A 57,671-nucleotide genomic window follows, 5' to 3' on the forward strand; every position below is an offset into this window, starting at 1 on the left:
GTTCGGGGAAGGGGACGGTTGGGTCAGGGGAGAGCGGCGACCGGGGTTCGGCCGACTCCTCGCCAGGAGAGGCCAGCTCGGCGGAGGACGTCGGGGTCGAGGTGGTTGCGGGTGTCGACGACGTCCAGGCCGTTGAGGGCTTCGGCGATGAGGTTCCAGTCCAGGGCGCGGAACTCCTGCCACTCGGTGAGCAGCACCAGCGCCGACGCTCCCTTCGCCGCCTGGTACGGGTCGTCGACCAGCGTCAGCCCGGCGGGCAGCTCCGGTTCGTCGCCGCGCAGCCCCGGGTCGTAGGCGATCAGCTCGGCGCCCTGCTCACCCAGCAGCTGGGCGACCTCCAGGGCGGGCGAGTCGCGCAGGTCGTCGGTGCCCGCCTTGAACGTCAGGCCCAGCAGCCCGATCCGCTCGCCGTCCAGCGAACCGCCGCACGCCTCGCGGACCTTGCCGACCATCCGCTGCCGCTGGTGGGAGTTGGACGAGATGGTGGCCTGCAGCAGCGGGAAGTCGAACTCGACCGCCTCGGCCACCTGCAGCAGCGCCGCGGTGTCCTTGGGCAGGCAGGAGCCGCCCCAGCCCGGTCCCGGCTGCAGGAACGACTGGCCGATCCGCCGGTCGTAGCCCATGCCCTCGGTGACGTCGGTGATGTCGGCGCCCAGCTGCTCGCACAGCTCCGCGATCGCGTTGACGTAGGACAGCTTGGTGGCCAGGAAGCAGTTCGCCGCGTACTTCACCATCTCCGCGCTCGCCGCGTCGGTGAGCACCGTCGGCGCACCCAGCCGGGCGTAGAGGGCGGCGACGCGCTCAGCGGCGTCCTGGGTGTCGGAGCCGACGACGATGCGGTCCGGGTTGAGGAAGTCGTGCACCGCCGAACCCTCGCGCAGGAACTCGGGGTTGCTGACCACCGCGACGTCCTCGCGGCCCAGGTGCTCGGCGAGCCGCTTGGAGGTCCCCACCGGGACCGTCGACTTGGTGACCATCACGCACCCGGTGGGCAGCACGTCGCGGACCTCGCGGGCGACGGCCTCCACCACGGCCAGGTCTGCGGCGCCGCCAGAACCCATCGGGGTCGGCACGCACAGGAACACGACCTCGGCCTCGGCGACCGCACCGGCGGAACCGACGACGAACTCCAGTCGCCCGGCGGCGATCCCCTCCTGCACCAGCTCGGCCAGGCCGGGCTCGTGGATGCGGACCTCGCCGCGGGAGAGCTCGGCGACCTTCTCCTCGTTGACGTCGCTGCACACCACCCGGTGGCCGAGCGAAGCCAGACACGCACCGGTGGTCAGTCCGACGTACCCGGTGCCGACAACGACGATTCGACGGGCGAACACAGGCCCCAACCCCTTCACCTCGTACGACCAGGCGGTCGCCTCTGCCCCCTCGAAAATCGATCGTGGCACATCTTCGAGCTGGGAAAACCCGCTTCGCTCAGAGTTCACGAGCTATATGTCGCAGGTGACGAGTTGGGAACCTGCCGTTTAGGCTGCGCCCGTGGATCAGCGACGTCTGGGGGACTCGGGTCTAGCGGTGAGCGCGGTCGGTCTCGGCTGCAACAACCTCGGAAGACCCGGTACCGCCACCGAAACCCTCGCCGGAGCCCGCGCCGTCGTCGACGCGGCGCTGGATGCCGGCATCACCTTCTTCGACGTGGCCGACGCCTACGGATCACCTCGCGGACGCAGCGAGGAGTTGCTCGGGCAGTCGCTGTCCGGGCGGCGCGACCTGGCGGTCATCGCCACCAAGTTCGGCATGGACATGCAGGGCACCAACGGACCGGACTTCGGGGCCCGCGGTTCCCGCCGCTACGTGCGCCGTGCGGTGGAGTCCTCGCTGCGGCGGCTGGGGACCGACTGGATCGACCTGTACCAGCTGCACCGGCCGGACCCGCTGACACCGCTGGAGGAAACCCTCTCGGTGCTCGACGACCTGGTCCGCGAGGGCAAGATCCGCTACGTCGGGCACTGCAACCTGCCCGGCTGGCAGGTCGCCGACGCGTCCTGGACGGCGAACTCGGCGGGCCTGACCGCGCCGGTGTCCAGCCAGCACCACTACTCGCTGCTCTCGCGCGAGGTGGAACGCGAGGTCGTGCCCGCCGCGCAGCGATTCGGGCTCGGACTGCTGCCGTACTTCCCGCTGGCCAACGGCCTGCTGACCGGCAAGTACCGGCGAGACCAGATGCCTCCGGCCGACAGCAGGCTGGCCGGACGCGCGCAGCTGCTGGCCGACGCTCCGTGGGAGCGGATCGAGAAGCTGCGGATCTTCGCCGAGCAGCGCGGCACCACGATGAGCACCGTGGCGCTCGGCTGGCTCGCCGCGCAGGACCCGGTCGCCTCGGTCATCGCCGGAGCCACCACCCCCGACCAGGTCCAGGCCAACGCGCGGAGCGCGAACTGGGTTCCGGGACCGGACGACCTCGCGACGCTGAACGGCATCTGCCCGGCGGCGTGACCAGGGCGGAGCCGCTCGCACCACCGGAGCAGCTCGCCGAGCGGAGTGACCACGAGATCTCACGGAGGAACAGCGACAATGCAGATCACCGACACCGCAGCGATCGTCACCGGAGGTGCCTCCGGGCTCGGGGCCGCGACTGCGCGGGCGCTGGCCGGGCGGGGCGCGAAGGTGTTCGCGCTGGACCTGCCGGGCGCGGTCGAGAAGGCTCCGATCGCCGACGGCATCACCTACACCGCGGCCGACGTCACCGATGCCGACCAGGTGCAGACCGCTGTCGACCAGGCCGCGGGATCCGGCAACCCGCTGCGGATCGTGGTGAACTGCGCGGGAATCGGCCCGTCCGCCCGCATCGCCGGCCGCAAGGGCGTGCACGACCTCGACCTGTTCCGCAAGGTCTTGGAGATCAACCTGCTCGGAAGCTTCAACGTCATGCGGCTGGCCGCCGCCGCGATCGGCGAGACCGAGGCCGACCAGCACGGGCAGCGCGGCGTCGTGATCAACACCGCGTCGGTGGCGGCCTACGACGGCCAGATCGGGCAGGCCGCCTACGCCGCGTCCAAGGGCGGCGTCGCGAGCCTGACCCTGCCTGCCGCCCGCGACCTGTCATCGAGCGGGATCCGGGTCATGACCATCGCACCGGGCATCGTGGACACCCCGATGCTGGCAACCGTCAGCGAGGAGTTCCGGCAGGGCCTGGCCGACGGCGTCCCGTTCCCCAAGCGCCTCGGAACCCCGGAGGACTACGCCCAGCTGGCGCTGGACATCGTCGAGCACGACTACCTCAACGGCGAGGTCATCCGCATGGACGGAGCCCTCCGCATGGCCCCCCGGTGATCCTCCGAACCGATCATGATCGGTGACCGCTTCGCCCGGTGGTTCGGACCAGGACTGCCTCACCGCTCGGGAAGACCTCGCGTGGTGGTGCGTCAGAGGTCTTCGGCGAAGGGGATCTGGTCCGCCGCGTCGGAGGTCATCCAGGTTCGGATGGTGTACGTGGCGCGGACGTCGTCCTCGTTGTAGGTGAGGAGGCGTTCGCGCTGCGTGAGGTCCCGCTCGCCACCGTCCAGCGCGACCGCGTCGCGGTACCAGCGCATCGAGTTCTCGCCGCTCGCCTCCGGATCGCGCCAGCCGAACCCGGCGCTGGGGGCGATCACCTTGAGGCCCTTGCCGTTCGGGCACAGGAACTGGTCGCGGACCACCGCGAACAGGTCGACCCACTCGGCGGAGTTGATGAACTCCTTGACCTCGGAGACCGGCGGAACACCGGGCTTGCCCGCGAAGCGCTCGGCCGAGGCCAGCATCCAGCGGTTCTCCGCCAGCTCGTTGTAGCAGTAGGCCCGGAAGCTCAGGCCGCGCTCGAACGCCTTGCGGCGGACACCGGTGAACCAGGTCCAGAACTCCGCGAAGGACCGGGCTTCGTCGTCGTCCGGCAGCGGCTCCCAGGTGACGAACGCCCGGTAGCCCTGCTCCTCGCCGATGTCGGTGCCGGACAGCCAGCAGCCCCACATGTAGGCGCCGGCGTCGGCATAGCTCTCCATGTCCACGTCGACCTCGACGTCACCGCGCGGCAGGTCGAGATCGCGGACCCGCCGCACCAGCGGCATCTCCCGCAGCCACGCCTTGGCCAGCAGGATCGCATCGGTGTTGCGCACGCCCGTGAGCTGCAGGTCCTCGGCGCTCTCCAGCGGTGTGCCCGCCAGCTGGTCGATCGTGGCGATGCCCCGTTCGCGCAGCACTGTGGCGTCCTCGCCGCGCACCACCAGGCTCACGTCGCGCCGGTCGCGCAGCTGGGACTCGCAGGTCGGCCACCACGGGCAGCCGCGGCACTCGGTGATCCGGGAGGGCTGAGCCAGCGGTTCGTCGCCCTGGGCGGCGGCGGTGGCCACCGCGAGCCGGTCGCCGAAGCGCGCGTCGTACTCGGCGAGCGCGGTGCGCCCGCCGGGCCAGTTCGGGGTGCGCAGGTCGTGCCAGACGACCACGTCGGCTTCCACGCCGATCGCGCCCGCGGTGCGGTCCCCCGCGCCGTACCCGCACGCCTCCAGCAGCCGGACCGCGTGCACCAGCCGGAGCTGGTCGCGGGGCTGCGGCCGGACCTTGCGGGTCTTGTCGACCTTCGCGGCCTCGGGCACCGGTCGCTCGATCGGCGAGACCTTCGCCCCGCTGCCGGGGTCGGTGATCTTGTGCCGGACCACCAGGACCGGGACGTAACCGTTGCCGCTGCGCACCAGCAGGTCGATCGCGCCGCGGCGACCGCCCTCGGCGTCGTCGGGCAGCTGCGCACCGGAGATGTGGGGGACGCCCTCGCCCATCGCGTCGAGGGTGAGCCGCGCGCGGTCGGCGTAGGGCACTCCGCGTGGGATCTCGGTCCAGTCCGCTCCCAGCAGCTCGCCCAGCTGGGCGGCCACGGAGCGGCGGTGTTCAGCGGCGTCGGCGATGCGCTGCTCGACGCCCAGGTCCAGCGGCGCGGTCGAGACATCGCGCATCGCCGGGTCGTTCTCCAGGTGCACGCGTCGACGGCAACGCGTCACCACGCCTGCGTCGAGCAGCACCTCGTCCTTCACGGGTAAAGGGTATGCGGTGGCCCCGACAGCCGCGCCCATCACCCCGGTGACACCGCATGCCTGCTATGACCACGCCAGGTGCACACCCGATCGCGTTCTGCTTTCGTGCGCTGGTCCATCCGGACTTATGGTGATCGCGGTGCTGGGAATTCGCGGATCCGGGGAGGTGTGCGCGGTGAGGAGACTCGCCAGGCGACGCGGGAAGATCGCTCAGGGTGCCCAGCGGGGGTGCCGCAAGTGCGCCGTCAAGAAGGCGAAGGCCGAGAACATGGCACGACGCCAAGTCGACGAGGCAGCGCGGAAGGCGGCGGCGGCCCGCAGCAAGGCCGCCGAGATGAAAGCCGCCGAGATGGAGGCCGCCCGGAGCGCTCCCGTCCAGCAGGCCGACCCCGCGACGCCTCCGCCGCTGACGTCCGCGGCGGTCGGCAAGAAGGCGGCGAAGGCGCTGCTCAAGGCCGACAAGCGAACGGCGAAGGCGATCAAGAAGGGCGAGTTCGGGACGGTCACGCCGGGCAACACCAAGAAGATCATCGGGATCGCCAAGATCGTCGGTCCGTTGCTCCTGCCGTTCGTGCTGCGCGCGGTGAGGACGGTGCGCGAGAGCTACGACCGCTCCCGCGCCCGCAAGTTGGGAGTCCCGGTGGACGACCTCGGCAAGTTCACCGGCCACGGCGCCTCGTTGCACGCCCGCATCGCCGGCGACTCGGTCGCCCTGCGCGACCTGCGCGAGCAGTCCACCGGTGAGGAACGCGGCCACGCCAGGACCTACGCCGACCAGGCCGAAGCCCGCCTGGCCCAGCTGACCAGCGCGGTCCGCGCCGCCGAGCGGATGCCCTCGCCGCGCCGCAAGTCCACCCACCGCGCGGTCGACCAGGAGCTCTCACGCATCGAGGACGAACTGCTCACCCGCTTCGGCGTGCCCACCGGGTGAAGACGGTGGTGGGGCGTCTCCTCCGGAGGAGACGCCCCACCACACTCGCAGCGTGGATCAGCCTTGACCGGGGATCTTCACCAGGCCCTGTTCGACCATCCATTCCCGCGCGACGTCGGCCGGGTCCCGGCCTTCGACGTCGACCTGCGCGTTGAGCTTCATCAGTTCCTCGTTGGTCAACCTCTCCGAGATCGGCTGGAAGACCTGCGCCAACTGCGGGTAGCGCTTGAGCATCTCGTCGCGGAGGGTGACTCCGATGTTGTACCGGGGGAAGAACTGCTTGTCGTCGGCCAGCACCTTCAGGTTCAGCGACTTGATCCGGCCGTCGGTGGTGAACACCTCGCCGAACGTGCACGTCCCCTGGGCCGTGGCCTGGTAGATCGCACCCTCGGTGAGGACCTTGACCTTGCTGGGGTCGGTCTTGAACCCGTAGGTCTCCTCCACGCCCGGCAGGCCGTCGTTGCGGCTGGCGAACTCGGTGTCCACGCAGAACGTGGCGTCCTCCGGGTGCTCGGCCATGATCTTCGGGATGTCCGAGTTCTTCTGCACGCCCAGGCGCTTGGCGGCGTCCTGGTTCACGGCGAACGCGTAGGTGTTGTCCACCTGGTAGTCGACCGCGACCCAGGCCACCCCGTTGCGTTCGAGGTCCTGCTCCTTGACGGCCTCGAACTGGGCGCGGGCGTCCGGGATCGGGTCGGTGTTGCCGTTGTAGTTGACCCAGGACGTGCCCGTGTAGTCCCAGAGGATGTCGATCTGGTCGTTGGTCAGCGCGTTGCGCGCGGTGGTCGAGCCCTGGATGGAGGTCAGGTCCCGCACGTTGGCACCGGCCGCGGCCAGCGCGAACTCGCCGAGGTAGCCCATGATGAGCTGCTCCGTGAAGTTCTTCGAACCCACCGTGATCGTCTGGCCCTCCAGCTCCGGAACGGGCTGGATGATGCCCGGCTCCACCGCCAGCGGAACCGACGAACCCGAGCTGAGACCGCATCCCGACAGCATCAACCCGGCCATCGCCAGCGAGGCCACTCCCAGCGCCCGACTGCGCTTGCGGAGATTCATCGCAACCCCCTCGGCGACAGGTAGGTCTCGGCCAGCGCGCCGAGCCAGTCGACCAGCAGCGCCAGCGACATCGCCAGCACCGAGCCGACGATCATGACCGTGTAGTCGTTGAGCTTGTAACCGGTGTCGATGAGCTCACCGAGGCCACCCGCGCCGACGAACAGCGCCAGCGTCGCGGTTCCCACCGCCAGCACCAGCGCGGTCCGCAGACCGGCGAGGATGAACGGCACGGCCAGCGGCATCTCGATGCGCATCAGCACGCTCGAACCGGACATGCCGATGCCGCGACCCGCGTCGACCAGCGACGCGTCCACCGACTGCAACCCCACGATGGTGTTGCGCAGGACCGGCAGCAGCGCGTAGAAGGCGATCGGCAGGGTCGCGATCCAGAACCCGGTGGAACCACCGGTGAAAAGGAAGAACAGCACCAGCAGACCCATCGAGGGCGCCGCCTGGCCGATGTTGGCGATGCCGATCACCAGCGGTGCGATGCGGCGCGCCCAGCTCCGGCTGAGCATCACGCCCAGAGGAACCGCGACGAGCACCACGATCAGAGCCACCGCGATGCTGATCAGGAAGTGCGTCCAGGTCAGGCTCAGGATCGTCGTCGAGTTGAGGCTTCGCAGCGTCACCTCGTCGTTGTCCCTGGTGAACGCCCAGACCAGCACCGCCGCGACCAGCACCACCACGGTCACCGGCTGCGCCAGCAGCCGCAGCCGCTCGGCCCGCCCTAACCCGGAGTCGGAAGCGAAAGTGCTGCTCATGAGGCGTCAGCCCCAGACCCGGCAGCTTCCGATCCCGCGAGCTCCTCCACGTCGTCGGTAGCGTTCTCCTCGCGCAGCGCCTTGATCGTGTTCATCACGGTGTCGATGTCGACCACGCCGACGTACTCACCGCGAGAGCCCACGACCACGGCCACCCCGTCGTCGTCGGTCAGGATCGCCTCGAGGGCGTCCTGCAGCGTCGAGGCCCGCGACACCGAGTCCTCCACCGGACGCCCGGCCCGCGACAGGTCCGAGACCGAGCCCGCCTCGCGAGCGGTCGCCCAGCGCAGCGGACGGTTGCGCTTGTCGAGCACCAAGCCGATCGCGCCACGGCGGGTGCCCAGACGTTCGCGCAGCACCGAAGGTGCGTCGTCGACCGCCGCGGTCGGAACTTCGCCGACCTCGATCTCGCGCACGCGGCGCAGCGTGAGCTGCTTGAGGGCCGCGCCCGCCCCGACGAATCCGGCGACGGTGTCGTCGGCCGGGTTGGTCAGGATCGCTTCCGGGGTGTCGTACTGCAGGATCTTCGAGCGCTCGCCCAGCACCGCGATCCGGTCGCCGAGCTTCACCGCCTCGTCGAAGTCGTGCGTGACGAACACGATCGTTTTACCCAGGTCTGCCTGCAGGCGCATGAGCTCGTCCTGCAGCACACCGCGGGTGATCGGGTCCACCGCGCCGAACGGCTCGTCCATCAGCAGCACCGGCGGGTTGGCCGCGAGCGCGCGGGCCACGCCGACGCGCTGCTGCTGCCCACCGGAGAGCTGCCGCGGGTAGCGGCCCCGGTACTCGGCCGGGTCGAGGTTGACCAGGTCGAGCATCTGGTCCACGCGCTCGGAGGTGCGCTTGGAGTCCCAGCCGACGAGGCCCGGGACCATGCCGACGTTGTCGCCGACGGTCATGTGCGGGAACAGCCCCGCCTGCTGGATCGAGTAGCCGATCTCGCGACGCAGCTTGTCCGCGTCCAGGCCGAGCACGTCCTGCCCACCGATGGTGATCTTGCCGGAGGTCGGCTCGATCAAGCGGTTGATCATGCGCATGGTGGTCGTCTTGCCGGAACCCGAGGGTCCGACCAGCACCACCGTCTCCCCCGCGGGGATCGTCATGGTCACCGACTCGACGGCCGCCTGCTTCTGCCCCGGGTAGCGCTTGGAGACCTCTTCGAGCTTGATCTCCACGCCGTGCCCGGCGGCCTTCTTCTCGTCCTCAGCCACGGATACCTCTCGAAGTCGTCAACCGCCCGAGCAGCACGAACAAGGCGTCGAGCACCAGCGCCAGGATGATCACCCCGACCGTGCCTGCGAGGGCCATGTTCAGCGCGTTCGCGCCGCCCAGCTGGCCCAGGCCCATGAACAGCAGGTTCCCGAGACCCGGACCCTTGGCGTAGGCGGCGATGGCGGCGATGCCCATCAACATCTGGGCGCTCACCCGCATGCCGGCGAGGATCGCCGGCCAGGAGAGGCGGAGTTCGACGCGGGTGAGAACGCTGAACCGGTTCATGCCGATCCCTCGCGCCGCGTCCAGGATCGGCTGGTCGACGTTGGACAGGCCGACGATCGTGTTCCGCACGATCGGCAGCAGCGCGTAGAGCACGAGCGTCACCACCGACGGGGCCACGCCCAGGCCCAACACCGGGATCAGGAGGCCGAAGAGCGCGAAGGACGGCATCGTCAGGATCGCGCTGGAGAGAGCGGTGGCGATCGCCGCCCCGGCGGGGCTGCGGTAGACCGCAACCCCGACCAGGACGCCGATGATCGTTGCCAGCAGGATGCACTGAACCACCATGCTGACGTGCTGGTACGAGTTCACCAGTAACGATTGCCACCTGGATGCAACGTAGTCCAGGAGATTCAATTGTTTACTCTTTCTTGTCGGCTTCCGCCGATCCGGACTCCTCGCCAGAGGGTTCCGCAGGGGTCGTCACCAGCTGGAACTCGCCGTCGTGCTCTTCAGTGCCGGCGATGACGGCCTGCTCGAGCATCTCTACGCCCTTCTGGTCGCGAACGGTGATGTCGTCGGAGCGCAGGTCCTTGAGCATGGCCACGCACATGAAGATCATCACGATCGCGAACGGCAGGGCGCCGATGAACGTGAGGTTCTGGATGCCTTCCAGCGCCTTGTCCTGGCCGATCACCAGCATCACCGCGGCGACCGCACCGGTGGCGGCACCCCAGAAGATGACGACCCACTTGCTGGGCTCGATCGCGCCCCGCTGCGACAGCGTGCCCATCACGATGGACGCGGCGTCGGCACCGGAGACGAAGAAGATCGCGACCAGGACCATCACCAGGACAGCGGTGACCAGCGCCAGCGGCAGGTGGTCGAGCACCGCGAAGGTCTGCGCCTCCGCGCTGCCGTCGCCGTACACGTTCGTGCCACCCTTCTGGGCGTCGATCGAGGCACCACCGAAGATCGCGAACCACACGAGGCTCACGACGCTGGGCACCAGCAGCACGCCGCCGATGAACTGGCGGATCGTGCGGCCCCGGCTGATCCGGGCGATGAACATGCCCACGAAGGGCGTCCAGGAGATCCACCAGGCCCAGTAGAAGACGGTCCAGCTGCTCAGCCAGTCCTGCATCTCCGCGCCACCGGTGGCACCGGCGCGGGAGGCCATCTGTCCGAACTCGCTCATGTAGGAACCGACCGCGGTGGGCAGCAGGTCCAGGATGAACACGGTCGGGCCGAGGATGAAGACGAACAGCGCCAGGATGGCGGCCAGCACCATGTTGATGTTGGACAGCCACTGGATGCCCTTCTCCACACCCGAGACCGCGGAGAGGATGAAGCAGAGCGTCAGCACGGCGATGATGCCGACCAGCACGTTGGTGCCGGCCTCACCGATCGGCCACTTCGCCGCCTGCATACCGGCCTTGATCTGCAGCGCACCGAGACCCAGCGAGGCCGCGGAGCCGAACAGCGTCGCGAACAGCGCCAGGATGTCGATGACCTTGCCCAGCGGACCCTCGGCGGCCTTCTTGCCGATCAGCGGCGTGAAGACGCCCGAGATGGTCTGCTTGCGGCCGCGGCGGAAGCTGCTGTAGGCGATCGCCAGACCCGCCACCGCGTAGATCGCCCACGGGTGGAGGGTCCAGTGGAACAGCGAGGTCGACATGGCCGTGTTGATGGCCGCTTCGCTCTCGCCCGGGACGGTGCCCGGAGGCGGGTCCACGAAGTGGCTCAGCGGCTCGCTCACCCCGTAGAACATCAGACCGATGCCCATACCGGCGCTGAACATCATGGCGATCCAGGACACCGTGCGGAACTCGGGTCCCTCGTCGTCCCCGCCCAGCGGGATCCTGCCGTACTTGCTGAAGGCGAGGAACAGGGCGAAGACGACGAACCCGGTGGCCGCGAGCACGAAGCCCCAACCGGTGTTCTTGATCAGCCAGGTCAGCGCTGCCGAGGAGGCAGTGCTGAGCGAATCGGTCGCCAGAGCGCCCCAAGCGACCACCAAGAACATGATGAGCGCAGTGACACCGAAGACGACCCAGTCCGTTCTGGGTTTGCCGAGGAACTCGGCGTCTGGTTCGGAGGATTGACCGCCCTTGGCGGGTCCACCGCTTCGTTCAATTTCGGTCGACACAGGTATCGGCGCCGACTTTCGGCGACGCCCCCTCCTCTCCGTCGTCGGTTACGACGTTTTCGAACCAATCGAACCGCGCATTCGGGCAGTCGGTGGCTCCAAATCGTCGGCAACCTATAAACCGTGACCCAATCGGGTTAACAAGGCAAGCTCACCTGCGGTCAGCGTGGCCGAACCGACACCTAGACTGACCAACCGTGAAGGCTCGTCTGACACCGACGCAGGGCGCTCTGCGCGTCCTGCGCGGTGCCGGTTTGGCCTGCACAGCGGCGTCACTGTCCGTAGCCGCTCACGCGGCCGCGGGCGGGTCGCTCCCAGGTCTGGGAACGACCGTCGTGATCACCGTTCTGCTGACCGGTGCCGGGGTGGCACTCGCTGATCGCAAGCGCGGGTCGTCGGGCATTCTAGGGGCTCTCGCGGTCAGCCAACTGGCACTTCACTTCTTTCTCGAGCTGACCGCCCTCGGCCACCACGGTCCCGGGCACCTCCACGGGCCACCGCCGATCCCGGTCTCACCGTGGCTGATGACACTCGGCCACGTGATCGTCACGCTGCTGACGGCGCTGGTCATGGCTCATGCCGAACGGGCACTGTTCGTGGTCACCCGGTTGTTGCAAGCGATCTTCCCCAGGAAGACGACGCCGTTACCGGTTGTGACGCCACCGCCTGCGGTCTGCGTCCCCGCGCCGGTTCCGCGGACCCTCGCGCAACTGATCTTCCAGCGGATTCACGCACGCCGTGGACCACCGAAATCTCCCGCAGAAAGCAACGATCCGGTGTATATCGCCGATCGAACATTGCTATTCCGATGAATCACGCATACGCGCGCGCGATTATCCGATGGACACGGGAGAGTACAAGAGAACATGTCGACAGATCAATTCTTGGCGCGGTCCGCGAGTTGGATCACCGTGGGCGGTCTCGCCCTCGCAATGGGTACCGCTCCCGCCTACGCGCACGTGAGCGCACAGCCTGAGGAGGCGGAGAAGGGCGGCTACGCGAAGATCGCGTTCCGCGTCCCCAACGAGGACCCGGTGGCCGGAACCGTCCAGATCAAGGTCACGCTCCCCGAGCAGCACCCGCTGAGCTCGGTGCGCACCAAGCCGGTCCCCGGCTGGACCGCGCAGGTCGAGAAGGCGCAGATCCCGCCGGTCATGGTGGACGGCGCGCAAGTCACCGAGGCGGTCCGCAGCATCACTTGGACCGCGCAGCCGGGCACCCGGATCGGCCCGAACGAGTTCAACGAGTTCGAAGCCACGCTGGGAGCGCTGCCGGAGAACGCCGACGAGCTGATGCTGCCCACCACCCAGACCTACGACAACGGCAAGGTCGTGGAGTGGAACCAGCCGACGCCCCCCGGGGGCGAAGAGCCGGAGCACCCGTCACCGGTGGTGAAGCTGATCGCCGCGGAAGCCGGCGGCCACAGCCACGGCGGAACGCCGTCCGGATCGGGCGGCCAGGAAGCCGACCAGCACGGATCGGCGGACGACACGGCCCGCTACCTCGGCGGTACCGGACTGCTCGTCGGTGGGCTGGGCCTCGGCGTCGGTGCCGGCGCCCTGCTGCGCGGACGTCGTTCCGGTGGGGACGCGTCATGAGGCGGCTGCTGACCGTCGGCGCGTTCGCGCTGGTCTCGCTCATCGGCGGTGCCGCGCCGGCGCTCGCGCACAACGTGATGGTCGGCAGCGACCCGGCCGAGGGCGCGCAGCTGTCCGCCGGCCCGCGCGAGGTCCGGTTGACCTTCGACCAGCCGGTCCGCGCGGGCGAGTCCTACAACAGCGTCAACGTGGTGGGTCCGGACGGCTCGTTCTGGGCGGACGGACCGGCTCGGGTCGAGGGCAATTCGGTCATCGCCCCGGTCCGCGAGCTCGGACCGGCCGGTACCTACACCGTGGGTTACCGGATCCTGTCCAGCGACGGGCACCCAGTTCCGGGCAAGGTCAGCTTCACCCTCACCGCCCCCGGCGGAGGCACCCCGGCCCCCGGCCCGCAGGGCGGGCAGGGCTCCGGTCAGCCGGCTGACCAGGCGGGATCGGACTCCGGTGGGATGCCCATCTGGCCGTGGATCGGCGGTGCGGTCCTGGTCGTGATCCTCGGGCTCGTCCTGGCCCTGCGCCTGGGCGCACCGAAGAAGTGAATCCACGGGAGGGTGTCCGGATCTTCTCCGAGTCCGGGTGCCCTCCCGCTTCGCTTCCGCGGAATTGCAAAGATCCCGTTCTCCAACGGGAGTCCCGATCACGATTCTTGTGGAATTCGGCGTTCCGATTCTCGCGCGAATTGTTGATCACTTCGTGCGGAGCTGCACCGCCTCCGCGACCCCGCGGTCGAGAGAACCATCGCGAATCAAGCTCGGCGGAACCATGAACCACGGCTGCGGCCCGCCCTCCGGCCCCCAGACCGGGAGGTGGGCCTGGTCGATCAGCGAGATCGCGAAGTCCGTCGAGACCTCGTACCCCCTGCCCAGCGCCGCGGTCCCCTGCCACGGCATCACCGCCGAACCGCCCAGCGGCACGAAGCGGAACCGGCCCTGCTCCGGCCGGAGCGACAGGCTCATCCGGACCCGGTCGCGCCGCCACATCGCGGCGTAGTCGAGCTCGGCGTCGACGTGCTTGTTCGCCAGGTACGTGATCGTCTCGTCCCAGGCGAGGGCCAGCAGCTCGCGGCGTGTCCCGCCCAGTTCCGGATCGTCGAGGTCGAACGGGGCGGTGTAGACCCGGCGGGAGAACTCCACCGGCTCGTCGCCGGCGTTCGGGACGTCGACCGCGTGCACGATCGAGCGGAACATCTCCGCGAACCGGGGCTGACCGGCGCAGCCCGGATCGCGCTCGTCGGCCTCGGCCAACGCACCGCGCGGATCGACCCGCACGTCCAGCCCCGCCACGGCGGACTGGTAGCGGTCGCGGTGGTGGCCCAGCAGCTCGGCGCGCGCGGCCGCGTCGCCGCAGCCGAACTCCGCCGCCGCCTCGTCGATGTTGCGCACGCACACCACCCGGTCCGCGCCGGTCAGCTCCAGCATCCGCCGGAACTCCCGCTGGTAGCCGCGGTACCTGCTGACGTCGCGCACTCGGAAGTGGCTCGGATCAGCCAGCGCGGTCACCCGGATCCCCGGCGGGTGCACCCGTCTCACCGCGGTGTCGAGCTGCAACAACCGGGCGAGCATCGCCACCTCGGCCAGGTCCGGCAAGCCGCCGAGCGCCTTCAACCGCGAACCGTCCTGCTTCGTCGGCGGCCCCAGCAGCACCAACTCGGCCGGTTCACCCTCGGCCACCGCGCGCGAGAGGTCGTCATCGGCCTGCTCCCACGGGTACGCCGTGCGGGAAGCGCCGAACAGCTTCGCCTGCATGACCTGCCAGATCGCTCGCGTCGTCCCCGACTCGATGGCCGCCACCCGGTCACCGAGCCGGGCACCCGTCTCCACCGCCTTCCGGCACAGTTCGCGCGCGATCTCCGCCTGCTCGTCCTCGGAGAGCAGGACGCCCTGCCGCCACAACGTGGGCCGGGTGCACATCTCCCCGAGCCGGAGCTGGGCGATCGAGGTGGCGTGCGACAAGCCCGGTCTAGCCAGGTGCCCCCGACCCAGTGGCATCGGCTGCGGCAGCGTCTCGAAGGTGGCGATGGCGTCCGGCTCGTCCACCCCGGTGAACCCCGGCGCCGCGACCGGCACCACCACGGCCTGCGGGAACGCCGAGCGGAGGGCTTCGAGGTTGGCGGCCTTGTCGTCGAAGGCGGCCACCGGTTCCCAACCGGTCATGCCGCGCAGCGCGGCGACCTTCTGCTCGCCGACGTCCGCGCCCTCGTCGCTGGTGCGCAGGTCGAGGTGGCCGAGACCGTGCCGGGACAGCGCCTCCTCGGTGGCCGCCCGCATCCGGTGCCGACGTCCGGTCACCAGCACCACCCGGCCGCCGGCCTGCTCGACGTCACCGGCGAACTGCCGCACGCCGGGCGCGAGCTCGTCGGTCAGCAGCTCGTCCCTGTCCCACGAGATCGCCCGCCGGAACTCCGCGTGCTCCGGGTGCTCCGGCAACCCGGCCAGGTCCCGGAACCGCCGCCACCCCGGCTCGTACAAGCCGGGCAGCATCGGCAGGCGATCGGTCACGCCGATGGCCGCCAGCGCCGCTCGCACCCGCGCCCGCGGGTGCAAAGCGCAGAAGTCCAGATCGAGGGCTACCAGCGGGCGCGGCGCCGAGGGGTCCCTGCGATGCGCGGTCGAGCGGTCCTTGACCAGCCGCAACACCTGCTGGAGCAGCTCGTGCTGGGCGGAGGGGACGTGATGCGGATGAGGGCTCCACGGGTGCTCGCCGGCGAGCACCGACAGCAGCCCCGCCGAGCAGAACCGCAGCTCGCGGGCGAGGACTCCGTCCACGTCCAGGCCGGTCGCGGTCAACCTGCGGTGCAACCCGGTGATCGTCTCGGTCACGCGGTCCGGCTCGGCGGGCCCGAGACCGGGCACCACCACCCGCCCGCTGGCCAGGTGCACGCCGAGCTCGCCCACCGGGAGCTTCCCGGCCGCCAGCAGTCCCCGGACCGTGATCACCACCGGCCGCAGGACGCGCTCGATCAGCTCGTCCCCGCCGAGTTCCAGCGGCTCCGACAGCGGGATCGTTCCGCGGGGTGCGGTTCCGACCAGGCAGTACTTCGCGAGAAGGGAGTCGCGCGCGAGGTCCTCCAGCGCGCGTTCCGGCAGCGTGCCGGTTGCGTACACCGCGTCTCCTTAACGATTGCAGCGCTCATCAGGCCTTCCACGTGTGCGGATGGCGGCTGCGCGAGGAGGCGCGAAAGTTCGGCTTGACCGAAACCGAGAACTACCGATCGGCGAATCCGCACGTCACCGCGGGGAGGTTCGGTTCTCCGACAGGCCGCAGGACGGTCCGGAAGACGCACACGCGCAAGTCTGCGAGCGGTCATTCACCGTCGACGAACTGCACCGGAGCGAGCCCGTTCGGCTCGTCCATCCGCCGGAGCGCGGCGCGGGCGCGTCGGTGGAGTTCCCGACGCGAGATCCAGCCCGCCGCGTAGTGCCGGTACGCCTGGGCCACCAGCACCAGTTCGGCGAGGTGCTCGGCGTAGGGCTCGCGGAGTTCCGGCGGCAGCTGTCGCATCGACTCGAGGTGGCCGTCCACGATCTCGTCCAGCAGCCGTGCGCTGGCGAGCGCCCGGTCCCGGCGCGATCGCGGGGCCTGCTCACCCGGCGAGAACTCTGCGATCCTCATCGACAGCCCATCCGCTTAGCACCACTCGATGCACCAGTTCGCTCGTATGGTTTACCCCTTCAGGTCGAATCCTGTAACCAAAACCGACCAGAAAGGCACCGCAAAGCGACCAAGATCGCCTTATCGGACGCATCAAGGTAGGATCGGAAGCGTCAGTGGATGTTTCCGTCCACACGAGACGTCAGCTGTACGGCGCCCACTGGGTGTCCAGATCGCCTTCCCGGATCGTGCGCAGCCGCCAGCTCAGCTGCTCGCGCACGCTCGGATTGGTGCGCAGGATCGGCAGCACCCCGGTGGTGATCTTGAGTTCGCGCAGCTCGCGCAACACCGGGAAGCCCTCCCACGACGTGATGTCGAAGCCGTAGGCGTCGGCCAGCTCGCGGTGCCACTCGGTCGGATAGCCCATCCGCAGGCTGCCCACCGCGATCGGCGTCAGGTCCCACTCCGGCTGCCCGATGCACAGCGAGTCCAGATCGCACAGCAGAGGGCCGTCCGGACCACCGATCACGTTGCCCAGGTGGGCATCCGCGTGGATGACCGCGCGCGGCAACGGGAACTCCAGCCCGTCGAGCTGCTCTTCCAGGTAATCGCACCGCTGCTGGAGGAACGCGTGGTCCTCCGGGTCGATGTCCACCGCGTCGCGCAGCCGACGCCGGATGTCGGCCATCGGCTTCCAGGGCTTGAACGTCTCCTCGGCGAGCGGCTGGGAGTGCATCTGGCGCAGGAGGTTCCCCAGGTCGGCGCTGCCCGGCACCCGACCCTCCTCGGGCACGAACTGCCACAACGTCGCGCAGTGCGCACCCGAGCTGACCGGTTGCTCCACCCCCGGGAGCAACCGGACCGCGGGCACCCCGTGCATCGCGAGCCAGTGCGCGGCCTCGACGGCGGTGCGCGCTCGGTGGGCGAACGACGAGGACAGCACGACGCGAACGATCACGGGTTCGTCCCGAAGCAGGAAAACCCCGTTGTTGATGCACCTGATCAGCCGGGCGCCACGCGGGTTCAGGCCGACGGCCTCGCAGATCTCGGTCAGCGCCAGTTCCAGTTCCGGTGGGACGCTTCGACCCTGTTGAACCTGGTATGTCTTCATGCTCATGTTCTCAACACCGACGTCGCCGGCAGGTCACACCCGGAATCGGGGCGACCTCACGCCTGGCGGAACCGCCGGACTTCCTCGAAGAGGTCACGGGAATCCGAGTTGGCCCGGTTCTTGCCCGCTTCCAGCTCCAGTGGTTTGAGCCGGTCGGCGACCCGGGCGGACTTCACACGCTCACCGAACTGCAGCGCACGGCGCCCGACCCTCAGGCCCTCCTGAACGTCGCCTGCCCGGAAGTGGTTGGTTGCCTGCAGGCTCAACCCGAAAACGTGGGTCCGCTGCATGTCCGCGCCATAGGCCTCGTTGCACTTGATGGTCTCGGCGACCGCGATCGAGGCGTGCTTCTTGGGATCGAACACCGCCAGCGCGTCGTGCGCGGAGCCGATCATCCCGTGCAGGTCGTTCTCGGTGAAGAAGCGGACCCAGTCCGGAGCGTCGTCCACGTTGGCGCGGGCGAACTCGTCCTTCGTGCGGCCCACCATCTTCTGCACCTGGTCGGGCTTGTTGAGCATCCCGTAGGCCCAGGCCTCGTTCGCGCACAACACCGCGACGGTCAGCGAAGAACCTGATTCCTGGGCCGCGATCTGGCCCAGCTGGAACAGCTTCAACGCCTCGTTGGGCTCCTGGTAGTGCAGGTAGACCCGGCCCATCCGGTACAGCACGCTGGCCACGAGGCTGTCGTCGTCGGCGCGCTTGGCGAACTCCAGGGCGCGGCCGAAGTGGCTGCGCGCCGGGTCCAGCAAGCCCACGTCGAACGAGGTCCAGCCGGCCAGGCTGTGCATGTCCGCCAGCGCCACGAACAGCTGCTTGCGCACGGGATCGCTGGAGGTGGAGTCCAGCAGCTGCTGGGCCCACGAGAGCTGGGCGACCACGGCGTCGCGGCAGGTGCCGCCGCCGTATCGGTAGTCGAGGTCACGCAGGGCCTTGGTGGCGGCCTGGATCTGCTGCACATCGGTCATGCCGATGCGTGCCGGAGCCGGAGTTTGGGCGTTGGCGGGTGCCCAAGCGCTGTCTTCGGTGCCGAACACCGCGGCGCCCATGGTCACCGCGGCCGCGTGGGACAGGAACTTCCGACGCTTCACCGATTCGTCCTCCTCAGCTTCCAGGGCGTTCGTCGCCTTCGCGACCCGCATGGCGGTCGCCCCGTCGTAGGCGAGGCCCATGTAGCCCCGCGGGATGCCGAGCCCGTCGGCTATTCGGGCCAGCACGTCATACGCCATGACCTGCCGACCCTTGAGGATCTCTGACACCTCGGACTGGGATTGGCCCGTCGAGGCGGCGATCTGCCGCTGCGAGACCCCGTGCCGGCGCAGTTGCCGGTAGACCTCGCTGACGTCCCTCCGGGCCAGCGCATCCCGCATCTCCCGCTCGTTCCAAACGTCGGGTGTAACGGGCGAGCCGCCAGATCCGATGATGTTCATTTGACCCCCTGACGCTCTCAAACGGGCGTTGGTCGCAGAGTAAGCGCACTGCGGCAACTCGGTGAAGCCCGTATCGGTAGAGGTGATCGGTTGCGGTGAAGTCCGCTTACCGCTCGTCGCGGCCTTCGGTCCGGTCGTCGCCTGTCCTCTAGGCGAAGCGACCGCCAGGCACCAATGTAGTCATCAGCAAGCAGCGAGCACGGACGGGATCTGGGGCAGGACGATGGACATTCGAGCGACGCACTCGCGGCAGGGGGATGGCGGAACCCCGCACGTTCCGGCACCCGCCGACCGCCGTCGTTGGTGGCACGTCGACTGCCGCGATGTCGCGAACGCGCATCGGAGCCTGGCCGTGCTCGTCAACAGGGACAAGGTGGTGCTCGTCGGGCCTCCCGGCCATGCCGCGGAACTCGAAAGCCGTGGTGCAGGTCAGTTGTCGATGGCGTTGCGGGATGCCGCAACGCAGGCGAGAAAGTGACGGTGGACGTCTCATGGACGAGATCCTGGGGCAGGTGTTGCGCAGCGCGGTGCGTGAGCGGCTCGATGTTCTTTCCGAGCTCGCCGACCGCGCGGACGCCTCCTCCCTGCTCTCCGTGGCGCGCTCCGAACTCCCGCGGTTGACCGCGGGATGGCGGGCGCTGCTCACCGCGCACGAAGCCGACGAGAAGGGCAACTGCCCAGAGTGCTCCGGACGTCGACGCCCAACGAGAGCACCGTGCTCGGTGTGGGAGTCGGCCTACGAACACCTGGTGGCAGGAGCTCTCGCACCCCGTCCCGCACGGCACCTGCGACCGGCGCACGCTTTGCAGCCGGCCACGCCGGTGCCGTAAGCCGGCGGACTCGGACCCGGACAGCAGCACCTCCTCCCCGACCCGGGACCGAGCAACCGCCAGGTGGCGGCCGATGAGCGCTTAGTCGCGAATCCCCGACCCCGGCCAACGCGAGTCGGCCGCCACCAAGCTCCACCGCTGTGACAACCCAAGACTTCCGCGGGCCGGTGCTGACGCACTCCCCTCCCCCCGACCGGTACCGGTCCGCGGACTCCAACCACCCCGGGATCACCGTTTCCCCGAACGGCCCGGGGGTGGAAAAGGCCCTGGACGCGACCTCCCCGACTCGCGCCCAGGGCCTTTCCTCGTTCGTGCTTCGGTTGGTCGCCTCTGGTGCCGGTATGCATCTGGTGTCCGGCCAGGTCTTGGACCTGTGCTTGCACGACTTCGTGGTCAGCCTGCTTGGCGGTGCGAGGGCCGGAACTCGATCGGCGCTGGGCCTCCGCGCGCCGCGACTCATGCACGTCCCGAGTACACGCCGTCGCGGCGTGCTCGCCACAGCACCGCTTTAAGACCCGCGACGGCGCGAGTCGCTCAGGTGGTGGAGGAAGCACCGGCTTCGCCGATTGGCTGCCGGAGGTTCGTCGCTGTCCTCACTTCCTGCGGAGCCGTGCTCTTCCGGCGAAGTCCGCTTCTAGTCTCAGGCCCTCTCGGGGTGGAACTCCGCGCGGGGTGGGAACTTCCGGCGGCTCGATCAGCTGGGTCCGGTCTGCCGGGACCATGGCCCAGGGTTGGCGTGGGCCCAGGAGCGGTGAGTAGACCGGGACGAAACCCTGGTCCAGCAACGAGATGGCGAAGTCGATCGCGACGTGGCCGCGCGGGTCGAGGACTCCGGTTCCCTGCCAGGGCAGCAGGCCCGAACCGCCGAGGTAGGTGAATCCGAGGCAGCCCTGCCGGACCGCGCTGAGCGTCAACCGCACCCGGTTCGGGAACATCCGCTCGTAGCCGAACTCCTCGTCGACCTGCATCGTCGCCATGTAGCGGATGACCGTGTGCCACGCGCGGCGCAGCACCGCGCGCCGTCCCTGCCGGACCTCGGCGGAGGCGCTGGGATCGCTGACGTTGTAGATGTCGGCGTACAGGGCGGCCGACCACTCCAGCCGATCGGTGCCCGCCGGTACCGTCACCGGAACCGAGTACACCAGCGACATCAGTATTTCTCGGAACAACCCGATCACGTGCGGCGCGAACTCGGTCTCCGCCATCGACCAGTCGTGCACCGATTCCAGGGTGCGCAACGGGTTGTCGGTGATGTCGAAGTCGCGCAGCCGATCGCTGAGCAGCTTCCGGTAGTTCGCGATCCGGCGGGCGCGCTCGGCGGGCAGGCCCGGCCCGAGCCGCTGCTCGGCGACCTCGTCGATGTCGGCCACCGTCGTCCGGTCCCCGATGCCGACGAGATCCACGTACTCGCGCAGCTTCCGCTGGTAGGCGTCGGCGATCGCGGCCGGCCTGCTGCGGAAGTGCCTTCCGTCGGTGAGGATGTTGAAGTGCAGTCCCGGCGGGTACACGGCTGCGACCGCGCGCTGCATCTCGCGCAACCGCGCCATCGCGCCCAGCTCGGCGAGGTCGGGCAGCGGGCCGGACGCCTTGAGCCGGTTCAGGCACTGCTTGACCGGGAACCCCAGGAGCACCACGTCGATCGGTGCCCCGCCGCGCACCGGGGTTTCGGCGTCCCGCTTGAGGTCGGCGAGCTGGTAGTTGGCGCGCGAACCCTTGATGAACTGCTTGCGGGTCAGCACGTGGTGCAGCGCGGCGAGCACGCGCTCGACGTCATCCGGGTGCTCGTCCAGGCCGAACTTCGCGATCGCACCACGACCGGTGCGCTGCGCGGCCCGGTCGGTGTCGGCGACGATCGAGTCCACGATGGACTGAGTTTCACCCTCGGTGAGGTGCACCGCCCAGCGGCCGGCCAGCCGGTTCCGGCGCATCGCGCCGATCTGCAGTTCCTCCAGGGAATGCGTGTTGGACAGCTTCGGTCCGCCCGGCGCGCTGGGCCGCGTCTCGAAGGTGGCGATCACCGCGGCGTCGTCGGCGGTGGGAGCGCCCGGCCGCCGCTGCGCGGCCAGGCCCGGGATCTCCACCGCGACCGGAAGCGCATCGTCGAACTCCGCGCGCACCGCCGTCCTGTTCTCCCCTTCGTCGTCGAAGACCGCGACGACGTCCAGCTCGCCGAGGGCGCGAATCCGCTCCGCCTTGACCTCGGCGATCGGCCGGGAGACGTCGCTCGGCACGACCAGCAGTGTCGCGTCCGGCACACCGGCCTCGGCCAGCAGCTCGGCGGTGATCCCCCGGAACCGCTCCTTGCGGGCAGTGCAGAACACGACCTGGCCACCGGCGTCCTGCACGTCCCAGACGAACCGGGCCAGACCGGGGTTGACGCTGTCGGTGCGCAGCCGCTCGCGCGGCCGGGACTGGAAGGCGCGCAGGAAATCACCGCGCAGCGCGTCCCAGTCCACCGCCGGGTAGCGCTCGCCGAGCCCTGCGGAGCGCACGAAGTTCTCCCAGCTGCCGGGCAGGTGCGTCGGCAGCACCGGAAGCGTCGCCGGGCCGGCCAGTTCCAGGATGCCGCCGGGCGCGCCGGGCCGAGGTCCGGAGATCGCGCGGGCGGCATCGGTGATCCGCTGCAACGGGATCAGGCCGCACAGGTCGACGTCGATGACGACAGCGGGCCGCGGCGCGTCCGGGTTCCACCGGCGCTCGCGGGTGCCCTGCTGCACGCGGTCGAGCACCGACTTGAGCACGCGGTCCTGGCTCTCCGGCACGGTGTGCGCGTAGCTCTGCAGCGGCTGCTCACCGGAGAGCAGCTCGGCGGTGTGCGGAGCGAGGTAGCGCAGCTCCTCGCCGATGACCCGCCACACCGCATCGCGCACCTCGCGGCCGCGGTCACCGGGGCGCAGCGAGGCGAATCCCTCTCCCAGCCGTTCCAGCGTGCTGACCAGCGCGCTGACCCCGGTGGTGACCTCCGCGCGGCTCGGTTCGGCGGTGATCCGCTCGTGGTCGGTGACCACGATCCGGCCGGTGGCCTGCAACTCCGGCGAGAGCTCGACCGCGAAACCCGTCTCGTCCAGTGCGAAGAGGCCGAGGCCGTGGGTGTCCAGCGCAAGCCGGAACACCCGCAGCAGCGGCCGCACGAAGTGCTCCAGGAAGTGGTCGAGCTCGTCCTCGCGACGCGCGAACCGGTTGTCCAGCACGACCCTCAGCAGCTTCGGAGCGCCGTGGGAGTCCGGGTGCAGCAGCGCGTTGAGGTCGGCGGCGATCGTGCCGCCCGGATGCCTGGGGTGCGCGGGGGCCGGGTCGATGACCCGCAGCAGCGCGGTCGTCCCGGTGCCGGTGTCGACCACCGCTCCCGGGACCGGCTGGGTGGCGCAGTGCATCCGCAGTTCCGGGTCGCCGGCGACTACCGAGGCGAACTGCTCCCAGCCGCGCAGCGCGCGCAACGCCTGGTCGCGGGAGTCGATGGCCTGCACGCGAACGGCGCGCTCTCGTCGGCCGACGGTCACCCCGGCTTCGGGGAACGGCACCTTCGGCCCGGTACCGGGACCGCGCAACGAGGCGAGCACCCGGTGCGCCAGCTCGCGGTCGGTACCGCAGAGCAGGTCGACGCGCTCGGCCGGGACCTCGGTGACCCGCGGTTGCCGGGTGCGCTCCGGGGTCAGCGAACCGGTGAGCCGGTTCAACCACGCCGCGTCGAAAACCCGCCGGGTGCGCCGTAATCGGACCAGCGCGCGGTACAGGTCGGCCCAGGTCGCCTCCGCGCCCAGCGGGATCCCGGTTCCGACACCGGCCAGCAGCAGGTCGCCGTCGGGAGCCTGCTCGACCCAGAGCCCGTAGCCCCCGGCGGTGAGCAGGTCGTTCGCCTCGGCGACGGTGAGCAGGCGCCAAGGTCCCGGGGCGGGGATCCCGTCCACCGGCCAGTCGTCCTGCGCGGAGTCCTCCGCCAGCAACGGCAGGGCCGTCTCCGCCTGTCGAGCCGCCACCGCTTCCCTGGCCGTCACGGGGCCGAGCGGATGGTCTCGGCACACCGGCGAGGGAAGCCGGGTGCGGCGAGCAGACGTGGGGCAGCCGTGCAGTAACCCACAATGACCTTTCTGTCACGGAGAATGACGACTCTCGTCACACTAGATAGCGACCCTCCGCGTTGACAACATGACTCAATGCATACCGGTTCCCTGTAACGCTCACGATCACCAGGCCGAATGGGGTTTTCATCCGCTTGGGATGTAACACTTGGCCCAGGTCAAGTGAACCCAACGAATTCACCCTTTCGCTTGACGAGGTCGGCGGCATGTCCCATACGCACGGATGTCGGCTCGGCAGCAGACTGGTCGGCACAACTCCAAAACACAGGGAGTCGCATTGCCTGCAGAAATAGCACCGCTGCGGCGCAAGCCCGTGCAGCAGCGGAGTGCCCAACGCGTGGAGAAGATGCTCGCCGCCACGGCGGGCCTCATCGACGAGGTGGGCTACGACGGATTAACAACCACCCTCATCGCGGAACGGGCCGGAGTCGCGGTCGGATCGCTGTACCAGTTCTTCCCGGACAAGCGCGCCGTCGTGCAGGAGCTGACGCTGCGCAACCTGGACCGCTTCGTGCGGACCGTGTCCAGCCGCTTCGAGCAGCTCGAACTCGCGCACTGGTGGGATGCCGTGGACGCGGTCTTCGACACCTACCTGACCATGCACCGCGAGGTCCCGGCGTTCAGCCGACTGCACTTCGGGGACGTGGTCGACCTGCGGCTGCTCGATCCGAGCAAGGACAACAACGCGGTCATCGCGGAGAAGTTGACCGGCCTGATCGCTGAGGAGTTCCAGCTCGACCCCGCCGACCTCGCCCTGCCGCTGACCGTGGCCGTCGAAGCGGCGGACGCCGTGCTGCACCTGGCGTTCCGGCGCGATCCCAACGGCGACCAAGCGATGTTGGCCGAGGCCAAGGACCTGGTCCGCGGGTACCTTTCCAACCGGATCACCCAAGGAGAACGGACGAGCTCGCCGGTGGTCGCGCAGACGATCATGACGAGTTATCCGAACGACTTGCCCTCCCCCCGGTAGGTCGGTGCCTCCTCGACGGCCGAGCTCCCCACGCTCTCCAGGCGGCCGTCGACCAGGTGGTACCGGTTGAAGCGCTCCGCCAGCTCACCGGCCTTGGCGTGCCGGAACCAGACCCGGTCCCCGATGCGCAGGCCGCGCGCCGGCGCACCGGTCACCGGCGTCTGCACCTCACCGGCACCCTCGGCCCCCAGCAGGCTCAGGCCGTTCGGCCAGTGCGGTGCCGGAACTCGGTCCGCGCCGGGCGGCCCTGATGCGATGTAGCCGCCGCCGAACAACGTCGCGATGCGCCTGGCCGGTCGGTGCACCACAGGCAGGGCGTAGAGCACGGCCGGGCGCGGCTGGAAAGCGCGGTAGGCGTCGAACAAGGTCGGGCCGATCAGCCCGGAGCCCGCCGCGACCTCGGTGATGATCCCGGCCTCCACCGCGGTCCGCTCCAGGCTGCCGGTGCCGCCGCCGTTGACGAACTGCAGATCCGCGACCTCGCGGACCTCGCGCACCACCGCCGCGCGTCGCTGCGCCAGCTCGGCGGCGGAGCGGCGCTGGATGCCGCGCAGCAGCGCCCCGCGCAGCGGTCTGCCGGGCGGGGCATCGCCGAGCCCTGCGATCTGGCCCTCGTAGGCCATCAACCCCACCAGCTCGAACCCCGCGCGCCGCTGGGCGGATTCGGCGAACCGCCGCACCTGCGCCGGGGTGTGCAGCGGGGACCGCCGGGTGCCGATGTGCACCCCGGGCACCGGCCGCCACGAGACGTCGACCTCGACGCACAGCCGGATGTGCGGTCGGTCGCGCCCGACCGCGACGTCGATGAGGTCCAGGTGATCGGTCGAGTCGACCACGACGCTGATCGCCGCTGCGGCGGACGGGTTCGCGGCGAGCTCCCGCAGCGCGAAGCGGTCCGCGGTCGGGTAGGCGACGAGGATGTCGTCGCTGATGCCTTCGCCGTGCAACCACAGGGCTTCGGCCAGGGAGTAGCACATCAGGCCCGAGTAGCCCTCGATCCGAAGCGCGCGGGCGATGAGCTCCCGGCACCGAACGGATTTCGTGGCGATCCGGATCGGCACACCGGCCGCGCGGTGCACCATGTCCTGGGCGTTGTGGTCGAAGGCTGCCAAGTCCACCGCTACGAACGGTGCCTCGATTCCGCTGGTGATCTCGTCGATCCGGCGCACGCCGACAACCGTATGCCGATGGGCCTTGTTATGTGAATCGGTTTCACATAACTTCAGCCCATCGCGCCGACCACCTCACCCATTGGAGGCCCGGCATGCAGCGTGCTCCGGCCACCGCACGTCCGTGGACCAACTGGGGCCGCACGACCACCGCGCACCCGGCGCGGGTCGTCGCCCCACGAGACACCACCGAAGCCGCCGAAGCGATCCGCGCCGCGACCCGGGTGGGCCTGCGGGTGCGGCCGATCGGTTCCGGGCACTCGTTCTCGGCCGTGGCCTCGCCGGAATCCGGTGTGGCGCTGGACCTCCGGCACTGGTCGGGGATCATCCACGCCGACCCGTCGACCGGCCTGGTCACCGCGCACGGCGGCACTCCGCTGCACGTGCTCAACGCCGAGCTCGACTCGCTGGGCCTGGCGATGGCCAACCTAGGCGACATCGACCAGCAGACCATCGCAGGCGCCATCTCCACCGGAACGCACGGCACCGGAGCGGGTCTCGGCGGTCTGGCCACGCAGGTGGAGGCGCTGGAACTGCTGCTCGCCGACGGTTCAGAGGTGCGCTGCTCTGCGACCGAGAACCCCGAGCTGTTCGCCGCAGGCAGGCTCGGCCTGGGCGCGCTCGGCGTGATCACCACCGTGACGCTGCGCTGCGTCCCCGCGTTCACGCTGGCTGCCGAGGAGCGTCCGGCGCCGCTGGAGGAAGTGATCGCCGACTTCCGCGGGCTCGCCGAGACCAACGACCACTTCGAGTTCCACTGGTTCCCCCACAGCCGCAACGCCATGGTCAAGCGCAACAACCGGCATCCGGGACCGCCGCGCCCGCTGCACCCCGTGCGGAACTTCCTGGAGTACGAGGTGTTGGAGAACCGCCTGTTCGGCGCGGTCTGCGGGATCGGGAAGGCGGTTCCCCGGCTGGTCCGGCCGCTGAACCGGTTCTGCGCCGCGACCTGGTCGGCCCGCAGCTACCAGGACCGCTCGTTCCGGGTGTTCACCACGCCGCGCCGGATCCGGTTCGTGGAGACCGAGTACGCGTTCCCCCGCGAGATCGTCCCGGACGTGGTGCGCGAACTGCGCGAGGTCGCCGGGCGGCTGGCCGACCCGGTGATGTTCCCGGTGGAGGTGCGGGTCGCCCGAGCCGACGACGTGTGGCTGTCCACCGCTCACGGCCGCGACACCGGCTACATCGCGGTGCACCAGTTCCTGGGGATGCCCTACCGGCACTTCTTCGACGCCTTCGAGGCGATCGCCCGGGACGCGGGCGGGCGACCGCACTGGGGGAAGATGCACCGCCTGGACGCGACGGCGTTGTCCGGCGTTTACCCCCGGTTCAACGAGTTTCGGCAGGTCCGCGCCTCGGTGGATCCGGGCGGGGTCTTCCACAACTCGTACCTCGACCGCGTCCTGGGGCCTGTGGATAACTCGAACTGATTACCCCGCCGCGGCACGCACCGCGTCGGTGATCGCAACGTCACCGCCGACGAGTTCCAACGCCCGTCCGGCTGTCCCCGGTTCGAGCAGCAGCGCCGCCAGAACGGCGGCCACGTCGCGGCGCGTGACCTCGTCCCGACCGACCTCCTCGGCCAACGCGACCCGGCCGGTCGGCTCGTCGTCGGTGAGCCGTCCCGGGCGCAGGATCGTCCACTGGAGATCGCGCCCCCGCAGGTCTTCCTCGGCCGCCCGCTTGGCGTCCAAGTAGGCCCCGAACACCGGGTCCACGTCGGGTGGGTTGGGGGTGCGGGTGCCCATCGAGCTCACCTGCACGAAACGTCGAATTCCGGCCTGTTGACAGGCATCCGCGAGCAGTGCGGAGGCTCCGCGGTCCACTGTGTCCTTGCGCGCAGCACCGCTTCCGGGACCCGCCCCCGCGAGGAACACGGCGGCGTCCACTCCGGACAACCGATCCGCCAGCTCGGCCGCTCCGGTGCTCTCCATATCGAGCACCAGGGGCTCGACGCCGTCGGCTTCGAGGTCGGCGGCGTGGTCGGGGTTGCGGATGATTCCCAGGACTTGATCGCCCCGTTCGGAGAGCAGTCGGCCGAGCGGCCGAGCGATCTTCCCGTGGGCCCCGGCGATGACGATGCGCATGTCCTCACGGTATGCCCGATGCCGCTGCTCGACCGTTCAAGCAGGGCTGTGGACAACTCTCGATTCCTGGGGACAACACACCTGTGGACCCACCTGTGGACAACTCCGCGAGAGGTCTCGAGCGGCGTCGGCGGACGGAGCCCGCCCACGCTGCGCGGTAGCGTGGTCCGGGCGGGCATCCGTCCGCTCCTCTCCCCCTCCAGCAGGCAACCCCCGCCCGCTGTTCTGGAAAGTGCAGTTCCAGTTGAAGCCCCCCGGGTCCAACTGGAACTGCGGCCCCCAGGGGCCTTCAGCTGCGCGACGGAGCTGGAGCTTCAGCCGACAGCAGTTGCTGGTAGACGACCTCGTTCACCCATCGCGAGACCGCGGTGTGCTCGACCGGCGGCGCGTCGTCGAGGCTGTGCCCCGGGAGCTCTTCGCGCACGTCATCACCGTCGGCGCTGAGCACCGCGATGCCGAACTGGCGGGCGCGGATCAGGCAGGTCTCGGCGAAGTCCGGCGCGACGGCCACGCTGCGCGGCACGACGATCGCCGCGTTGACGAATCGGGCGAACGGCACCGCGGCGGTCAGCGCGGTGCGCCAGTGGCGCGCCGGCGCGAGGACGCCGGTGATGCGGGCCGCGGGGGGTGGCACCCGGCCGTCCATCTCGGGCCAGACCCAGGTTGCGATCTCCGCGCGGTCCATGACCGGGCCGCTGGCGAAGACCAGGCGTTCGGCGTGGGCGTCGGGCACCAGTTCCGCGGTGGCGATGATCTGGCGTCCGAGCAACTTGACCGGCGGCAGCACGCTGCCGGTCCAGCCCATCGCGTCCACCGATCGCTGGGCGAGCCGACCCATGGAGGCGGCGTGCCCCAGCGGCGACCGGACCTGCGTGGTCGAGCAGGCTCGGAGCTCGTCTTCGGACCAGGCATGTCCCGGCATTGCGGTCACAGCTTTCCGCCTCCCTCGCGCTACGTGCACTCCGCGACTTCAACTTCCCCCGGCCACCGGTGCGGGGGCCATGTTGACTAAAACAGCTCCGAGGCGGTTCTGCGCTGCTCATCAGGGGTCGCTGCGATCGGCGGCGGGCAGCTGTCGGTGACCGGTCGACGAGTGACATGGGGGCTTCAGCCCCGCCATGCGGCCAAACAGGTGATTCCTACCCGACACCCGTACGACAACGCCTTCCGCCCATCATTCATGGCCTCGAAAATCCCCGTATGATATCTGCGCCGGTTACGCGACCTGCACAAATGTACAGTTGACAGATTATTCGACTAGTAAGCGGAAGATTATTCACCGCTGTAGCGCGTCGAGGTTGACCCGTTCGCCCTCAGCCAGCCGCTGTCGGATGCCCTCGGCCGCGGGCAGCAGCGAGCGGACGAGCCGGCTGACGTCGGCCCGAACGCTGTGGGCGACCACGCCGAGCGCCGCGACGACCGTTCCCGAGGTGTCGTGGACGGGCACGGCCACCGAGCAGTTCCCGAGCGTCATCTCCTCGTTGGCGGAGGCGTAGCCGCGCGTGCGCACGCCCTGGAGCTCGCGACCGAGCCGGCCGGGCTCGGTGATCGTGTAGGCGGTGTGCCGGGACAGCCCGGTCTCGCAGCAGGAGTGCAGAACGCTCGCGGGCGCGTGCGCGAGGAGGACCTTGCCGACCCCGGTCGCGTGCAGCGGCAGCCGCCCACCGGTCCTGGAGACGATGGGCACAGACGTGGGAGTCGTGAGCTTCTCCACGTACACGGCGTCGAGTTCGTCCCGGACCGCCAGGTGCACGTTGTCGTGAGTCGTTTCGCACAGCTCCTGCATGTAGGGCAGCGCGGCTTCGCGCAGCCGCCCGTTCACGGGGGCCAGCAATCCGATCTCCCACAACCGCAGGCCGATGACGTACCGGCCGTCGGGGTCGCGCTGCAGCGCACCCCAGAGCTCCAGCTCGCGCACCAGCCGGTGCGCGGTGGCCAGCGGGATGTCGGCCCGCTGCGCGATGGCCGTCAAGGTCAGCCGAGGGTGGTCCGCGTCGAAGGCGGTCAGCACGCTCAAAGCTCGAGCGGTCACCGACCGCCCAGGATCCCGACTGTTTCCCGCCACGAGGGCACCTCCGAGCCACAACCCCAGCCGGACTCCCCCACCCCAGCACACGAAGCACCCAACACCAAGAAAGATCACGAAGAGATTTCGCTCAACGCTGAACACCGCGAACACCCCCGAACCGACCAAGAACCAGCCCAGAAGGAGCGGACATGAGGAGGGGAAGAGCATGAGTGGGAGCAGGAGAACGCCCGAGACCGAAGGCCGAGCACAAGACTTCACGTGTGCAGGCCGAAGGAGAACCAAGGTGACAACCAGGGAGGACGAGCCCAGCGGCACCGTGGGGGCATGGGGGGTTCGACCCCCCAACATGACGACGAAGAAAGCCCTACCGGCTCATGCTTCGCCGGTAGGGCTTTCGGAGTGGGCGAGGAGGGAGTTGAACCCTCACGTCCTTTCGGACACACGGACCTGAACCGTGCGCGTCTGCCATTCCGCCACTCGCCCGTGGCACGATGAGAAGCTTAGCTTGCAGCCTTCCACCGCTGGGCACCGGGGTGAACTCTCGCTCTTCCCCGCTGCCCTGTTGGCGGAAAGAAGATTAGCACGGCCCTGAGAGGGGTCTGCGCAGGGGGGTCAGGAAGTTGGGAGCAGGGCGGTGTCGCGGGCCGTGGGCCCAGATACGATGGTCGGCAGAAGTCGTACGCGTGGAGGGATATTGCCGTGGGCCTCGTGCAGCGCTTTGAGCGCCGGATCGAAGGCATCGTCGGTAATGGCTTTGCGCGCGTGTTCGGCGGGAACGTAGTTCCGCAGGAAGTGGCCCAGGCCTTGCAGCGAGATGCTGAGCTGAAGGTCAGGGAGCTTGCCGGTGGCCGGTTGCTCGCTTGTAACCACTACGTTGTGCAATTGAGCCCGTCGGACCATGATCGGCTCACCGGCGATGAGGACCGGGTGACGGACCTCCTCGCCGACTGCGTTCAAGAGCACCTCACCGAGCAGGGGTGGGACACATATGGTGACGTCGTAGTCTCCCTGGAGCGCTCTGAAACGCTGCACACGGGACAGTTTCGAATCAGTTCGACCGTCGACCCCGATGTAACTCGACGGCCGACACAACCGCGTACCGCAGGAGACCGACCCATGAGCCAGCCACCAGGCCACTACCCCCAGGGAGATCCGTACAACCAGCAGGGGCAGTACGGCTACGACCAGGGATACGGCCAAGGCCAGGACCCCAACTACGGCTACGGTCAGCAGCCCGGCTACGGTCAGCAGCCCGGCTACGACCAGCAGGGTTACGGTCAGCAGCAGGGCTACGGTCAGCAGCCCGGCTACGACCAGCAGGGCGGGTACGGCCAGCCGCCGCAGCCCGGCTACGACCAGGGCTACGCACAGCAGCCCGGCTACGACCAGGGTTATGGGCAGCCGCCGCAGCAGCCCGGCTACGACCAGGGTTACGGCCAGCCGCCGCAGCAGCCCGGTTTCGACCAGGGTTATGGGCAGCCGCCGCAGCCCGGCTACGACCAGGGCTACGGGCAGCCGCCGCAGGGTTACGCACAGCAGCCCGGCTACGACCAGGGCTACGGGCAGCCCCAGCAGGGTTTCGACCAGGGCTACCCGCAGCAGCCCGGTTACGACCAGGGCTACGGCCAGCCGGGTGGTGCTTACCCGCAGAGCGCTCCGGGCGGTTTCCCGGACCAGGCCGGTTACGCCCAGCCCGGCGGCGGCTACCCGCAGAGCGCTCCGGGCGGTTACCCGGCTGGTGGTCCTCGTGGTCAGATGACCGCCACGCTGCACCTGGACGACGGTTCGAACCGCTCGTACACGCTGCAGCAGGGCTCGAACATCATCGGCCGCGGACAGGAAGGCCAGTTCCGCCTGCCCGACACGGGGGTCTCGCGCAAGCACATCGAGATCACCTGGGATGGTCAGAGCGCGATGCTGGCTGATCTCGGTTCGACGAACGGCACCACGGTGAATGGCACTCCGGTGCAGACTTGGCAGTTGGCAGATGGTGACGTGATCAGGGTCGGGCATTCGTCCCTGGTCTTCCGCGCCCAGCAGGGCTGAGCGCGGATCGCCGATCCCCCGAATACGAGTAGGAGCGTTCACAACAAGTGCCGGAGCTGGTTATTCAGCTGACCAGAGCAGGGTTTCTCGCCCTGCTCTGGTTGTTCGTGCTGGCTGCGCTTCGCGTGGTTCGTTCAGATCTCTACTCCGCGTCGGGGATGCGAGTCCCGATGCCAGGTGCGAGTCGGGCCCCGGGCAAAGCCCGGGGCAAGAGCAAGGCGCCCCGCCAGATGGTGGTGACGCACGGCGCTCTCGCCGGCACGCGCATTTCCCTGGACGGCCGGCCGATCCTGATCGGCCGAGCCGATGACTCCACGTTGGTGCTGGACGACGACTACGCGTCGACCCGGCACGCTCGGTTGTCGCTTCGCGGCTCCGATTGGTACGTGGAGGATCTAGGCTCCACTAACGGCACATACCTCGATCGGGCGAAGGTCACGGGGCCGACCAAGGTCCCGCTCGGCGTTCCGATCAGAATCGGCAAGACGGTGATCGAGCTGCGCTCATGACCCTCGTCCTTCACTACGCAGCCCGCAGCGACCGCGGCCTGGTGCGCTCCAACAACCAGGACTCGGTCTATGCCGGCCCACGACTACTCGCCCTCGCGGACGGCATGGGTGGACATGCCGCCGGTGAGGTCGCCAGCAAGGTCGTCATCGCGGCGTTGGCGCCGTTGGATGACGACGAGCCAGGTGACGACCTGCTCGGACAGCTCCGCGGTGCGGTGCTGGACGGCAACAGCGCGATCGCCGAGCTGGTGGCCAACGACCCGGAGCTCGACGGGATGGGCACCACCCTCACCGCTGTGCTGTTCGCAGGCAGCAAGCTGGGTCTGGTGCACATCGGTGACTCCCGCGCATACCTGGTCCGCGACGGCGAGCTGACCCAGATAACCCACGACGACACCTTCGTGCAGTCGCTGATCGACGAAGGCCGGATCACCGAGGAGGAGGCCGCCAACCACCCGCAGCGCTCGCTGCTGCTGCACGCGTTGACCGGCCACGAGGTGGAACCGAGCCTGGCGATCCGCGAAGCTCGGCCCGGCGATCGCTACCTGCTGTGCTCCGACGGCCTGACGGGCCCGGTGAGCACGGAGACGATGGCGGAAGCCCTGCGCATCCCGGATCCGCAGCAGTGCGCGGACCGGATGATCGAGCTGGCTCTCAAAGGTGGCGGTCCGGACAACGTGACCGTGATCATCGCCGACGTCGTCGACGTCGAGTTCGGCGACGACGCTCCCATAGTCGGGGGCGCGGCGGGAAATGGCGATGAGCATCCGCAACCCGATTCGTCGGCGGCTCGCGCTTCCGCGGTGACCATGCCGCGGCCGCAGCCGAAGCGTTTCGTGCCCACCTCACCTCCGGCGGAGAAGCCGCGCAAACGGCGCTGGCTCACCTCGCTGGTGGTGGCCTGCGGCGTGCTCATCGTGTTGGCGGCTGTCGCGCTGGTTGGGCGTTGGTGGGTGCTCAACCAGTACTACATCGGTGTGAACCGCGCCGATGAGGTCGTGATCTACCAGGGCGTTCAAGGATCCACGCTGGGCGTGGCGTTGAACTGGCAGGTCGAGACCTCCTGCCCGTCGGACTCCGCCAAGGATTGCCAGCCGATCAAGCTGGACGACCTCCAGGAAGCGCAGCGTCCCGACGTGCGCAACGGCATCACCGAGGTCAACGGCCTCACCGAGGCGCGGGAGGCGATGCGGCGGCTGCGGATGACCGCGCTGCTGCCGGAGTGCCAGACGCCCGAGCCCTCGGTGCCGACGGTGCCGCCCGTCCCGGGTGCCCCCGTCCCGGGTGCGCCGACACCGCCTCCTCCGGGTCAGCCGCAGGTGCAGCCCACGCCTGGTGCGCCGGTGCCTGGTCAGGCCATGCCACCGGAGTCCTCGGCGGCGGACGCCACGCCGCTGCAACCGGAGGAGCCGAAGCCTGGCGTGAACTGCCGGACGGTGAGTTGATGTCCGAACCGGCCGCTACGTCCGGAGCAGTCAACGGGGCCCCCCGAGTCAACACTCGGCGGGGCACCGAACTGTTCATGCTCGTTTTCTCCGCGATCATCGTGACCGCGGCGTTGATCGTGGTGGAGGTCTCGCAGGAGCAGACCCTCACCCGTGATCTGCTGTTCTACGGGATCGCGTTCCTGATCCTCTACGGCGCCGCGCACTTCGGCGTGCGCTACTTCGCGCCGTACGCCGACCCGTTGATCCTGCCGCTGGTCGCGTTGATCAACGGGCTCGGTCTGGTGATGCTGCACAGGCTGGACCTGGCCCCGGTCGTCGGGGCGCCGTACACGCCGAAGCAGATCCTCTACACCACGGCCGGCGTGGCGATGTTCATCCTCGTCCTGTGGTTGGTGAAGGATCACCGCACGCTCGCGCAGTACGGCTACACGTGCGGTTTCGTCGGGATCGCGCTGCTGGCGCTGCCCGGTGTGCTGCCGGCGAGCATCTCGGAGGCCAACGGCGCGAAGCTGTGGGTCAACCTGGGTTTCATCTCGATCCAGCCGAGCGAGTTCGCCAAGATCCTGCTGCTGATCTTCTTCGCCTCGTTCCTGGTGGGCAAGCGCGAGCTGTTCACCACAGCCGGCAAGCGGTTCCTCGGCGTGGACTGGCCGCGTCCGCGTGACCTGGGTCCCGTGCTGGTCGCCTGGGTCCTGTCCATCGGCATCGTGGTGCTGGAGAAGGACCTGGGCACCTCGCTGCTGTTCTTCGGCATCGTGCTGGTGATGATCTACATCGCCACCGAGCGCGCGGTGTGGGTCGGCCTCGGTCTGACCATGTTCGCGGCGGGCGCGATCATCGCCTTCAACCTGTTCTCGCACGTCCAGGTCCGGGTCAACACCTGGCTGGACCCGATGATGCGGGTGGCCGACGGCGATTCCGACCCCGGCTACCAGCTGCGCACCGGCCTGTTCGGCATGGCCCACGGCGGCATCCCGGGTTCGGGTCTGGGCAGCGGGATGCCGAACATCACACCGCTGTCGTTCAGCGACTTCATCATCCCGGCGCTGGGCGAGGAACTCGGCCTGATCGGGCTGATGTCGTTGCTGCTGGTCTACGTGCTGCTGATGATGCGCGGGCTGCGCAGCGCGCTGGCGGTGCGCGACTCCTTCGGCAAGCTGTTCGCCGGCGGTCTGTCGTTCACCATCGCGCTGCAGCTGTTCGTGGTCGCCGGTGGTTCGACGGGTCTGATCCCGATGACCGGTTTGACGGCGCCGTTCCTGGCGGCCGGTGGTTCGTCGATGCTCGCCAACTACGTGCTGATCGCGCTGCTGCTGCGGGTGTCCGACGCGGCCCGCCGTCCGCAGGCCCCGGCGAAGCCCAAGCCGAAGCAGGCGCCGATCGCGGAAGCACATACGGAACTGGTGGAGCGTCCCCGATGAACAAGCCGCTGCGCCGAGTGGCGCTGGCCATGATGGCGATGGTCCTGCTGCTGATGGGCAACATGACCTACGTCCAGGTCATCAAGGCCGACGAGTACCGCGAGGATGCCCGCAACACGCGCACCCAGCTGGAGGAGTTCTCCAGGGAGCGCGGTCAGATCATCGCGTCCGGTCAGTCGCTGGCCAGCTCTTCGCCGATCGAGCACGACCGCTACAAGTTCCAGCGGACCTACCCGAACGGCCCGCTGTACGCGCCGGTCACTGGGTTCTACTCGTTCTTCTACGGGTCGAACGGCATCGAGCGCGCCAACGACAAGATCCTCAACGGCACCGACGACAGCATGGCGTTCGGCCGGCTGTCGGACATGATCACCGGCAACACGCCGCGCGGCGGCAGCGTCGAGCTGACGATCAAGCCGGAGATGCAGCAGGTCGCCTACGACCAGCTCACGAAGAAGGGCTTCCAGGGTTCCGTGGTGGCGCTGAACCCGTCGACGGGCGAGGTCCTGGCGATGGTCAACGCGCCGTCCTACGACCCGAACAAGCTCACCGGCCCGGACAACAACCAGGTCGCCGAGCAGTGGAACGCGCTCAACGACGCCGAGGGCGACCCGATGGCCAACCGGGCGGTCTCCGAGATCTACCCGCCCGGCTCGACGTTCAAGCTGATCACCACGGCCGCTGCGCTGGAGAACGGGTACAACCCGAACAGCCAGGTGCAGGACGCCGCGTCGATCACGCTCCCGCAGTCGTCGACGCAGCTGCCCAACTACGGCGGCAAGAAGTGCTCGGGCAACACGCTGACCGACGCTCTGGCGCACTCCTGCAACACCGCGTTCGCCGAGATCGCGGGCAAGGTCGGTGCGGACAAGCTGCGGGAGACCGCGGCGTCCTTCGGCTTCGGCCAGGACCTGCGAATTCCGATGAGCGTGGCCAAGTCCGACCTGGGCCCGATGGCCGACGGCGCGTCGCTGTACCAGAGCGGCATCGGCCAGCGCGACGTGCGCGTCACGCCGATGCAGAACGCGATGATGGCCGCGACCATCGCCAACGGCGGCAAGGTGATGAAGCCGCAGCTGGTCAACTCCACGAAGGCTCCCGACATGGAGGAGCTCGACTCCCTCCGGCCCGAGGAGCTCGGCCAGGCGGTCACGCCCGAGATCGCGGGCAAGATCCGCGATATGATGATCAAGTCGGAGCAGAACACGAAGGGCTCCGGCAAGATCACCGGGATCGAGATCGCCTCGAAGACCGGTACCGCTCAGCACGGCGACCCCGGCGACCGGCCGCACGGCTGGTACGTCGCGTTCGCGCCGGCCGCCAACCCCACGATCGCCGTCGCGGTGATCGTGGAGAACGGCGGCGACGAGGGCGACGAGGCCACCGGTGGTTCGCTGGCAGCCCCCATCGGCCGGGAGGTCATCCGGGCCGGTTTGCGGGGAGGTGGCTGATCCGTGCTGACCACCGGCCAGTTACTCGCCGAGCGCTACCGCCTCGGCCGCCGCATCGCTGTCGGCGGTATGGGCGAGGTGTGGGAGGCGGTGGACGTCCGGTTGGACCGGACGGTGGCGGTCAAGGTGCTCAAGGCCGAGCTGTGCGGGGACGCCGAGTTCCTGCACCGCTTCCGCACCGAGGCCCGCACCACGGCGTCGCTGAACCACCCGGGAATCGCAGCGGTCCACGACTACGGTGAGACCGCTGCCGTCCCGGACGGTCCGGAGGACACCGCCTACCTGGTCATGGAGCTGGTCGAGGGAGAGCCGCTGGCGGCGATCCTGGCTCGGGAACGGCGGATCAACACCGATCACACGATGGACATGCTGGAGCAGGCGGGCCAGGCGCTGCAGGCCGCGCACGAACGCGGCCTGGTGCACCGGGACGTCAAACCCGGCAACATCCTGATCACGCCCGAGGGCAAGGTGAAGCTGACCGACTTCGGCATCGCCAAGGCGGCCGACGCGGCACCGGTCACCCGCAACGGGATGGTGATGGGAACGGCGCACTACATCGCGCCGGAGCAGGCGCTCGGCAGCGACGCGACACCGGCCAGCGACGTGTACTCGCTGGCCGTCGTCGGTTACGAGTGCCTGATGGGGCACCGCCCGTTTCTCTCCGAGAACGCGGTGACGGTCGCCATGATGCACATCCGCGACATCGCTCCACACCTCCCGCCGGACGTTCCGCCGGGAGTGCGGGCGCTGATCGAGGCGACCCTGGTGAAGGACCCGCGCCGGCGCTACGCCGACGGCGGGGAGTTCGCCGCCGCGGTCGCCGCAGTGCGCGCGGGTCGGCCGCTGCCGGCGCCGTCAGCCCTGGTCGCCCAACAGCAGCGGCCGGTGAACGTGCACGGACCGGGCACCGGCGTGCACCCGGTACCGCCGGGTCCGCCACCGATGGGCAACACCCATCCGCCCGGCATCAACCCGCCACAGCAGCCCGTGCAGGCGGTTCAACAACACCAGGTTTCACAGCAGCAGGCACCGATGCCGGGCCCGGCCAACGCCGCTGGGGTGGCAGGAGCCATGGGTGGCAATGCTCACCGGGGAAGCGGCAACACCAGAGTCTTCGTGTGGATTCTCGTCGCGGTGCTGGCAGTAGTCTTGCTGGTCGCCATCGGTCTGGTGACGTACTGGGCGGTCACCCGCCACGACCTCGGCATTGCCGGACGCGGTTCGGTGGCCACCTTGAGCCTGGATTCCACGAACGGTATGGGCCAAACTTCGCATCGGCAGGAACCCATGATCGGAATGCCTCCCGCGGGTGAGATGGGACGATCGTTGACAAGGATCGGAACGACGATTCGATGAGTTCACCTCGACTTCTATCCGACCGCTACGAGCTCGGCGAGACTCTCGGCTACGGCGGTATGTCGGAGGTGCACAAGGGCCGCGACACCCGCCTGAGCCGAGACGTCGCGGTCAAGATCCTGCGTGCCGACCTAGCCCGGGACCCCACCTTCCAGCTGCGCTTCCGCCGCGAGGCGCAGAACGCCGCAGCGCTCAACCACCCGGCGATCGTCGCGGTCTACGACACCGGCGAGACGGACTCCGAGAACGGGCCGCTGCCCTACATCGTCATGGAGTACGTCGACGGCCGGACGCTGCGCGACATCGTCAAGACCGAGGGACCGCTGTCCCCCCGGCGGGCGATGGAGGTCATGGCGGACGGCTCTGCCGCGCTGGACTTCAGCCACCGGCACGGGATCGTGCACCGCGACGTGAAGCCGGCCAACATCATGATCACCCGCTCCGGCGCGGTGAAGGTGATGGACTTCGGCATCGCTCGCGCGCTGGCCGACGGCCAGGCGCCGGTGACCCAGACCGCAGCGGTCATCGGCACCGCCCAGTACCTCTCGCCGGAGCAGGCGCGCGGCGAAGCTGTGGACGCGCGAAGCGACGTCTACGCATCCGGTTGCGTGCTCTTCGAGTTGCTCACCGGGGAGCCGCCGTTCACCGGCGACTCGCCGGTCGCGGTGGCCTACCAGCACGTCCGCGAGGAACCCCGCAAGCCGTCGGACGTCGTTCCGGCCACCCCGGCGTCGCTGGACGCCGTGGTGCTCAAAGCGCTGAGCAAGAACCCCGCCAACCGCTACCAGTCGGCGGCCGAGATGCGCGCCGACTTGGTCCGCGTGCTGTCCGGTCAGCGCCCGAAGGCTCCGATGATCATGTCGGAGGAAGAGCACACGGCGATGCTCGGCCAGGGCGCCGGTCCCACCGAGACGATCGGCTCCGGCCGCCACCGCTCGGAAGACGTCGACGACTACCCGCCGGCCCACCAGCCGGAGCGCCGGCGCAGCAAGAACGCCGTCGTCGCGCTGGTCACGCTGGCCTGCGTGGCCGTGTTCGCGCTGGCCGCGTGGCTGGTGACGATGCTGGTCGGTGCGGGTGCTCCGGATCGCGTGCCGGTCCCGAACCTCATGGGCATGACGGCCCAGGCCGCGAACGAGAAGGCCAAGACGGAGGGCTGGATGGTCCTCCCGCGGTCCTGCCCTTCCCCGGAGGACAAGCGCGGCACGATCGTGCAGCAGACGCCGAGGGCGGGGACCCTGAGCGCCAAGGTCGACACCAAGATCGAGCTCTGCGCGGGCACGGGTCCGGAGTCCACCGCGGTTCCGGACCTGTCCGGCATGACCATGACCGAGGCTCAGCAGGCCCTCGAAGCCGCCGGGCTGAAGATCGGGCTGAACCCGGACAAGAAGGAGACCTCCGACCCGAAGCAGGTCAACAAGATCCTCGACTGGGACAGCAAGGGCTCCGAGGTCGCCAAGGGCACGACGATCAACGTCGTGATCGGCCAGGCCATCCCGCAGACGGAGGTCCAGGACCTGCGCGGTCAGCAGCTGGAGACCGCGAGGGCGTTCCTCGTCGGCGCCGGTTTCAAGGTCAGCGTGGAGCAGCGCGACTCACCTGAACCGGCCAACACGGTCATCGACCAGTCGCCGTCCGGTGGCACCAAGGCCCGGACCGGTTCGACGGTGACGCTGGTGGTCTCCAAGGGCAACCAGATCACCATGCCGCAGCTGCAGAACATGTCGAAGGACGAGGCCGAGGCCGCGCTCAAGGCCGCGGGCTGGAACGGCACCCTCAGCGAGTCCGATCAGCCAACCGGGGATCCGTCCAAGGACGACAAGGTCCTCAGCAGCTCGCCGCAGGCCGGCCAGAAGATCAGCAAGGACCAGTCGATCACGATCTACGTCGGCAAGTACGACAGCTCCAGCACGAGCACGTCCCCGGGCAGCGGAGGCGGGTTCTTCCCGTTCCCCTGAGGGGACTGACGTGAAGCGGGGCGGTGGCCGAGTGGCCACCGCCCCGCTTCGCGTTCGGGGGTGCTGGTCAGCGGGCCGATGCGGCTGCGGCGACCTTGCGCATCTCGGCTTCGAGCTGGTCGACGACGTGGTCGGCCACCGGGTGACCTGCCGAGGCCATCCAGTTGGCGAGCATCCGGTGGCCGCCGTCGGTGAGCACCGACTCGGGGTGGAACTGGACGCCCTCGATCGGCAGCTCGCGGTGGCGCATGCCCATCACGATGCCGGACTCGGTACGAGCGGTGACCTCGAAGTCGTCCGGGATGGTGTCCGCTCGGACGATCAGCGAGTGGTAGCGGGTCGCGATGAACGGCTGCGGCAGTCCGGCGAACACACCGGTCCCGGAATGTTCGATCTCGCTGACCTTGCCGTGCAGCAGCTCGGGGGCGCGCTCTACCGTGCCGCCCCACACCGCGCCGATGGCCTGGTGCCCGAGGCACACGCCGAAGGCCGGCTTGCGCTCGGCGGCGCAGCGCTGGACGAGCTCCATCGTCCGTCCCGCGCGGTCCGGAGTTCCCGGACCGGGGCTGAGCAGCACACCGTCTGCAGCGGCCACGTCGTCGTCGGTGACCACGTCGTTGCGGCGCACCTCGCACTCGGCTCCGAGTTGCGCGAGGTACTGCACGAGGTTGTAGACGAAGCTGTCGTAGTTGTCGACCACCAGTACACGCACGCGCCCAGACTACGCGTCCGGCGCAGCCGAATTTTCCCGCTCTCGCCTTGGTCGGCGGTGGTCAGCCGGTGGCGACGTCGGTGAAGGGCAGCAGCGGTTCGACCCGGGGGGAACACCACGAACGCAGCAGGGCGACGACGGCGGCGACCAGCACGAGCGCCACCGGGGCCTTCGCCGCGAACGGTCCGGGCAGGTGCCGAGATCACGCGTGCATCAACGCTCTTCCGAGCGCAACCACGACGTTCCTCTCCGGTCACGGGTTTGCGAGGGGTGCTCGCTCAGCGCTGTGATTACGTTAACGTGGTAGGTGGAAAGGAGCCGTTCCGCCGCCCACGGCGACGAGCCGGGCGGGCGCGGGACGGCGGTGCCGCATCACCTGGCGAGGACACCTATGCCGAAGTCCAAGGTCCGCAAGAAGGACGACTCCCACCCGGTTGTCGATCGCCGCACGCCGGTCAAGGCGAAGTCGGTCGGTCCGTCGCACCCGATCTACGTCGCCGTGATGCTCGGCCTGATGCTCATCGGGTTGCTCTGGCTCGTCGTCAACTACATCGCGGGCGACAAGATCGGATTCATGAGCGACCTGGGCGGGTGGAATTTCGCCGTCGGCTTCTCGTTCATGATCGTCGGCCTGCTCATGACCATGCGGTGGCGCTGAACCATCCCGCTGACCTGCGGTGACGTCCGGTCTTGACGGTTGCATAAGGCCGGACGCACGCGGTCGCAATTCGAGCGCCCAGCACGACGACGCTTCGTGCACGAGCTCCGGACGAGGGAACTCCTCCGGAGCTCACTCATCCCTTTGGCGTCTTGACAGACGGTCAGCGAAACACACCTGTGTAACTAGTCCCCAGTGGGGATAAGTCCTGTGGATAACTCGGCGATAGCGGGTGGACAACGGTGGACACGGCGGAGCAGTCGATGGGCTGGGCGCCTCCGGCCGCGCTGGTGAGCTGCGGCTGGCTGCTCACCGCAGGCGCCGCGACATGGTGCTTCCTCGCCTCCACGCCGACCGACCGGGTCTTCGTGGGAGTGCTCGCGCTCGCCCTGCTGGCGGCGTCCGCCTTCGGCACCATCTGCCGTCCCAGGCTGCGCGCCGACGCCACCGGCATCACGGTGCGCGCGCTGACCGGCCGCAGGCACTACTCCTGGGACGAGGTCACCATCCGCGTCCGGGAGAACCGTCGGCTGGGACTGACCGGCACCAGCCTGGAGCTCGACGCGAACCCGGACCTGGTGGTCCTCACCCGCCTCGACCTCGGCGAAGACCCCTACGCGGCCGCCGACGCCCTGCACGCGCTGCGCAGATGAATCAGCCGCAGGCCAACTCGTAGCCGGAACCGGTGCAGGACAGGTCGCCGTAGGAAGCGTCCCGGACGAACAGCACGACCACCAGCACCACCAGCAGCCCGACCAGAGCACCGGCCTGGACGAGGGTGCGGCGCTCGCGCGGCGCGTAGACCAGGGCCGCCGTCGACGCGGCGCCCAAGATCAGCCCGCCGATGTGCCCGAGCAGCGAGATGCCGGGGATGAGCACGCTGGCGACGATGTTCAACGCGATCACGGTGATCACCGGGCGCAGGCTCACCTTCAGGCGGAGCGCGGCCACGGCGATGCCGCCCATCAGGCCGTACACCGCCCCCGAAGCACCCGCGACCGGGACTTCGGCGCCACCCAGCAGGAACACCGCGGTGCTGCCGCCGATCAGCGACAACCCGTAGACGGCGGCGAAGCGCCCGCGGCCGAGCAGCAGTTCCAAGTCCCGCCCGATCACCCACAGGGCGAGCATGTTCATCACCAGGTGCACCACACCGATGTGCAGGAACCCGGAGGTGACCAGGCGCCACCACTGCCCGCCGGCCACCGTGAACGGGATCAACGAGTAGTCGACGAACAGGGCTGACCGGAAGTTCGCCCCGAAGTTGCCCGCTTGCACGGCGGTGAGCACGTACCCGGCGACATTGACCGCGATCAGCAGCGGCACCAGGATCGGCTTGTCGCGCAGCCGCGCACCGGCGACCGTCACGGGTCGGCGCACAGTCGCGCCGGCCTCCCGGACGCAGTCCACGCACTGCTGGCCCACGGAGGCATCACGCAGGCATTCCGGGCACGCCGGTCGTTCGCACCTGGTGCAACGCAGCCCCGTCGGCCGGTCGGGGTGCCGCGCGCACGTCGGTAACTGCGGCGGCGGCGCCCCGTCCGGTCCGGGCGTCGTTCCGGGTGGCACAGTCACGGTTGAGACCTGCTTTCCCGGGCGGTGTCAGCCGCGCTCGATCGAAACCTTCTCGATGACGATGTCGTTCACCGGGCGGTCGTTGCGACCGGTCGCGGTGCCGGCGATCGTGTCGACCACCTCGCGCGACTCCTTGTCGGCGACCTCACCGAAGATGGTGTGCTTGTAGTTCAGCCAGGACGTGGCCGCCACGGTGACGAAGAACTGCGAGCCGTTGGTGTTCGGCCCCGCGTTCGCCATCGCGAGCAGGTACGGCTTCGTGAACTGGAGCTCCGGGTGGAACTCGTCGCCGAACTGGTAGCCGGGGCCACCGCGTCCGGTACCGGTCGGGTCACCGGTCTGGATCATGAAGCCTTCGATGACCCGGTGGAAGATCACGCCGTCGTAGAACGGGCCGGAGCGTTCGCCCTTGGCGTTCGGCTCCGTGTATTCCTGGGTCCCTTCGGCGAGGCCCACGAAGTTTTTCACGGTCTTGGGCGCCTGGTCGGGGAACAGGTTGATCCGGATGTCTCCCTGCGAGGTGTGCAGGGTCGCGGTCAACGTCGTCCCAACGAGCGATCCGTTGTCTTCAGCCACCCGACCATCCTGCCATCGAGCGGGCCGATTGCGGTGTCTGGGTGCAATATGGGCGGGTCCGCGCCCCTTACCCGGCTCCGTGGTGGAGGCGTGGTTGGCATGTGCTCATCCGGGATAACCGGACTGGTGAAGACAAGCCAGGCCAAGGAGGTCAAGGCGATGGATGAAGTGAACGCGATGGCCAAGGCCGGCGAGACCGTGGGGAAGGCGGTCGGCACCGGTATCAAGCAGGCTCGTCACGGCGCGAAACGCGCAGGTGAAACAGGTGCCGTGCTGTCCAGGCAGGCGGCAGCGAGGGCCGAGCGGGAACTGGCCAGCCGCGGCTATTCGACCGAGGAGTTGCAGGAGATCATCGCCCAGCGCGCCACGGGCAAGTCCCGCAAGGAGCTCGCCAAGCAGGCCAAGCAGGCCCGCAAGGACTGGGAGAAGCGGACGACCGAGTCCCGCAAGCGGCTGGCAGCCAGGATCGACCCAGCTCCGGTGAAGAAGCGCCGCTGGCCGTGGCTTCTGCTGATGCTGGTCGCGCTCGGCGTCGCCGCAGCGGCAATCGCGCTGACCCGCCGTCCCGAGGAGCTCCCGCTCGCAGCGGCGGACGACGAACCGTGGGACTCGCACACCCCGGGCACCACCCCGCCCCGCCACCGGGCTGCTGCCGAAACTGACGGCCACCAGGAACCTCTCACGGTGGAAACCCCCAAGGCGAACCCGCCAACCCCCTGATCAGACACAAGAGGCCGGGCCCAGCGGGCCCGGCCTCTTGTTGCTCACTACTAATAGCGACTCGAACCATTCAGCGATAACTAGTCACTGAGATCACCACACCGCGGAACCGTTCAGAACGCGAATACGAAGAACGCCCCGCTCAGAGCAGGGCGTTGTTGCAGTGGAGACGAGGGGAATCGAACCCCTAACCCCCGCCTTGCAAAGGCGGTGCTCTGCCAATTGAGCTACGTCCCCCCAACGGCGGCGGAGGTCAGGGCCCCCGGCCGGAGGATCAGACCTCCGCGGTGGCCTCGCGCCAGAGGTCGGCCTCAGCCTTGGCGGCCTTGTTGCGACGGACCACGAACAGCACGACTCCGGCAACTGCGGCGAGTGCGAGCAGCTTCTTCATTCCGGTCGCCTCCTAGAACACGGCATCCATGCCGTTGATGTTCGAGTCTGTTTGGAGAAGGGGAAGGAATTCCCGAGTGGGCCTAGAAGGACTTGAACCTTCGACCTCTTCGTTATCAGCGAAGCGCTCTAACCGCCTGAGCTATAGGCCCTCGTTCGTTGTGCTGCAAACTTTACAGGACGGCCTCCCGCTCTCGTCACGGGGGTCGCTCGGTCCCGAACGGGCTGCAGCGGCGGTCTCCCACCTCGAAAAACGCCGCCGCAGCCCGGTCAGCGACTCACTCGCGCTCGGACAGCGTGATCTCGATGCCGCCGGCGAAGTCCGCCGCCACGTTGTAGATGAACGCGGCCACGGTCGCCAGAGCGGTGATCAGCACGATGTTGATCGCACCGATGATCGAGGCGACACCGAAGACCCTGCCCGCGCTGATCAGCGGCTCGCTCACCGCGTCGTCGGGCTGGGTCAGCTCGGTGAACGTGCCGTTGAGCTGCTCCCAGACGCCCATGCCGTCGAGCACGCCGTAGAGCACGGCCACGGCGATCATCCAGACGAAGAACAGCGCGACGCTGAGCACCAGGGCCAGCTTCAGCACCGACCACGGGTCGAACCGCTTGACCTGCAGGCTCGCCCGGCGCGGCCCACGGCTGGGTCGCCGCGCGGACGCGCCGGTGGAGCTGCGCTGCTGCTGCGTCCCCGAACCGCTTCCCGCACCGCTGTAGGACACCTGGGTGCGCGCCGACTGCGGGACCTGCGTGCGGACCGTCTCCTGGTCGGACACGGTCTTCGGGATCGTCTGCGTGTCGTCGGAGTCGCGGCTCCCGGCGGCGGACCCGCCCGCCGCGGCACCGGCGGCGCCGCCGAGAGCACCCGCCGCCAGCGATCCCGAAAGACTGCTCGGCTCCTCCTCCGCGGGTTCTTCCTCCGAGGAGGAGGCCGAGCCCCGTTGCCACGGCGGCGGCGCGTCGGTGCCGTCAAGGGCCTCCCCGCCGCCGGTGGTGGTCGGCGCAGCCGTCGAGCCAGACTCCTCGGTCCCGCTCGCAGAGGCAGCAGCCTCAGAACCGGTCGTCTCGACCCTGTCGTCGACTGCCTGGGTGCTGGCCGCGCCCCGGCCCGCGTCCTTCTGCGGGTCCGAGGACTCCGGCTTCTCGGAACTTGTCACGAGCGATCCTTCGGTGATCGTCGGCGTCGGTGTGCCCCGTGGCGTGCCACGGCATGTTCAGTTGATCGGCGCTGCGGTCACGCCTGGTTGGGCTCCGGTGCGGCGTCCGGATCCGCTGCCTCGTCGGCGTTGCGCGCCACGGCCAGCAGGGTCGAGCCCTCGTCGAGGTTCATCAGGCGAACCCCCTTGGTCTGCCGACCGGCCTTGCGCACCTCCTTGGCGGTGGTGCGGATGACCCCGCCGGCAGAGGTGATGGCGTAGAGCTCGTCCTCCAGCTCGACGATCTGCGCCCCCACAAGCCTGCCACGTTTGCGGTCGTACTGGAGAGTCAGCACGCCCTTTCCGCCACGGCCCTGGACCGGGTAGTCCTCGATCGGGGTCCGCTTCGCGTAGCCGCCGGCAGTGGCGACCAGGACGTACCGGTCTTCGCGGCACACGCCCATCGCGAGCAGCTCGTCGCCGTCGTTGAAGCGCATGCCCAGCACACCCGAGGTGGCCCGGCCCATCGGCCGGAGCGCCTCGTCGGAGGCGTGGAACCTTATCGACTGACCTTCCGCCGACACCAGCAGCAGGTCGTCGTCGGCCGAGCACAGCACGGCGCCGACGAGTTCGTCCTCGTCCTTCAGGTTCACACCGATAAGACCACCTGATCGATTGGAATCGAAGTCCGTCAAACGGGACTTCTTGACCAGGCCGTTCTTGGTCGCCAGCACCAGGTACGGCGCTGCGGTGTAGTCCTTGATCTGCATGACCTGGGCGATCTGCTCGTCCGGCTGGAACGCCAGCAGGTTGGCCACGTGCTGACCGCGAGCGGTCCGGTTGGCCTCGGGCAGCTCGTAGGCCTTGGCGCGGTAGACGCGACCCTTGTTGGTGAAGAACAGGATCCAGTCGTGCGTGGAGCAGACGAAGAAGTGCGACACGATGTCGTCCTGCTTCAGCGCCGCTCCCTGCACGCCCTTGCCGCCGCGCTTCTGCGCCCGGTACAGGTCGGTGCGGGTGCGCTTGGCGTAGCCGGTGCGGGTGATCGTGACGACCACGTCCTCGTCGGCGATGAGGTCTTCCATGGAGACCTCGCCCTCGAACGGGACGATCTTGGTGCGGCGGTCGTCGCCGTACTTGTCGACGATGTCCATCAGCTCGTCGCGGATGATCTGGCGCTGCCGCTCGGGCTTGGCGAGGATGTCCTTGAGGTCCTCGATCTCCCGCTCGATCTCGGCGAGCTGGTCGACGATCTTCTGCCGCTCCAGGGCGGCCAGGCGGCGCAGCTGCATCTCCAGGATCGCGTTCGCCTGGACCTCGTCGACGTCGAGCAGCTCGATCAGGCCGGTGCGCGCGTCGTCGACCGTCGGCGAGCGGCGGATCAGCGCGATGACCTCGTCGAGCATGTCCAGCGCCTTGACCAGACCGCGCAGGACGTGGGCGCGCTCCTCGGCCTTGCGCAGCCGGTACTTCGTCCGGCGGACGATGACCTCGACCTGGTGCTTGACGTAGTACCGGATCGTCTGGTCGAGCCGCAGCGTGCGCGGCACGCCGTCGACCAGGGCCAGCATGTTGACGCCGAAGGTCGTCTGCAGCTGGGTGTGCTTGTAGAGGTTGTTGAGCACCACCTTCGGGATCGCGTCCCGCTTGAGGGTGACCACGATCCGCATGCCGCGCCGGCTGTTGGACTCGTCGGCGATGTCGGAGATGCCGGAGATCTTGCCTTCCCGGTGCATCGAGGCGATGTTCTCGATGAGGTTGTCCGGGTTGACCTGGTACGGCAGCTCGGTGACGACCAGCGTGGTGCGTCCCTTGCTGTCCTCCTCGACGGCCACGACGGCCCGCATCTTGATGGAGCCGCGGCCGGTGCGGTAAGCGTCCGCGATCGCGTTGGTGCCGAGCACGAGGGCGCGGGTGGGGAAGTCGGGGCCCTTGATCCGCGCCATGAGGGCTTCGAGGAGCTCGTCGTCCTCGGCCTCCGGGTGCTCCAGCGCCCAGACGACGCCGTCGGCCACCTCGCGCAGGTTGTGCGGCGGGATGTTGGTCGCCATGCCCACGGCGATGCCGCCACCGCCGTTGACCAGCAGGTTCGGGAACCGCGACGGCAGCACGTCGGGCTCCTGGGTGCGCCCGTCGTAGTTGTCGGAGAAGTCGACGGTGTCCTCTTCGATGTCGGCGAGCATGTGCATCGCCAACGGGGCCAGCCTCGACTCGGTGTACCGCATGGCCGCGGCCGGGTCGTTGCCCGGCGAGCCGAAGTTGCCCTGACCGTCGATCAGCGGGTGGCGCATCGACCACGGCTGGGCCAGCCGGACCAGCGTGTCGTAGATCGCCGAGTCACCGTGCGGGTGGTAGTTGCCCATCACGTCGCCGACGACGCGGGAGCACTTCACGTAACCGCGGTCCGGCCGGAAGCCCGAGTCGTACATCGCGTAGAGCACGCGCCGGTGCACCGGCTTGAGACCGTCGCGCACGTCCGGCAGGGCGCGCGCGACGATGACGCTCATCGCGTAGTTGATGTAGGAGTTCTGCATCTCCTGCTGGAGTTCGACCGGTTCGATCCGACCGTGCTCCGGCGGCAGGATTTCCGTCATGCTCTTCCCTTGCTAGTTCGGAGAGTTCGCTGGTTGACCTGCGCGTCGATCACACGTCGAGGAAGCCGGCGTCCTTGGCGTTGCGGGTGATGAACGAGCGCCGGGCTTCGACGTCCTCGCCCATCAGCACGCTGAAGAGCTCGTCCGCGGTCGCCGCGTCGTCCAGCGACACCTGCAGCAGCAACCGGGACTCGGGGTTCATCGTGGTTTCCCAGAGCTCGTCGGCGTTCATCTCGCCGAGACCCTTGTAGCGCTGGATGCCGTCGTCCTTCGGGAGCTTCCGCCCGCTGGCCGCGCCCTGGGCGAGCAGCGCGTCGCGCTCCTTGTCGCTGTAGGCGAACTCCGGTTCTGCGCGCGGCCACTTGATCTTGTACAGCGGCGGCTGCGCGAGGAACACGTGACCGTTCTCGATCAGCGGGCGCATGAAGCGGAACAGCAGGGTCAGCAGCAAGGTCCGGATGTGCTGGCCGTCGACGTCGGCGTCGGCCATCAGCACGATCTTGTGGTACCGCAGCTTCGACAGGTCGAACTCGTCGTGGATGCCGGTGCCCAGCGCGGTGATGATCGCTTGGACCTCGTTGTTCTTGAGGACCTTGTCGATCCGCGACTTCTCCACGTTGATGATCTTGCCTCGCAGCGGCAGGATCGCCTGGAAGCGCGACTCGCGGCCTTCCTTGGCCGAGCCACCCGCGGAATCACCCTCCACGATGTAGAGCTCGCACTCGTCGGGCTGGTTGGACTGGCAGTCCTTGAGCTTGCCCGGCAGACCGCCGATGTCCATCGCGCTCTTGCGGCGGACGAGCTCCTTGGCCTTGCGCGCGGCCATCCGCGCCTGCGCGGAGGAGACCGCCTTGTTCACGATCGTCTTCGCGTCGGCCGGGTTGCGCTCGAACCAGTCGGTCAGCCACTCGAAGGCGGTGGTCTGCACGAACGACTTGACCTCGGTGTTGCCCAGCTTGGTCTTGGTCTGGCCCTCGAACTGCGGCTCGCGGACCTTCACCGACACGATCGCGGCGAGACCTTCGCGGACGTCGTCACCGGTGAGGCTGCCGTCCTTGTCCTTGATGAGCTTCTTGTCCTTGGCGTAGGCGTTGACCACGCGGGTCAGCGCGGACCGGAAGCCCTCCTCGTGGGTGCCGCCCTCGTGCGTGTTGATCGTGTTGGCGAAGGTGTACACCGACTGGTTGAAGCCGGAGTTCCACTGCAGCGCGACCTCGAGCTCGTGCCCGTTGCCGGCAGCGTTGAAGGCGACGACCTTCTTGTGGATCGGCTCCTTCGTCGCGTTGATGTGCTTGACGAAGTCCTCGAGCCCACCCGGGTAGTGGTACGTGCGCTCGGTGATCGTGGCGGTGGCGCCCTGGGCGTCCTCACCGCCCTCCTCCGACTCGGCCGAGCGCTCGTCGCGCAGGACGATGGTCAGGCCCTTGTTCAGGAAGGCCATCTCCTGCAGGCGGCGGGAGACCGTCTCCGCGTTGTAGTGGGTGGTCTCGAAGATCGTCGGGTCGGCCCAGAAGGTGATGGTGGTGCCGGTCTTGTTGGTCTTCTCGCCGCGCTCGATGTCGGCAGCGGGTTTGGAGTCCTCGTAGCGCTGCCGCCACACGTGGCCGTCGACGTGGATCTCCGCCTCGAGCACGGTCGACAGCGCGTTGACCACCGACACGCCCACGCCGTGCAGACCACCGGAGACGGCGTAGGAGTCGCCGCCGAACTTGCCGCCCGCGTGCAGCACGGTCAGCACGACCTCGAGGGTCGGCTTCTTCTCGACCGGGTGCATGTCGACCGGGATGCCCCGGCCGTCGTCGCTGACCCGCACGCCGCCGTCGGCGAGCAGGGTGACCTCGACCTTGGATGCGTACCCGGCCATCGCCTCGTCGACGGAGTTGTCCACGACCTCCCACACCAGGTGGTGCAGACCGCGCTCACCGGTGGAACCGATGTACATGCCGGGACGCTTGCGGACGGCCTCCAGGCCCTCAAGAACGGTGATGGATGAAGCGTTGTATTCGCTCTTCTTCGGTGCCACGGGCCTCGATTTCTCCTCAAGCCGACTGTGCTGTCACGGTGATCGGTCGATGCCGGCCTGGTAACCGGCTCCGGCGCACCTCTACGACCACTTCGGGGTGACTCGGCTGCCGGCGCCGCACCCCGGCGCGGCCCGGTCCGGACCCCTCGCCGCAATCGACCGGGGAGCGCGTCGGGTCACACCCGTCTAGATTCTACTGGTCCCCCGCCGCAGAAGTGGGGCAAGGACGCCCCTAGCTTGCTCACAGAGTCGAGAACTCGGATCAATCCACCATCGAAGAGCCGTGAACGCCTGCTCGGATTTCTCTGCGGCGATCGGCCGCCCGGCGATCCTCACCTGCGAGTGGACCCGCACCTCGACGAACCGCAGCCCGCAGATTACTAGCCGTAGGTGTCCCTCGGCCCGCGCCCGGAGATGTGTCGCGGACCGTGTCGCCAGCTCGGAGCCGCAGGTCCCTGCACCTTGATCCGCTTGACCACGCCGGGCCCCACACCGTCGCTGATCCGCTTGAGGATCTGCCGCTGGAGCAGCCGCAGCTGCGTGGCCCACGCCGTGGACTGCGCCTGCACGGTGAGCTCGCAGTCCTTGAGCTGCAACGGCTTGGTGTGCTCGGCGATCTCCCCGCCGACGAGCGAATCCCACTTGGCGAAGACCTGACCACCGGAGAGGTGCTCGGTCCAGCCGTGCTCCGCGGCGATCCGCGCGGCGAGCCTGCCCAGCGGCTGCGGGTCCCGGTCGTCGGGTCCGGCACCGGTCCAGCCACGACGTCTGCGGGTGCGGAGCTTGCCCGGCTTCCCGGGTCTGCCCATCGCCTTGCGCTTGGCCGCGGACTGCTCGCGCGCCGACTGCAGCGCGGCACGAGCCAGGTCCGGCCCGGCAAGATCGCTGCCGTCGATCCCCTGACCTGGCGCTTTGTCCTCGGGCAGGGCGGCGCCGTCTGAGCCGCGAACGGGCGCTGAGTTATCCACACCATCCACAGGGTTATCCCCAGATGTGGGTAGTTCCACGAACTGATTCGTGGTCGCAGTCACTCTGCGTGCACTTCCTCGTCCGCTTCCGTCAGGCGGCACGGTGCACCTCACCTTCCCGGACGTCGAATCGGGTGCCGGTGAGCTCCTCCGGGACGTCCTCGCCGACCGCGGCCGTCACCAGGACCTGTTCGGCCCCCGAGACCAGCGCGGCGAGCCGGGAACGCCTGCGGCGGTCGAGCTCGGCGAACACGTCGTCCAGGATCAACACCGGTTCCGCGCCATCCTCTGTGAGCAGGTGGTAAGAAGCCAGCCGCAACGCCAGGACGAACGACCACGATTCGCCATGGCTGGCATAACCCTTCGCGGGCATCTCGCCGAGCAGCAGGTCCAAGTCATCGCGGTGCGGACCGACCAGCGACACGCCGCGCTCGATCTCCTGCGGTCGGACGCGTTCCAGCTCCGCGAGCAGAGCGGCCTCCAGCTCCGGCACAGCCTCGTCCCACGGGATCTCCGGGCCTCCGGGCACCCCGTAGCGCCCCGGCATCGATTCGCCCAAGCTGCTGCGATAACGCAGGTCAGCGACCCGGCCGGACGGAGTGCTCGCCTCGTCGGTCGCCGCGACGTTCGCGTATGCGCTGGTCACGTGCGGGGCAAGCGCCGACACCAGGGACAGCCTCCCGGCCAGCAGCTCGGCGCCGTAGCGCGCGAGGTGGCCGTCCCAGACCGCCAAGGTGCTCAGATCCGCCTTGCCCCCGCCCCGCCGAGCGGCGCCCGCCGACTTCAGCAGCGCGCTGCGCTGCTTGAGCACTCGCTCGTAGTCGGAGCGGATCCCCGCGTAGCGCGGCGCCCGCGCGACCAGCAGGTCGTCCATGAACCGGCGGCGTTCGCCCGGGTCACCTCGCACGATGGCCAGGTCCTCCGGTGCGAACAGCACGGTACGCAGGACCCCCAGCACGTCGCGGGGCTTGCCGGCCGCGCCCCGGTTGATCCTGGCGCGGTTGGCCTTGCCCGGTGTGATCTCCAGTTCGACCAGCAGCTCCCGGCCGTTGTTGACCACCGCGGCCCGCACCACCGCCCGGCCCGCTCCGTAGCGGACCAGCGGCGCGTCGTTGGAGACCCGGTGCGAGCCGAGGGTGGCGACGTAGCCGATCGCCTCGACCAGGTTCGTCTTGCCCTGACCGTTCGACCCGACCAGCACGGTGACTCCTGGTTCGAGTTCGAGGTCGGCGAGCGGCCACGACCGGAAGTCGTTGACCTGCAAGTGGCGCACGTACACGACGATCCAACTTAGTCGTTCTTGCCGGGCAGGTGCCGCGGACGCCGAGGCTGCGGCGTCCGCACCGTCCGATTGGTGTGTCCGGACCGTTCCGGACGGCCTGTCCGCGTGCCGCGACCAGCGCGGACACCTGCGGAACAGCGGGAACACATGTCGACAAGTCACCTTGCCGATGTTCCCGCGGTGTGGGGACGCGTCAGCCGGAGCGTCCCCACACGAGGAGTCGGCTGGTCAGTGCTCGGACTTCTGGACCGCGTGGCCGCCGAACTGGTTGCGCAGCGCCGAAACCGCCTTCATCGCGGGCGAGTCCTCCTGGCGCGAAGCGAACCGGGCGTACAGCGCGGCGGTCATGACCGGCGCCGGGACCGCGTTGTTGATCGCTTCCTCGATGGTCCACCGCCCCTCGCCCGAGTCCTGCACGTAGCCGCGCAGCTCGGACAGCTCCGGGTCCTCGTCGAGAGCCCGGACCAGCAGGTCGAGCAGCCAGGAGCGCACGACGGTGCCCTTGCTCCACGCCTTGATCGTGGCGGGCACGTCGGTGACGACGTCGGAGGCGGCGAGCAGCTCGAAGCCCTCGGCGTAGGCCTGCATGAGGCCGTACTCGATGCCGTTGTGCACCATCTTCGCGTAGTGACCGGCCCCGACCGGACCGGCGTGCGCGAAGCCCTCCTCGCGCGGGCCCTCCGGCCGCAGCGCGTCGAAGATCGGCAGCGAGCGCTCCACGTCCTCGGCGTCACCGCCGGCCATCAGGCCGTACCCGTTCTTGGCGCCCCAGACCCCGCCGGACACGCCGACGTCGACGTACTTGATGCCGTTCTCGGCCAACAGCGCGGCATTCGCCTGGTCATCGGTGAACTTGGAGTTCCCGCCCTCGATCACCAGGTCACCGGCGGACAGCAGTCCGGACAGCTCCTCGATGGTCTGCCGGGTCGGGTCGCCGTGCGGAACCATGATCCACACGATCCGCGGACCGGCCAGCTTCTCGACCATCTCCGCCACGGACGCCGCGTCGCTGACGTCCGGGTTGCGGTCGTACCCCACGACCTCGTGGCCGGCGGCCCGCAGCCGCTCGCGCATGTTGAAACCCATTCGGCCGAGGCCGACAAGCCCGAGTTGCACTGGAACTCCCTATCCGAACTGTGTGTCGACTTGTGGAGGTCGGCGCGTGGCCGGCCGCGTGCGGGACCACGGCACCCGCTGAATCGATCTGGCGCGAGCCTACGACCACGGACCGGGACGACGGGGCGGGTGGTGCGCCGGATGTGAGCCGCGCACCACCTCGGGCCTCGCCGGAGATCAGCCGGGCAGGCGGACCGGCATCAACAGGTAGAGGTAACCCTCCTGGACCTTGCCCTCGCCGTCGATCGGCTTGATCAACGCCGGGCGGTTTGCGGTGGTGAACTGCATCTGGGCGCGCTCGGACTTCAGCGCGCTGAGGCCGTCGAGCAGGTATGCCGGGTTGAACGCGATGGTCAGCTCCTCGCCGTCGAGCTCGATCGGGAGCTCTTCCTCGGCGCTGCCTTCGTCGTCACCGCCGGCGGACAGCCGCAGCAGGCGGTCGGAGAACTCCAGCCGGACCTGCGTACCGCGCTCGGCCACCAGCGACACGCGCTTGATCGCCTCGGCCAGCGGCCCGACGTCGATGTTCGCGGTCACCGCGGTCTCGGCGGGCAGCAGCTGGCGGTACTTGGGGAACTCCGCGTCCAGCAGCCGACTGGTGTTCCGGCGGGTCGTGCCGGACAGGCCGAGCAGACCGTCCCCGGAGGCCAGCGAGATCTCGACCTTGCTCGCACCGGCACCCAGCGTCTTGGCGGAGTCCGCCAGCGTCTTGGCCGGGACCAGGACCTGGGTGTCCGCGATGGTCGTGCCGGGCTCCCAGGTGATTTCGCGCATCGCCAGCCGGAACCGATCGGTGGCGACCATGGTCAGCTTGTCCGCGTTGATCTCCATCCGGATGCCGGTGAGCATCGGGAGCGTGTCGTCCTTGCCCGCGGCCACGGCGACCTGGCCGACCGCTTCGCTGAACAGGTCGGTGGGCACCGATCCGGCGTGCTCGGGCATCTCCGGCAGCGCCGGGTAGTCCTCGACCGGCATGGTCGGCAGGCTGAACCGCGAGTTGCCGCAGGTGATGGTCACCCGGGAGCCGTCAACGGTCAGCTCGACCGGGCGGGCCGGCAGCGCCTTGGTGATGTCGGCCAGCAGACGCCCGGAGACCAGGGTCTTCCCGCTGGCGTCGATCGACGCGTCGATGGTGACCTGGGCGGAAACCTCGTAGTCGAAGCCGGAGATGGTCAGCGCTTCCCCGGAACTCGCATCGAGCAGCACCCCGCCCAGCACCGGAACCGGTGGCCGTGACGGCAGGCTGCGCGCGACCCAGGCGACGGCGTCGGCAAGACCGTCACGCTCCACGCGGATCTTCATGGGTGTCCTTTCGGTTTCAGCCGTGGCTCGGCTGCCGAGAACTGTGTCGAGCCGTGCGCGGCTGGAAGGTTCGGTGTGCTCCGCGTCGAGGGCGAAGCGACCCCGCAGCGAACGGCCTGGAACTTCGCTAGGAGTTCGAGCCGGGCTTCTCGTTGCGGGGAGTTCCACCGTAGAGCGTGCTCACCGATCTCCGCATCCGGGTCGTGGCTGTTGGGCCGAGCCGGATCGAGCGTCGAGGCGGGAGTTGTCCACTTATCCACCGCCCCTAGTTCTCTTTTCTCTTTTCCAGAGAAGAGAAGAAATGTCCGCAGTAGTAGTAAGGCCTGTGAGTTGTGGGGACAACCGTCGTTTGGGCTGGTCGCGTGGCCTGGTCGCGTGTGGATGACCACTGGAAGTAACCGGGGACTACGACAGCCGGGTGGTGGACAACTTCTGGCCGTCTTGTGTTCCTCCACAACCCTCCCCAGTTGTCCACACTCCCATCCACAGTCGGAACCCGGGTTGTACCCATCCCCGGGCGGATTGGGGTTCTCCACCGGTCGGGTTGTGGGCAGGGTTGTGGGAACACTGTTGGCAACCGGCCTCAACCGTGTGGGCAGACTGTGCACAGCTTGTGGATGCACTGGGGAAGATTGCAGGTCAAGTCTGGGGATTGAATTCCTGTGGACAGCTGGCGTCTTCGGCGGCTTTTTGTGCTGGCGGTGAGGTGTAGGCCACGCAGTCGGGCAGAAAAGTTCTTGGCGGGAACGGTCCTCGTCTCACGGACCGCGCCCGAACGAACACTGGAAGTGGTGATTTCCGGGGTCAGGTATTGCGCGGAGGTGTTCGGCGGCCCCGACCGACGACCGGATCTGGCTCGGATCTTTCTGCTCGAAGCCCAGGAGCAGGCCGGAGGGGTCGAGCAGAAAGCTCACCAACACCTCGGCGGCCACCGGTGCGCGGCGCGCGGGCAGGGGTGGACCCGGGTCGGAACGCCGGAATGTTTCTGCTGCGGCGGGTGGATCGGGGCGTGCCCCAGTACCAGAAAGGTGGGCCGCGCGCGGCCTAGGGAATCACACCAGGGGACCCGCAAAATCCCGTCAGCGGCGAAATGAGCGGCTGACGCGTAAAAGGGCAGGTCAGAGCCTCGCCTTGACCGGCATGGTCAAGCGGGCGGCGGTTGAGGAGGCCCGAGTACAACTCGGACGGCGGTTGTCCTCGGCGTGGTGCGGGCCGATCAGCGGGACTGCTGCTTGATGCGGGCGGTCAGCTCCTGGACGTGCTCGTACACGCGTCGGCGCTCCGCCATCTCCTTGCGGATCTTCTTGTCGGCGTACATGACCGTGGTGTGGTCCCGGCTGCCGAAGTACTGGCCGATCTTCGGCAGCGACGAGTCCGTCAGCTCCCGGCACAGGTACATCGCGATCTGCCGGGCCTGGGCCAGCGCCTTCGTCTTGCCAGGTCCGCAGAGGTCATCCATGGTCACGCCGAAGTAGTCCGCGGTGACCGCCATGATCGTCGGCGCGGTGATCTCCGGGGTCTGCGAGTCCGGGATCAGGTCGCGCAGCACGATCTCGGCCAGCTGCAGGTCGACGGGCTGGCGGTTCAGCGACGCGAACGCCGTGACCCGGATCAGCGCGCCCTCCAGCTCGCGGATGTTGCGCTCGATGCGGGAAGCGATGAACTCCAGCACGTCAGCCGGCGCGTTCATCCGGTCCTGGGCCGCCTTCTTGCGGAGGATCGCGATCCGAGTCTCCAGCTCAGGCGGCTGGATGTCGGTGATCAGGCCCCACTCGAACCGGGTGCGCAGCCGGTCCTCCAGCGTGCGCAGCCCCTTCGGCGGCCGGTCGGAGGACACCACGATCTGCTTGTTCGAGTTGTGCAGCGTGTTGAAGGTGTGGAAGAACTCCTCCTGAGTTCCTTCCTTGCCCTCCAAGAACTGGATGTCGTCGACCAGCAGAACGTCGACGTCGCGGTAGCGGCGCTGGAACGCCACCTGCCGGTCGTCGCGCAGCGAGTTGATGAAGTCGTTGGTGAATTCCTCGGTCGAGACGTACCTGACGCGCATCCCCGGGAAGAGCCGTTGCGTGTAGTGCCCGACCGCGTGCAGCAGGTGCGTCTTGCCGAGACCCGACTCGCCCCAGATGAACAGGGGGTTGTACGCCCGAGCGGGTGCCTCGGCCGCAGCGACCGCGGCGGCGTGCGCGAACC

Annotated in this window: 46 protein-coding genes, 3 tRNA genes and 1 pseudogene (1 of these 50 running past the window's edge); 19 read left to right on the plus strand and 31 right to left on the minus strand. The window is 68.9% G+C overall.

Features of this window, described 5'->3' with window-relative positions; genetic code table 11:
* Window positions 1–23 precede the first annotated feature (23 nt).
* Window positions 24–1,331, minus strand: a complete 1,308-nt coding sequence (locus E1161_RS21870; protein WP_132626339.1) for a UDP-glucose dehydrogenase family protein — start codon at window positions 1,329–1,331, stop codon at window positions 24–26.
* Window positions 1,332–1,491: 160 nt separating this feature from the next.
* On the opposite strand from E1161_RS21870, the gene E1161_RS21875 reads away from it, so the two are divergent.
* Together E1161_RS21875 and E1161_RS21880 are read left to right on the plus strand one after the other, a co-directional pair.
* Complete coding sequence (locus E1161_RS21875; RefSeq protein ID WP_132626265.1) at window positions 1,492–2,448, plus strand: aldo/keto reductase; 957 nt, start codon at window positions 1,492–1,494, stop codon at window positions 2,446–2,448.
* Between the two features lie 78 nt (window positions 2,449–2,526).
* On the plus strand, window positions 2,527–3,285 hold the full coding sequence (locus tag E1161_RS21880) for an SDR family NAD(P)-dependent oxidoreductase (RefSeq protein ID WP_132626267.1): 759 nt from the start codon (window positions 2,527–2,529) through the stop codon (window positions 3,283–3,285).
* Between the two features lie 92 nt (window positions 3,286–3,377).
* Here E1161_RS21880 and E1161_RS21885 read toward each other — a convergent pair whose 3' ends face one another.
* On the minus strand, window positions 3,378–5,012 hold the full coding sequence (locus E1161_RS21885; RefSeq protein ID WP_132626269.1) for a TM0106 family RecB-like putative nuclease: 1,635 nt from the start codon (window positions 5,010–5,012) through the stop codon (window positions 3,378–3,380).
* Between the two features lie 175 nt (window positions 5,013–5,187).
* On the opposite strand from E1161_RS21885, the gene E1161_RS21890 reads away from it, so the two are divergent.
* Entirely contained in the window at window positions 5,188–5,943 is a 756-nt protein-coding gene (locus E1161_RS21890) for a DUF6474 family protein (RefSeq protein ID WP_235875213.1), read from the plus strand.
* 57 nt (window positions 5,944–6,000) lie between these two features.
* Here E1161_RS21890 and E1161_RS21895 read toward each other — a convergent pair whose 3' ends face one another.
* Genes E1161_RS21895 through E1161_RS21915 form a run of 5 tightly spaced genes read right to left on the minus strand, consistent with a single transcriptional unit; the run spans window position 6,001 to window position 11,223 of the window.
* The gene (locus E1161_RS21895; protein ID WP_235875214.1) at window positions 6,001–6,999 is read right to left on the minus strand and encodes a glycine betaine ABC transporter substrate-binding protein; all 999 of its coding nucleotides are present in this window, start codon (window positions 6,997–6,999) and stop codon (window positions 6,001–6,003) included.
* On the minus strand, window positions 6,996–7,763 hold the full coding sequence (locus E1161_RS21900; RefSeq protein ID WP_132626271.1) for an ABC transporter permease: 768 nt from the start codon (window positions 7,761–7,763) through the stop codon (window positions 6,996–6,998). The genes E1161_RS21895 and E1161_RS21900 overlap by 4 nt, the downstream gene beginning before the upstream one ends.
* Complete coding sequence (locus E1161_RS21905; RefSeq protein ID WP_132626273.1) at window positions 7,760–8,974, minus strand: ABC transporter ATP-binding protein; 1,215 nt, start codon at window positions 8,972–8,974, stop codon at window positions 7,760–7,762. Before E1161_RS21905 ends, E1161_RS21900 begins: the two co-directional genes overlap by 4 nt.
* Complete coding sequence (locus tag E1161_RS21910) at window positions 8,967–9,614, minus strand: ABC transporter permease (RefSeq protein WP_132626275.1); 648 nt, start codon at window positions 9,612–9,614, stop codon at window positions 8,967–8,969. Before E1161_RS21910 ends, E1161_RS21905 begins: the two co-directional genes overlap by 8 nt.
* A gap of 4 nt (window positions 9,615–9,618) precedes the next feature.
* Entirely contained in the window at window positions 9,619–11,223 is a 1,605-nt protein-coding gene (locus tag E1161_RS21915) for a BCCT family transporter (protein ID WP_207920341.1), read from the minus strand.
* A gap of 458 nt (window positions 11,224–11,681) precedes the next feature.
* Here E1161_RS21915 and E1161_RS21920 point away from each other — a divergent pair, with 458 nt between their 5' ends.
* The 3 genes from E1161_RS21920 (at window position 11,682) to E1161_RS21930 (ending at window position 13,483) form a co-directional block, all read left to right on the plus strand.
* Window positions 11,682–12,158, plus strand: a complete 477-nt coding sequence (locus E1161_RS21920) for a hypothetical protein (protein WP_132626279.1) — start codon at window positions 11,682–11,684, stop codon at window positions 12,156–12,158.
* A gap of 147 nt (window positions 12,159–12,305) precedes the next feature.
* The gene (locus E1161_RS21925; protein WP_235875215.1) at window positions 12,306–12,944 is read left to right on the plus strand and encodes a YcnI family copper-binding membrane protein; all 639 of its coding nucleotides are present in this window, start codon (window positions 12,306–12,308) and stop codon (window positions 12,942–12,944) included.
* A complete protein-coding gene (locus E1161_RS21930) occupies window positions 12,941–13,483 on the plus strand; it encodes a copper resistance CopC family protein (RefSeq protein ID WP_132626283.1) in 543 nt (180 codons plus the stop codon). The genes E1161_RS21925 and E1161_RS21930 overlap by 4 nt, the downstream gene beginning before the upstream one ends.
* A gap of 147 nt (window positions 13,484–13,630) precedes the next feature.
* On the opposite strand, the gene E1161_RS21935 is transcribed toward E1161_RS21930, so the two are convergent.
* From E1161_RS21935 to E1161_RS21950, 4 genes are all read right to left on the minus strand, one after another.
* Window positions 13,631–16,048, minus strand: a complete 2,418-nt coding sequence (locus E1161_RS21935) for an L-tyrosine/L-tryptophan isonitrile synthase family protein (RefSeq protein WP_132626285.1) — start codon at window positions 16,046–16,048, stop codon at window positions 13,631–13,633.
* A 199-nt stretch (window positions 16,049–16,247) separates the two neighbouring features.
* A complete protein-coding gene (locus E1161_RS21940; RefSeq protein WP_132626287.1) occupies window positions 16,248–16,556 on the minus strand; it encodes a hypothetical protein in 309 nt (102 codons plus the stop codon).
* 181 nt (window positions 16,557–16,737) lie between these two features.
* Entirely contained in the window at window positions 16,738–17,646 is a 909-nt protein-coding gene (locus E1161_RS21945; protein WP_132626289.1) for a phosphotransferase enzyme family protein, read from the minus strand.
* Window positions 17,647–17,702: 56 nt separating this feature from the next.
* Complete coding sequence (locus E1161_RS21950) at window positions 17,703–19,073, minus strand: helix-turn-helix domain-containing protein (RefSeq protein WP_132626291.1); 1,371 nt, start codon at window positions 19,071–19,073, stop codon at window positions 17,703–17,705.
* Between the two features lie 491 nt (window positions 19,074–19,564).
* On the opposite strand from E1161_RS21950, the gene E1161_RS21960 reads away from it, so the two are divergent.
* Window positions 19,565–19,903, plus strand: coding sequence for a hypothetical protein (locus tag E1161_RS21960; protein WP_132626293.1), 339 nt, complete (start codon window positions 19,565–19,567; stop codon window positions 19,901–19,903).
* A gap of 593 nt (window positions 19,904–20,496) precedes the next feature.
* Here E1161_RS21960 and E1161_RS21965 read toward each other — a convergent pair.
* Window positions 20,497–23,898 (minus strand): L-tyrosine/L-tryptophan isonitrile synthase family protein, encoded by a 3,402-nt coding sequence (locus E1161_RS21965; protein ID WP_235875216.1) that lies wholly within the window; start codon window positions 23,896–23,898, stop codon window positions 20,497–20,499.
* A gap of 307 nt (window positions 23,899–24,205) precedes the next feature.
* Between E1161_RS21965 and E1161_RS21970 the strand changes: the two genes are divergently transcribed.
* Window positions 24,206–24,952: a TetR family transcriptional regulator gene (locus tag E1161_RS21970; protein ID WP_132626295.1), complete on the plus strand. Its 747-nt coding sequence runs from the start codon at window positions 24,206–24,208 to the stop codon at window positions 24,950–24,952.
* On the opposite strand, the gene E1161_RS21975 is transcribed toward E1161_RS21970, so the two are convergent.
* On the minus strand, window positions 24,922–26,121 hold the full coding sequence (locus E1161_RS21975; RefSeq protein WP_235875217.1) for an amino acid deaminase/aldolase: 1,200 nt from the start codon (window positions 26,119–26,121) through the stop codon (window positions 24,922–24,924). The genes E1161_RS21970 and E1161_RS21975 overlap by 31 nt on opposite strands.
* A gap of 95 nt (window positions 26,122–26,216) precedes the next feature.
* Here E1161_RS21975 and E1161_RS21980 point away from each other — a divergent pair, with 95 nt between their 5' ends.
* Complete coding sequence (locus tag E1161_RS21980) at window positions 26,217–27,551, plus strand: D-arabinono-1,4-lactone oxidase (protein WP_132626297.1); 1,335 nt, start codon at window positions 26,217–26,219, stop codon at window positions 27,549–27,551.
* Here E1161_RS21980 and E1161_RS21985 read toward each other — a convergent pair whose 3' ends face one another.
* From E1161_RS21985 to E1161_RS22000, 4 genes are all read right to left on the minus strand, one after another.
* Window positions 27,552–28,208: an SDR family oxidoreductase gene (locus E1161_RS21985; protein WP_132626299.1), complete on the minus strand. Its 657-nt coding sequence runs from the start codon at window positions 28,206–28,208 to the stop codon at window positions 27,552–27,554.
* Window positions 28,209–28,497: 289 nt separating this feature from the next.
* The gene (locus E1161_RS21990) at window positions 28,498–29,130 is read right to left on the minus strand and encodes a hypothetical protein (protein ID WP_132626351.1); all 633 of its coding nucleotides are present in this window, start codon (window positions 29,128–29,130) and stop codon (window positions 28,498–28,500) included.
* Window positions 29,131–29,484: 354 nt separating this feature from the next.
* A complete protein-coding gene (locus E1161_RS21995) occupies window positions 29,485–30,273 on the minus strand; it encodes an IclR family transcriptional regulator (protein WP_132626301.1) in 789 nt (262 codons plus the stop codon).
* Window positions 30,274–30,637: 364 nt separating this feature from the next.
* Window positions 30,638–30,720: transfer RNA gene (locus tag E1161_RS22000), tRNA-Leu, on the minus strand.
* A 216-nt stretch (window positions 30,721–30,936) separates the two neighbouring features.
* Here E1161_RS22000 and E1161_RS22005 point away from each other — a divergent pair.
* The 7 genes from E1161_RS22005 to pknB are packed head-to-tail and all read left to right on the plus strand — an operon-like array spanning window position 30,937 to window position 40,426.
* Window positions 30,937–32,283 (plus strand): FhaA domain-containing protein, encoded by a 1,347-nt coding sequence (locus E1161_RS22005; protein WP_132626303.1) that lies wholly within the window; start codon window positions 30,937–30,939, stop codon window positions 32,281–32,283.
* 47 nt (window positions 32,284–32,330) lie between these two features.
* The gene (locus E1161_RS22010) at window positions 32,331–32,792 is read left to right on the plus strand and encodes an FHA domain-containing protein FhaB/FipA (RefSeq protein WP_132626305.1); all 462 of its coding nucleotides are present in this window, start codon (window positions 32,331–32,333) and stop codon (window positions 32,790–32,792) included.
* Window positions 32,789–34,237, plus strand: a complete 1,449-nt coding sequence (locus E1161_RS22015) for a PP2C family serine/threonine-protein phosphatase (protein ID WP_132626307.1) — start codon at window positions 32,789–32,791, stop codon at window positions 34,235–34,237. The genes E1161_RS22010 and E1161_RS22015 overlap by 4 nt, the downstream gene beginning before the upstream one ends.
* Window positions 34,237–35,661 (plus strand): FtsW/RodA/SpoVE family cell cycle protein, encoded by a 1,425-nt coding sequence (locus E1161_RS22020; protein WP_132626309.1) that lies wholly within the window; start codon window positions 34,237–34,239, stop codon window positions 35,659–35,661. The genes E1161_RS22015 and E1161_RS22020 overlap by 1 nt, the downstream gene beginning before the upstream one ends.
* A complete protein-coding gene (locus tag E1161_RS22025) occupies window positions 35,658–37,112 on the plus strand; it encodes a peptidoglycan D,D-transpeptidase FtsI family protein (RefSeq protein ID WP_132626311.1) in 1,455 nt (484 codons plus the stop codon). The genes E1161_RS22020 and E1161_RS22025 overlap by 4 nt, the downstream gene beginning before the upstream one ends.
* Window positions 37,113–37,115: 3 nt before the next feature.
* Entirely contained in the window at window positions 37,116–38,468 is a 1,353-nt protein-coding gene (locus tag E1161_RS22030) for a serine/threonine-protein kinase (RefSeq protein ID WP_132626313.1), read from the plus strand.
* Complete coding sequence (gene pknB, locus E1161_RS22035) at window positions 38,465–40,426, plus strand: Stk1 family PASTA domain-containing Ser/Thr kinase (RefSeq protein WP_132626315.1); 1,962 nt, start codon at window positions 38,465–38,467, stop codon at window positions 40,424–40,426. The genes E1161_RS22030 and pknB overlap by 4 nt, the downstream gene beginning before the upstream one ends.
* A 67-nt stretch (window positions 40,427–40,493) precedes the next feature.
* Here the strand turns inward: pknB and E1161_RS22040 are convergent, their stop codons facing one another.
* Window positions 40,494–41,138, minus strand: coding sequence for an aminodeoxychorismate/anthranilate synthase component II (locus tag E1161_RS22040; RefSeq protein WP_132626317.1), 645 nt, complete (start codon window positions 41,136–41,138; stop codon window positions 40,494–40,496).
* Between the two features lie 391 nt (window positions 41,139–41,529).
* Here E1161_RS22040 and crgA point away from each other — a divergent pair, with 391 nt between their 5' ends.
* Entirely contained in the window at window positions 41,530–41,796 is a 267-nt protein-coding gene (gene crgA / locus E1161_RS22045; protein ID WP_132626319.1) for a cell division protein CrgA, read from the plus strand.
* Window positions 41,797–42,038: 242 nt separating this feature from the next.
* On the plus strand, window positions 42,039–42,449 hold the full coding sequence (locus E1161_RS22050) for a PH domain-containing protein (protein WP_235875218.1): 411 nt from the start codon (window positions 42,039–42,041) through the stop codon (window positions 42,447–42,449).
* A 1-nt stretch (window position 42,450) separates the two neighbouring features.
* Here the strand turns inward: E1161_RS22050 and E1161_RS22055 are convergent, their stop codons facing one another.
* Complete coding sequence (locus E1161_RS22055) at window positions 42,451–43,221, minus strand: rhomboid family intramembrane serine protease (RefSeq protein ID WP_235875219.1); 771 nt, start codon at window positions 43,219–43,221, stop codon at window positions 42,451–42,453.
* A 177-nt stretch (window positions 43,222–43,398) separates the two neighbouring features.
* The gene (locus E1161_RS22060) at window positions 43,399–43,947 is read right to left on the minus strand and encodes a peptidylprolyl isomerase (protein WP_207920343.1); all 549 of its coding nucleotides are present in this window, start codon (window positions 43,945–43,947) and stop codon (window positions 43,399–43,401) included.
* Between the two features lie 159 nt (window positions 43,948–44,106).
* Between E1161_RS22060 and E1161_RS22065 the strand changes: the two genes are divergently transcribed.
* The gene (locus E1161_RS22065; protein ID WP_207920344.1) at window positions 44,107–44,667 is read left to right on the plus strand and encodes a hypothetical protein; all 561 of its coding nucleotides are present in this window, start codon (window positions 44,107–44,109) and stop codon (window positions 44,665–44,667) included.
* 164 nt (window positions 44,668–44,831) lie between these two features.
* Here the strand turns inward: E1161_RS22065 and E1161_RS22070 are convergent.
* From E1161_RS22070 to dnaA, 11 genes and pseudogenes are all read right to left on the minus strand, one after another.
* A tRNA-Ala gene (locus E1161_RS22070) sits at window positions 44,832–44,904 on the minus strand.
* 46 nt (window positions 44,905–44,950) lie between these two features.
* Window positions 44,951–45,058 (minus strand): annotated as a pseudogene (locus E1161_RS28175) (DLW-39 family protein); the annotation flags it as partial.
* 77 nt (window positions 45,059–45,135) lie between these two features.
* A tRNA-Ile gene (locus tag E1161_RS22080) sits at window positions 45,136–45,209 on the minus strand.
* A gap of 126 nt (window positions 45,210–45,335) precedes the next feature.
* On the minus strand, window positions 45,336–46,217 hold the full coding sequence (locus E1161_RS22085) for a DUF3566 domain-containing protein (protein WP_132626325.1): 882 nt from the start codon (window positions 46,215–46,217) through the stop codon (window positions 45,336–45,338).
* Between the two features lie 77 nt (window positions 46,218–46,294).
* The gene (gene gyrA, locus E1161_RS22090) at window positions 46,295–48,790 is read right to left on the minus strand and encodes a DNA gyrase subunit A (RefSeq protein ID WP_132626327.1); all 2,496 of its coding nucleotides are present in this window, start codon (window positions 48,788–48,790) and stop codon (window positions 46,295–46,297) included.
* A 49-nt stretch (window positions 48,791–48,839) separates the two neighbouring features.
* Complete coding sequence (gene gyrB / locus E1161_RS22095) at window positions 48,840–50,813, minus strand: DNA topoisomerase (ATP-hydrolyzing) subunit B (protein WP_132626329.1); 1,974 nt, start codon at window positions 50,811–50,813, stop codon at window positions 48,840–48,842.
* A gap of 380 nt (window positions 50,814–51,193) precedes the next feature.
* Window positions 51,194–51,781 carry a DciA family protein gene (locus E1161_RS22100; protein ID WP_207920345.1) on the minus strand — a complete coding sequence of 196 codons (588 nt, stop codon included), beginning with the start codon at window positions 51,779–51,781 and terminating at the stop codon, window positions 51,194–51,196.
* A 91-nt stretch (window positions 51,782–51,872) separates the two neighbouring features.
* Window positions 51,873–53,060, minus strand: a complete 1,188-nt coding sequence (gene recF / locus E1161_RS22105; protein ID WP_132626331.1) for a DNA replication/repair protein RecF — start codon at window positions 53,058–53,060, stop codon at window positions 51,873–51,875.
* A gap of 231 nt (window positions 53,061–53,291) precedes the next feature.
* Window positions 53,292–54,179: a phosphogluconate dehydrogenase (NAD(+)-dependent, decarboxylating) gene (gene gnd / locus E1161_RS22110; protein WP_132626333.1), complete on the minus strand. Its 888-nt coding sequence runs from the start codon at window positions 54,177–54,179 to the stop codon at window positions 53,292–53,294.
* 177 nt (window positions 54,180–54,356) lie between these two features.
* On the minus strand, window positions 54,357–55,481 hold the full coding sequence (dnaN, locus tag E1161_RS22115; RefSeq protein ID WP_132626335.1) for a DNA polymerase III subunit beta: 1,125 nt from the start codon (window positions 55,479–55,481) through the stop codon (window positions 54,357–54,359).
* 1,216 nt (window positions 55,482–56,697) lie between these two features.
* Window positions 56,698–57,671, minus strand: the 3' portion of a protein-coding gene (gene dnaA / locus E1161_RS22120; protein ID WP_132626337.1) for a chromosomal replication initiator protein DnaA. It continues 874 nt past the right edge of the window; the window shows 974 of its 1,848 coding nt (coding positions 875–1,848); its start codon lies beyond the right edge, outside the window; its stop codon occupies window positions 56,698–56,700.

The sequence above is a fragment of the Saccharopolyspora aridisoli genome (genome assembly GCF_004348445.1).
Classification (GTDB): domain Bacteria; phylum Actinomycetota; class Actinomycetes; order Mycobacteriales; family Pseudonocardiaceae; genus Saccharopolyspora; species Saccharopolyspora aridisoli.

What these genes read in the sequence shown, in the direction of transcription:
- E1161_RS22015 (WP_132626307.1), top strand. Translation starts at nt 32,789, where the DNA reads ATGACCCTCGTCCTTCACTACGCAGCCCGCAGCGACCGCGGCCTGGTG.
- E1161_RS21945 (WP_132626289.1), bottom strand. Translation starts at nt 17,646, where the DNA reads ATGAAGACATACCAGGTTCAACAGGGTCGAAGCGTCCCACCGGAACTG.
- gyrA (WP_132626327.1), bottom strand. Translation starts at nt 48,790, where the DNA reads ATGACGGAAATCCTGCCGCCGGAGCACGGTCGGATCGAACCGGTCGAA.
- E1161_RS21915 (WP_207920341.1), bottom strand. Translation starts at nt 11,223, where the DNA reads ATGTTCTTGGTGGTCGCTTGGGGCGCTCTGGCGACCGATTCGCTCAGC.
- dnaN (WP_132626335.1), bottom strand. Translation starts at nt 55,481, where the DNA reads ATGAAGATCCGCGTGGAGCGTGACGGTCTTGCCGACGCCGTCGCCTGG.
- E1161_RS22025 (WP_132626311.1), top strand. Translation starts at nt 35,658, where the DNA reads ATGAACAAGCCGCTGCGCCGAGTGGCGCTGGCCATGATGGCGATGGTC.
- E1161_RS21970 (WP_132626295.1), top strand. Translation starts at nt 24,206, where the DNA reads ATGTCGGCTCGGCAGCAGACTGGTCGGCACAACTCCAAAACACAGGGA.
- E1161_RS21990 (WP_132626351.1), bottom strand. Translation starts at nt 29,130, where the DNA reads ATGCCGGGACATGCCTGGTCCGAAGACGAGCTCCGAGCCTGCTCGACC.
- E1161_RS21900 (WP_132626271.1), bottom strand. Translation starts at nt 7,763, where the DNA reads ATGAGCAGCACTTTCGCTTCCGACTCCGGGTTAGGGCGGGCCGAGCGG.
- E1161_RS21880 (WP_132626267.1), top strand. Translation starts at nt 2,527, where the DNA reads ATGCAGATCACCGACACCGCAGCGATCGTCACCGGAGGTGCCTCCGGG.
- E1161_RS21930 (WP_132626283.1), top strand. Translation starts at nt 12,941, where the DNA reads ATGAGGCGGCTGCTGACCGTCGGCGCGTTCGCGCTGGTCTCGCTCATC.
- E1161_RS21895 (WP_235875214.1), bottom strand. Translation starts at nt 6,999, where the DNA reads ATGAATCTCCGCAAGCGCAGTCGGGCGCTGGGAGTGGCCTCGCTGGCG.
- E1161_RS21940 (WP_132626287.1), bottom strand. Translation starts at nt 16,556, where the DNA reads ATGAGGATCGCAGAGTTCTCGCCGGGTGAGCAGGCCCCGCGATCGCGC.
- E1161_RS22020 (WP_132626309.1), top strand. Translation starts at nt 34,237, where the DNA reads ATGTCCGAACCGGCCGCTACGTCCGGAGCAGTCAACGGGGCCCCCCGA.
- pknB (WP_132626315.1), top strand. Translation starts at nt 38,465, where the DNA reads ATGAGTTCACCTCGACTTCTATCCGACCGCTACGAGCTCGGCGAGACT.
- crgA (WP_132626319.1), top strand. Translation starts at nt 41,530, where the DNA reads ATGCCGAAGTCCAAGGTCCGCAAGAAGGACGACTCCCACCCGGTTGTC.
- E1161_RS21960 (WP_132626293.1), top strand. Translation starts at nt 19,565, where the DNA reads ATGGACGAGATCCTGGGGCAGGTGTTGCGCAGCGCGGTGCGTGAGCGG.
- E1161_RS22065 (WP_207920344.1), top strand. Translation starts at nt 44,107, where the DNA reads ATGGATGAAGTGAACGCGATGGCCAAGGCCGGCGAGACCGTGGGGAAG.
- E1161_RS21950 (WP_132626291.1), bottom strand. Translation starts at nt 19,073, where the DNA reads ATGAACATCATCGGATCTGGCGGCTCGCCCGTTACACCCGACGTTTGG.
- E1161_RS21985 (WP_132626299.1), bottom strand. Translation starts at nt 28,208, where the DNA reads ATGCGCATCGTCATCGCCGGGGCCCACGGGAAGATCGCTCGGCCGCTC.
- E1161_RS21980 (WP_132626297.1), top strand. Translation starts at nt 26,217, where the DNA reads ATGCAGCGTGCTCCGGCCACCGCACGTCCGTGGACCAACTGGGGCCGC.